This is a genomic window from Streptomyces sp. NBC_00252, assembly GCF_036187565.1.
Lineage (GTDB): Bacteria > Actinomycetota > Actinomycetes > Streptomycetales > Streptomycetaceae > Streptomyces.
This window is the reverse complement of the sequence record NZ_CP108087.1, coordinates 6,692,669-6,750,339: the sequence shown is the minus strand read 5'-3', so window position 1 is coordinate 6,750,339 and position 57,671 is coordinate 6,692,669. Positions and strand designations below refer to the sequence as shown.

The 57,671-nt window shown below is 70.6% G+C and carries 47 protein-coding genes, 2 tRNA genes and 1 pseudogene (2 of these 50 running past the window's edge); 9 read left to right on the top strand and 41 right to left on the bottom strand.

The window, feature by feature from the left end; all coding sequences use genetic code 11:
• The 9 genes from OHT77_RS29870 to hrcA all read right to left on the bottom strand — a co-directional run.
• Positions 1 to 205, bottom strand: the start of a protein-coding gene (locus tag OHT77_RS29870) for a ribonuclease Z (RefSeq protein ID WP_328831506.1). Its footprint begins 701 nt before the window's first position; the window shows 205 of its 906 coding nt (coding positions 1-205); the start codon lies at positions 203 to 205; its stop codon lies beyond the left edge, outside the window.
• A gap of 6 nt (positions 206 to 211) precedes the next feature.
• A complete protein-coding gene (locus OHT77_RS29865) occupies positions 212 to 565 on the bottom strand; it encodes a histidine triad nucleotide-binding protein (protein ID WP_328831504.1) in 354 nt (117 codons plus the stop codon).
• Positions 566 to 691: 126 nt separating this feature from the next.
• The gene (locus OHT77_RS29860) at positions 692 to 3,913 is read right to left on the bottom strand and encodes a S41 family peptidase (protein WP_328831503.1); all 3,222 of its coding nucleotides are present in this window, start codon (positions 3,911 to 3,913) and stop codon (positions 692 to 694) included.
• Between the two features lie 45 nt (positions 3,914 to 3,958).
• Positions 3,959 to 4,519, bottom strand: a complete 561-nt coding sequence (locus OHT77_RS29855) for a hypothetical protein (protein ID WP_328831502.1) — start codon at positions 4,517 to 4,519, stop codon at positions 3,959 to 3,961.
• An 89-nt stretch (positions 4,520 to 4,608) separates the two neighbouring features.
• Positions 4,609 to 5,001: a VOC family protein gene (locus tag OHT77_RS29850; protein ID WP_328831501.1), complete on the bottom strand. Its 393-nt coding sequence runs from the start codon at positions 4,999 to 5,001 to the stop codon at positions 4,609 to 4,611.
• Positions 5,002 to 5,017: 16 nt separating this feature from the next.
• On the bottom strand, positions 5,018 to 5,776 hold the full coding sequence (locus OHT77_RS29845; RefSeq protein ID WP_328831500.1) for a 16S rRNA (uracil(1498)-N(3))-methyltransferase: 759 nt from the start codon (positions 5,774 to 5,776) through the stop codon (positions 5,018 to 5,020).
• Positions 5,773 to 6,849 (bottom strand): nitronate monooxygenase, encoded by a 1,077-nt coding sequence (locus OHT77_RS29840; protein WP_328831499.1) that lies wholly within the window; start codon positions 6,847 to 6,849, stop codon positions 5,773 to 5,775. Before OHT77_RS29840 ends, OHT77_RS29845 begins: the two co-directional genes overlap by 4 nt.
• A gap of 144 nt (positions 6,850 to 6,993) precedes the next feature.
• On the bottom strand, positions 6,994 to 8,130 hold the full coding sequence (dnaJ, locus tag OHT77_RS29835; RefSeq protein WP_328831498.1) for a molecular chaperone DnaJ: 1,137 nt from the start codon (positions 8,128 to 8,130) through the stop codon (positions 6,994 to 6,996).
• Positions 8,131 to 9,147 carry a heat-inducible transcriptional repressor HrcA gene (gene hrcA / locus OHT77_RS29830; RefSeq protein WP_266768556.1) on the bottom strand — a complete coding sequence of 339 codons (1,017 nt, stop codon included), beginning with the start codon at positions 9,145 to 9,147 and terminating at the stop codon, positions 8,131 to 8,133. It lies immediately after the preceding gene.
• A gap of 183 nt (positions 9,148 to 9,330) precedes the next feature.
• Here hrcA and OHT77_RS29825 point away from each other — a divergent pair, with 183 nt between their 5' ends.
• Both OHT77_RS29825 and OHT77_RS29820 read left to right on the top strand, forming a co-directional pair.
• A complete protein-coding gene (locus tag OHT77_RS29825) occupies positions 9,331 to 10,053 on the top strand; it encodes an MBL fold metallo-hydrolase (RefSeq protein WP_328831496.1) in 723 nt (240 codons plus the stop codon).
• A 34-nt stretch (positions 10,054 to 10,087) separates the two neighbouring features.
• Positions 10,088 to 10,897, top strand: a complete 810-nt coding sequence (locus OHT77_RS29820; protein ID WP_328831495.1) for a DUF3097 domain-containing protein — start codon at positions 10,088 to 10,090, stop codon at positions 10,895 to 10,897.
• 33 nt (positions 10,898 to 10,930) lie between these two features.
• Here OHT77_RS29820 and hemW read toward each other — a convergent pair whose 3' ends face one another.
• A complete protein-coding gene (gene hemW, locus OHT77_RS29815; RefSeq protein WP_328831494.1) occupies positions 10,931 to 12,163 on the bottom strand; it encodes a radical SAM family heme chaperone HemW in 1,233 nt (410 codons plus the stop codon).
• 66 nt (positions 12,164 to 12,229) lie between these two features.
• Positions 12,230 to 14,158, bottom strand: coding sequence for a SpoIIE family protein phosphatase (locus OHT77_RS29810; RefSeq protein ID WP_328831493.1), 1,929 nt, complete (start codon positions 14,156 to 14,158; stop codon positions 12,230 to 12,232).
• 102 nt (positions 14,159 to 14,260) lie between these two features.
• On the opposite strand from OHT77_RS29810, the gene OHT77_RS29805 reads away from it, so the two are divergent.
• Entirely contained in the window at positions 14,261 to 18,436 is a 4,176-nt protein-coding gene (locus OHT77_RS29805; RefSeq protein WP_328831491.1) for a HAMP domain-containing protein, read from the top strand.
• A 12-nt stretch (positions 18,437 to 18,448) separates the two neighbouring features.
• Positions 18,449 to 19,024, top strand: a complete 576-nt coding sequence (locus OHT77_RS29800; RefSeq protein ID WP_328831490.1) for a response regulator — start codon at positions 18,449 to 18,451, stop codon at positions 19,022 to 19,024.
• Between the two features lie 140 nt (positions 19,025 to 19,164).
• On the opposite strand, the gene OHT77_RS29795 is transcribed toward OHT77_RS29800, so the two are convergent.
• The 3 genes and pseudogenes from OHT77_RS29795 to OHT77_RS45065 form a co-directional block, all read right to left on the bottom strand.
• Complete coding sequence (locus OHT77_RS29795) at positions 19,165 to 21,039, bottom strand: AMP-dependent synthetase/ligase (protein ID WP_328831488.1); 1,875 nt, start codon at positions 21,037 to 21,039, stop codon at positions 19,165 to 19,167.
• A 379-nt stretch (positions 21,040 to 21,418) separates the two neighbouring features.
• Positions 21,419 to 23,293 (bottom strand): translation elongation factor 4, encoded by a 1,875-nt coding sequence (gene lepA / locus OHT77_RS29790; RefSeq protein ID WP_328831487.1) that lies wholly within the window; start codon positions 23,291 to 23,293, stop codon positions 21,419 to 21,421.
• A 383-nt stretch (positions 23,294 to 23,676) separates the two neighbouring features.
• A pseudogene (locus OHT77_RS45065) lies at positions 23,677 to 23,882 on the bottom strand (O-antigen ligase family protein); the annotation flags it as partial.
• A gap of 346 nt (positions 23,883 to 24,228) precedes the next feature.
• Here OHT77_RS45065 and rpsT point away from each other — a divergent pair.
• Entirely contained in the window at positions 24,229 to 24,495 is a 267-nt protein-coding gene (rpsT, locus tag OHT77_RS29785) for a 30S ribosomal protein S20 (RefSeq protein WP_043676462.1), read from the top strand.
• Between the two features lie 258 nt (positions 24,496 to 24,753).
• Here rpsT and holA read toward each other — a convergent pair whose 3' ends face one another.
• From holA to leuS, 8 genes are all read right to left on the bottom strand, one after another.
• Entirely contained in the window at positions 24,754 to 25,743 is a 990-nt protein-coding gene (gene holA, locus OHT77_RS29780; RefSeq protein WP_328831486.1) for a DNA polymerase III subunit delta, read from the bottom strand.
• Positions 25,744 to 25,875: 132 nt separating this feature from the next.
• Entirely contained in the window at positions 25,876 to 26,121 is a 246-nt protein-coding gene (locus OHT77_RS29775) for a hypothetical protein (protein WP_328831485.1), read from the bottom strand.
• 12 nt (positions 26,122 to 26,133) lie between these two features.
• Entirely contained in the window at positions 26,134 to 26,919 is a 786-nt protein-coding gene (locus OHT77_RS29770) for an arylamine N-acetyltransferase family protein (protein WP_328831483.1), read from the bottom strand.
• 115 nt (positions 26,920 to 27,034) lie between these two features.
• Positions 27,035 to 29,731 carry a ComEC/Rec2 family competence protein gene (locus OHT77_RS29765; protein ID WP_328831482.1) on the bottom strand — a complete coding sequence of 899 codons (2,697 nt, stop codon included), beginning with the start codon at positions 29,729 to 29,731 and terminating at the stop codon, positions 27,035 to 27,037.
• Entirely contained in the window at positions 29,728 to 30,573 is an 846-nt protein-coding gene (locus OHT77_RS29760; protein ID WP_443048155.1) for a helix-hairpin-helix domain-containing protein, read from the bottom strand. Before OHT77_RS29760 ends, OHT77_RS29765 begins: the two co-directional genes overlap by 4 nt.
• 818 nt (positions 30,574 to 31,391) lie before the next feature.
• Positions 31,392 to 32,237 (bottom strand): DegV family protein, encoded by an 846-nt coding sequence (locus OHT77_RS29755; protein WP_328831481.1) that lies wholly within the window; start codon positions 32,235 to 32,237, stop codon positions 31,392 to 31,394.
• A gap of 108 nt (positions 32,238 to 32,345) precedes the next feature.
• Positions 32,346 to 33,077 (bottom strand): hypothetical protein, encoded by a 732-nt coding sequence (locus OHT77_RS29750; RefSeq protein ID WP_328831480.1) that lies wholly within the window; start codon positions 33,075 to 33,077, stop codon positions 32,346 to 32,348.
• A 130-nt stretch (positions 33,078 to 33,207) separates the two neighbouring features.
• Positions 33,208 to 36,087, bottom strand: a complete 2,880-nt coding sequence (gene leuS, locus OHT77_RS29745; RefSeq protein ID WP_328831479.1) for a leucine--tRNA ligase — start codon at positions 36,085 to 36,087, stop codon at positions 33,208 to 33,210.
• Positions 36,088 to 36,530: 443 nt separating this feature from the next.
• On the opposite strand from leuS, the gene OHT77_RS29740 reads away from it, so the two are divergent.
• Together OHT77_RS29740 and OHT77_RS29735 are read left to right on the top strand one after the other, a co-directional pair.
• Positions 36,531 to 37,865: a cytochrome b/b6 domain-containing protein gene (locus OHT77_RS29740; RefSeq protein ID WP_328831478.1), complete on the top strand. Its 1,335-nt coding sequence runs from the start codon at positions 36,531 to 36,533 to the stop codon at positions 37,863 to 37,865.
• Entirely contained in the window at positions 37,862 to 39,475 is a 1,614-nt protein-coding gene (locus OHT77_RS29735; protein ID WP_328831476.1) for an NADH-quinone oxidoreductase subunit NuoF family protein, read from the top strand. The genes OHT77_RS29740 and OHT77_RS29735 overlap by 4 nt, the downstream gene beginning before the upstream one ends.
• A gap of 126 nt (positions 39,476 to 39,601) precedes the next feature.
• Here OHT77_RS29735 and OHT77_RS29730 read toward each other — a convergent pair.
• The 4 genes from OHT77_RS29730 to OHT77_RS29715 all read right to left on the bottom strand — a co-directional run bounded on the left by OHT77_RS29730 (position 39,602) and on the right by OHT77_RS29715 (position 41,657).
• Positions 39,602 to 39,674, bottom strand: a tRNA-Ala gene (locus tag OHT77_RS29730).
• A gap of 127 nt (positions 39,675 to 39,801) precedes the next feature.
• Entirely contained in the window at positions 39,802 to 40,035 is a 234-nt protein-coding gene (locus OHT77_RS29725; protein ID WP_003976229.1) for a hypothetical protein, read from the bottom strand.
• Positions 40,036 to 40,038: 3 nt separating this feature from the next.
• Entirely contained in the window at positions 40,039 to 40,212 is a 174-nt protein-coding gene (locus tag OHT77_RS29720; RefSeq protein ID WP_019063265.1) for a hypothetical protein, read from the bottom strand.
• Between the two features lie 68 nt (positions 40,213 to 40,280).
• Positions 40,281 to 41,657 carry an MFS transporter gene (locus OHT77_RS29715; RefSeq protein ID WP_328831475.1) on the bottom strand — a complete coding sequence of 459 codons (1,377 nt, stop codon included), beginning with the start codon at positions 41,655 to 41,657 and terminating at the stop codon, positions 40,281 to 40,283.
• Between the two features lie 208 nt (positions 41,658 to 41,865).
• Between OHT77_RS29715 and OHT77_RS29710 the strand changes: the two genes are divergently transcribed.
• Complete coding sequence (locus OHT77_RS29710; RefSeq protein ID WP_328831474.1) at positions 41,866 to 42,711, top strand: helix-turn-helix transcriptional regulator; 846 nt, start codon at positions 41,866 to 41,868, stop codon at positions 42,709 to 42,711.
• Positions 42,712 to 42,781: 70 nt separating this feature from the next.
• Here OHT77_RS29710 and OHT77_RS29705 read toward each other — a convergent pair.
• The 7 genes from OHT77_RS29705 to OHT77_RS29675 all read right to left on the bottom strand — a co-directional run bounded on the left by OHT77_RS29705 (position 42,782) and on the right by OHT77_RS29675 (position 47,130).
• Positions 42,782 to 42,854, bottom strand: a tRNA-Ala gene (locus tag OHT77_RS29705).
• 94 nt (positions 42,855 to 42,948) lie between these two features.
• Positions 42,949 to 43,614: a histidine phosphatase family protein gene (locus tag OHT77_RS29700; RefSeq protein ID WP_328831473.1), complete on the bottom strand. Its 666-nt coding sequence runs from the start codon at positions 43,612 to 43,614 to the stop codon at positions 42,949 to 42,951.
• Positions 43,611 to 44,054 carry a ribosome silencing factor gene (rsfS, locus tag OHT77_RS29695; protein WP_328831471.1) on the bottom strand — a complete coding sequence of 148 codons (444 nt, stop codon included), beginning with the start codon at positions 44,052 to 44,054 and terminating at the stop codon, positions 43,611 to 43,613. Before rsfS ends, OHT77_RS29700 begins: the two co-directional genes overlap by 4 nt.
• A 154-nt stretch (positions 44,055 to 44,208) precedes the next feature.
• Positions 44,209 to 45,909, bottom strand: coding sequence for an LCP family protein (locus tag OHT77_RS29690; protein ID WP_328831470.1), 1,701 nt, complete (start codon positions 45,907 to 45,909; stop codon positions 44,209 to 44,211).
• Between the two features lie 16 nt (positions 45,910 to 45,925).
• Positions 45,926 to 46,615, bottom strand: a complete 690-nt coding sequence (gene nadD, locus OHT77_RS29685) for a nicotinate-nucleotide adenylyltransferase (protein ID WP_026151393.1) — start codon at positions 46,613 to 46,615, stop codon at positions 45,926 to 45,928.
• A 58-nt stretch (positions 46,616 to 46,673) separates the two neighbouring features.
• The gene (locus OHT77_RS29680) at positions 46,674 to 46,835 is read right to left on the bottom strand and encodes a hypothetical protein (protein WP_328831469.1); all 162 of its coding nucleotides are present in this window, start codon (positions 46,833 to 46,835) and stop codon (positions 46,674 to 46,676) included.
• A gap of 133 nt (positions 46,836 to 46,968) precedes the next feature.
• Positions 46,969 to 47,130: a hypothetical protein gene (locus OHT77_RS29675; RefSeq protein WP_266768617.1), complete on the bottom strand. Its 162-nt coding sequence runs from the start codon at positions 47,128 to 47,130 to the stop codon at positions 46,969 to 46,971.
• Positions 47,131 to 47,231: 101 nt separating this feature from the next.
• Between OHT77_RS29675 and OHT77_RS29670 the strand changes: the two genes are divergently transcribed.
• Complete coding sequence (locus OHT77_RS29670; protein ID WP_328831468.1) at positions 47,232 to 48,350, top strand: M48 family metallopeptidase; 1,119 nt, start codon at positions 47,232 to 47,234, stop codon at positions 48,348 to 48,350.
• A gap of 63 nt (positions 48,351 to 48,413) precedes the next feature.
• On the opposite strand, the gene OHT77_RS29665 is transcribed toward OHT77_RS29670, so the two are convergent.
• From OHT77_RS29665 to OHT77_RS29630, 8 genes are all read right to left on the bottom strand, one after another.
• Positions 48,414 to 49,514, bottom strand: coding sequence for an SCO2583 family membrane protein (locus tag OHT77_RS29665; protein ID WP_328831467.1), 1,101 nt, complete (start codon positions 49,512 to 49,514; stop codon positions 48,414 to 48,416).
• Positions 49,515 to 49,603: 89 nt separating this feature from the next.
• Positions 49,604 to 50,185 (bottom strand): SCO2584 family spore wall biosynthesis protein, encoded by a 582-nt coding sequence (locus OHT77_RS29660; RefSeq protein ID WP_328831465.1) that lies wholly within the window; start codon positions 50,183 to 50,185, stop codon positions 49,604 to 49,606.
• A 119-nt stretch (positions 50,186 to 50,304) separates the two neighbouring features.
• Complete coding sequence (locus OHT77_RS29655) at positions 50,305 to 51,591, bottom strand: glutamate-5-semialdehyde dehydrogenase (RefSeq protein ID WP_328831464.1); 1,287 nt, start codon at positions 51,589 to 51,591, stop codon at positions 50,305 to 50,307.
• 82 nt (positions 51,592 to 51,673) lie between these two features.
• Positions 51,674 to 52,132 carry a hypothetical protein gene (locus OHT77_RS29650; protein WP_328834379.1) on the bottom strand — a complete coding sequence of 153 codons (459 nt, stop codon included), beginning with the start codon at positions 52,130 to 52,132 and terminating at the stop codon, positions 51,674 to 51,676.
• Between the two features lie 145 nt (positions 52,133 to 52,277).
• Complete coding sequence (proB, locus tag OHT77_RS29645) at positions 52,278 to 53,384, bottom strand: glutamate 5-kinase (protein WP_328834378.1); 1,107 nt, start codon at positions 53,382 to 53,384, stop codon at positions 52,278 to 52,280.
• Between the two features lie 349 nt (positions 53,385 to 53,733).
• Positions 53,734 to 54,918, bottom strand: coding sequence for a glycosyltransferase family 2 protein (locus tag OHT77_RS29640; RefSeq protein WP_328831463.1), 1,185 nt, complete (start codon positions 54,916 to 54,918; stop codon positions 53,734 to 53,736).
• 185 nt (positions 54,919 to 55,103) lie between these two features.
• Positions 55,104 to 57,182 (bottom strand): hypothetical protein, encoded by a 2,079-nt coding sequence (locus OHT77_RS29635; protein WP_328831462.1) that lies wholly within the window; start codon positions 57,180 to 57,182, stop codon positions 55,104 to 55,106.
• 59 nt (positions 57,183 to 57,241) lie between these two features.
• Positions 57,242 to 57,671: the 3' portion of a bifunctional cytidylyltransferase/SDR family oxidoreductase gene (locus OHT77_RS29630; protein WP_328831461.1), read on the bottom strand. It continues 1,064 nt past the right edge of the window; only the last 430 of its 1,494 coding nucleotides appear in the window; its start codon lies beyond the right edge, outside the window; it ends in the stop codon at positions 57,242 to 57,244.

Sequence of the window (57,671 nt, the reverse complement as noted above, 5' to 3'; positions counted from 1 at the left end):
AGTGGTCGCCGTGGAAGTGGGTGACGCAGATCCGGTTCAGGTCGTGCGCGGCCACCCCGGCGCGCAGCATCTGGCGCTGGGTGCCCTCTCCGGGGTCGAAGAGGATGCCCTCGCCGTCCCAGCGGAGGAGGTAGCCGTTGTGGTTGCGGTGGCGGGTGGGTACCTGGCTCGCCGTGCCCAGGATCACCAGTTCACGTACGGACACGGTGGGTTATCCGGGCGGCCACTGCATGCCGCGGCCGCCCATGACGTGGGCGTGGGCGTGGAAGACGGTCTGGCCCACGCCGCTGCCGGTGTTGAAGATGACGCGGTAGCTGTCGAGCTTCTCGTCCGCTGCCACCTCGCCCGCCTCGCGGAGCACGTCCGCGGCGACCGTGGGGTCGGCTGCGGCGAGGGAGGCGGCGTCCGGGTAGTGGACCCTCGGGATGACCAGGACGTGGGTGGGGGCCTGGGGGTTGATGTCCCGGAACGCGACGGTGGTGGGTGTCTCTCGGATGATCGTCGCGGGGATGTGGCCTGCGACGATCTTGCAGAACAGGCAGTCGTCCTGCGGGTCCCCTGACATGTGCGTTCCCCTCCGGGGGTTGAGCGGCGTTTTACGGGGGGGCATCGTATCGTCGTCGGGTGCTGCGCCGTTGTGGCTGGGCGCGCCCACGCGGCGGAGCCGCACATCGACACAGCCTCGCGCCCCTTAAGTTGGCAAGCCTGGAGGGGTTTTTGCGGGAACGGTCTCCAGTTTCTCCAGTGCCAGGCGGATCGCCTCGTCCAATTGCGTGTCCCTGCCCGCCGCGTAGTCCTGGGGCCGCTGGACCACCTCTACGTCCGGGTCCACGCCGTGGTTCTCGACGCCCCAGCCGTAACCCTCCAGCCAGAACGCGTACTTGGGCTGGGTGATCAGGGTGCCGTCGACCAACCGATACCTGCTGTCGATGCCGATGACCCCGCCCCACGTGCGGGTGCCGACCACCGGGCCGATGCCCAGGGCCTTGATCGCCGCGTTGACGATGTCGCCGTCGGAGCCGGAGAACTCGTTGGCCACGGCGACCACGGGGCCGCGGGGGGCGTCCTCGGGGTAGCTGTAGGGGCGCATGCCTCGGGGGAGGTCCCAGCCGACGATGCGGCGGGCGAGTTTCTCGATGACCAGTTGGGATGTGTGGCCGCCGCGGTTCTCGCGGACGTCGACCACCAGGCCCTCGCGGGCCACCTCGACGCGCAGGTCGCGGTGGATCTGGGCCCAGCCGGGGGCCTGCATGTCGGGGACGTGGAGGTAGCCGAGGCGGCCGCCCGACTTCTCGTGGACGTAGGCGCGGCGGTCGGCGACCCAGGCGTGGTAGTAGAGGGGTTCCTCGTCGGCGAGGGGGACGACGATCGCGTGGCGCGGGTCGCCGCCGGCGGCCGGGGAGATCGTCAGCTCGATGGGTTTGCCCGCGGTGCCGACGAGGAGGGGGGCGGGGCCCGTGACCGGGTCCACGGGTTGGCCCGCCACCGCGAGGATCGCGTCTCCCGTGCGGACCGCCACGCCGGGGGCGGCCAGGGGGGCTCGGGCGTGCGGGTCGGAGGTCTCCGAGGGGAGGATGCGGTCGATGCGCCAACTGCCGTCCTCGTGACGGGAGATGTCGGCGCCGAGGAGGCCCTGGCGTTCGCCGTGGCCGTGGCCGCCGCGGGGAGTGACGTAGGCGTGCGAGGTGCCGAGTTCGCCGTGCACCTCCCAGAGGAGGTCGACCAGGTCGTCGTGGGTGGCTACCCGGTCCAGGACGGGGCGGTAGCGGTCGAGGACCGCGTCCCAGTCGACGCCGCTCATGTCCTCGCGCCAGAAGTTGTCGCGCATGATGCGGCCGGTCTCGTCGTACATCTGGCGCCACTCGGCGGCCGGGTCGACGGTCTGGCGGATGCGGGACAGGTCGACGTTGATGTTCGTGTCGCTGTCGTCGTCGTCCGAGCCGGAGGCGCGGCGGTCGCTCGGGACGACCCGGAGTTTGTGGTCGGTCCACAGCAGGACGCGTTTGCCGTCGCCGCTGACCTCGAAGTGGTCGGCGTCCCCCGCGAGGTGCTCGATGCGCTGCTGGGCGAGGTCGTAGCGCTCCAACTCCGTTTTGGGGTCCGGGTCTTCGGGGGTCGCGCGGGTGGCGCCGAGGACGCCGAGGACCGGGTGGCGCAGCCACAGGACGCCGTCCTTGGCGGTGCGCAGGTTGGAGTAGCGGCCGGCCTCGACCGGGAAGGCGACGATGCGGTCGGCGAGGCCTTCGAGGTCGACGCGGGTGGTGGGGCGGCCCTCGCTGTCGGGGGTCTCGTCCTTGTCGGGGGCCTCGAAGGGGCGGCCGTGGCGCTGCGGTCCGAAGGGGGACGGGGTCGTCGCGGCCAGGGTGATGAGGTGCGGGCGGTCGCCGACCACGAAGGCCAGGTCGAAGACGTGCTCGTCGTAGACCGGGTCGAAGGAGCGGGTGGAGAGGAAGACCAGGTGTTTGCCGTCGAGGGTGAAGGCGGGGGCGTAGTCCCGGAAGCGGAGGGGGGTGGCCTCCGTGACCGACAGGTCCGTGGTGTTGGCCAGCTTGAGCTGGCGGAGGGGGCGCGGGCCCGGGTGCGACCAGGCGAGCCAGGCCGAGTCCGGGGAGAAGGCGAGGCCCGAGGCGTCGCCGTCCTCGCTGCGGTCGACCTCGCGGACCTCGCCGGTCTCGCGCTCGATCAGGAGGACCCGGCCGTCGTGCGACGCCACGGCGACCCGGCTGCCGTCGGGGGCGACGGTGAGGGCGAGGACGCGGCCGAGCTGTCCCGCGGCGAGCCTGCGCGGGGTGGCACCCGGGGCGAGGCCGGTGGCGGGGGCGAACTCCAGGGCGTCGTCGCCCTCGGCGTCCGTCACCCACACCACCCACTCCTCGCCGTCCGTGCGGAAGGTGCGGGGCAGCCGGGCGCGGACGCCGGGGGTGGCGGTGAGCACGCGGGCGGGGCCCGAGCGGTGGGTGACCCAGTGGACGGCGCCGCGTACGGCGACCGCGCTGCCGCGCGCGGTGTGGTCGGGGGACGCGGACCCGAACCAGCGGGCGGCGGCGACCGGGTAGGGCTGCTGGTCGGTGCGCTGGCCGCCGAGGCGGATGTCGAGGCGGCGCGGTTCGGCGCCGTCCAGGTCGTCCAGGATCCAGAGTTCACCGGCGGAGGAGTAGACGACCCGGGTGCCGTCACCGGACGCGTGCCGGGCGTAGAAGCCGTCGAGAGGAGTGTGGCGGCGGAGGTCGGAGCCGTCGGCGAGGGAGGAGTAGAGCGCGCCGGTGCCCTCGTGGTCGGAGAGGAACGCGATCCGCTCCCCCGTCCACACCGGGTACTCGAGGTTGCCGTCCAACTCCTCGTGCAGGCGCGTGAATGCGCCGTCGCCCTCTCGGTCGATCCACAACTTGCCCGCGGTGCCGCCCCGGTAGCGCTTCCACCAGGCGGCCTCGCGGCCCATCGGCGCGGAGAGGAGGACCGTGGCGTGCTCGCCGCGGGCGACGTCGCCCACCCAGCCGTACGGGAGGGTCGTCGCCGGTCCGCCGTCGAGCGGGACCGAACGGGCCCAGCTGCGGCGGAGGTTGGCCTGCCCGTGGGCGGTGGTCACCAGGACCTCGCCGTCGGCGGTCCAGCCGCGGACCTGGGTGCGTGCACTGCCCCAGTACGTCAGGCGCCTGGCGGGTCCGCCGTCCACCGGGGCGATGTGCACCTCGGGAGCGCCGTCGCGGGTGGAGGTCCAGGCGACGGTGGTGCCGTCCGGTGAGATGCGGGGGTGGGTCACCGGCACGTTCTCCGCGCTGACCCGCCAGGCCCGGCCGCCGCCGTCGAGGGACGCCAGCCACACGTCGTCCTCGGCGGTGAAGGCGACCAACTCGCCGTGCAGGTGCGGGAAGCGGAGATAGGCCGGGGCTGCGGACGCTGAGGGCTGAGTCACCTGATCAGGTTATGCACCGGGGGTAGCCGCCGACAGCCCTTTGGATCACTTGCCTTCGACGGGCCAGCAGGTCGGGTCGCCCTTGCACCAGATCGTCTTGGTGACGGTGACGGTCGGTCCGGGGCCGTAGGTCAGCGTCGGATTCGGGTTGTTCACGGACGACGGCGTCACCGCGTTGCAGTCGCCGAGCCCGGTCACGTGGAACACCTGCCTGCCCCCGACCTTGCCGACCAGATCGCCGCGCACACAGGCGCCGTCGACGGCCCGGGTGACCTTGCCGGTGACCGTGATGTCGCGGTTGTCGTCGGTCTGTCCCTGGCAGTCGACGCTGACGACCGTGGTCTCGGTCGGCGAGGGCGTCTTCCCGGGCGTGTAGACCTTGTTGTCGCTGCCGTAGTTGCCGGTGCAGGTCAGATAGCGCACGCTCACGTGGTCGCGCTTCAGCTCCGCGGTCGCCGTCTTGTCGGTCGTGTACGCGACGGTCGCCGCGCTGAGATCACCGGGCTGGCACGCCACGGCCCCGCCCACGGTCACCACCGCGAGCCCCGCCACAGCGGCGACCCGCCGCGCGCGCGGCCGGCTCCAGTTCCGTCTCGACACCGCCATGGACGGCAGCCTGCCACCGTCGGGGCGCACACGGAAGAGCGCATACGGCCACGCGTGCGCCGGGGGCGCAGTCTCCCGGCGCACCACCCTCAGCCGCGCAGCAGCAGCCACTCCTGAAGCTCCACCACATTGCCCTCGGGGTCCTTGAGATGCGCGACCCGCATCCGGTCCGTCATCGGCGCGGGCCCGTGCAGCAACTCCGCGCCCCGGGCGGTGAGCTGCGCGCAGTACCCGTCCAGGTCGTCGACGCGCAGCACCACAAGCGAGCGGTGCCCGGTCGCCAAGTCCCCGAGTTCCCCGAGGACTTGGGCCATCATCGCCCGGTCCTGGAGCGCGATCCCGGCGGACCCGATCGCGGGGCTGAACTTCTCGTACGGTCCCTCGGCCGCCCCCGACTGGGGCTTCAGGCCGAGGACGTCGGCGTAGAAGCGGTAGCAGGCGGCGAAGTCGGTGACGAGCAGCCGTACTTGGGCGAGTTCCACGGCGATCCCCTCTGGTTCAGGACCAGCGTCCGGTACGGCCCAGGAGCAGGGCGGTCGCCGCGGTCCCGGCCGTCGATGTACGCAGCACGCTACGCCCGAGGCGGCAGGCCTTCGCGCCCGCCTCCTCGAACAGCGCCAACTCCTCGGGGGAGACGCCTCCTTCGGGGCCCACGACCAGCACGATCTCGCCCTCGGCGGGGAGTTCGGCGGTGGCCAGCGGCTCGCTGGCGTAGTCGCGGTCCTCGTGGAGGACGGCGGCGAAGTCGGCTTTGGCCAGAAGTGCCGCAACCTGTTTGCTCGTCGCCGCGTCCGCGACCTCCGGGAAGCGCAGCCGGCGGGACTGCTTGCCGGCCTCCCGCGCGGTGGCCCGCCACTTCGCGAGGGCCTTGAGACCCCGCTCGCCCTTCCACTGCGTGATGCACCGGGAGGCGGCCCAGGGGACGATCGCGTCGACGCCGGTCTCGGTCATCGTCTCCACGGCCAGCTCGCCGCGGTCGCCCTTGGGGAGGGCCTGGACGACGGTGATGCGGGGTTGCGGCGCAGGCTCCTCGCTGACGGACTCCAGGTCCATGACGACAAGCCGGTCCTTGCCCTCGGCCGCCTTGACGACACCCTCCATCCACCGGCCGCGTCCGTCGGTGAGGACGACGTCCTCACCGGCCCGCATCCGCCGCACGGAAACCGCGTGCCGTCCCTCGGGACCGTCGAGGACGTACTCGCCGCCGCAGAAATCCGGCAGGACCAGGGGGTCGAGGATGAACACCGGCGCGGTCATCGCAGGTCACCCCCCGACGACAACGCTGTCCGCGCGGAGGCCAGTTCGGCGACCAGGACCTCGACCAGCTGTCCGGCCGGCAGCTCGCGGGCCATGCGGTGGCCCTGGCCCGCCCACAGCGCCATGCCCTGCGGGTCGCCGGACGCGGCGGCCTTCTTGCGGAGCGGGGACGTCAGATGGTGGATCTCGGGGTACGCGGCGGGGGCGTAGGGGCCGTGCTCGCGCATGAAGCGGTTGACCAGGCCGCGGGCCGGGCGGCCGGAGAACGCGCGGGTCAACTCGGTGCGTGTGAACAGGGGGTTGGTGAGCGCCTGCTTGTGCAGGAGGTGCGCGCCGGACTCGGGGGTGGCGAGGAACGCCGTGCCGAGCTGGGCCGCGCTCGCGCCCGCCGCGAGGGCCGCGGCGATCTGGCTGCCGCGCATCAGCCCGCCCGCGGCGACGATCGGGAGGCTCACGGTCTCGCGGATCTGGGCGACGAGGGAGAGCAGGCCGAGGCCGGCGCCGTCGTTCTCCGGGAGGTCACGGTGGGTGCCCTGGTGGCCGCCGGCCTCGACGCCCTGTGCGATCACCGCGTCGGCACCGGCCCGCTCCACGGCGAGGGCCTCCTCGACGGTGGTGGCGGTGACGAGGGTGAAGGTGCCGCCCCGGCGGAGCGAGTCCAGTGTCTCGGGGGCCGGGATGCCGAAGTGGAAGGAGGCCACCGGCACCGGGTTGTCGAGCAGGACGGACAGTTTGGCGTCGTAGCCGTCCTCACGGCCGCTGTCCGGGTCGCCGAGTTCCGTCTCGTACCACGTGGCCTCACCGGCGAGCTGGTGGGCGTAGACGTCGACGGCGGCCCTGTCCGCGTACTCCGGCTGCGGCATGAAGAGGTTCACGCCGAAGGGGCGGGACGTCAGGCTCCGCAGCTGCTTGATCTCCTGGTACATGCCGTCGGCTGTCTTGTACCCGGCGGCGAGGAACCCCAGCCCGCCGGCCTCGGCCACGGCGGCCGCGAGACGCGGGACGGAGACACCGCCCGCCATCGGGGCCTGCACGATCGGATGAGGGAAGAGATCGGTCAGTGCGGAGGACATGACGGCATGTTGTCACGTCCTCCGAACAAGTCCGAATCCGGCCTTGGCACCGGCACATGCCAGTGCATTGAGTCCGCCGGGCGCCTGGGAGCGAGGGTGTCCGGACGGAGGAGAGGGCCCGGGGGCGGCTGCCCCCGGACCCTCTCAGCGACCGTTGAAGGCGTCCTTGAGGCGTGAGAACAGCCCCTGCTGACCCGGCTGGAACGTGCCCATGGGCCGCTCCTCGCCGCGCAGCTTCGCCAGTTCGCGCAGCAGACGCTCCTGCTCGACGTCCAGCTTGGTCGGGGTGGTGACCTCGACATGGACGATGAGGTCGCCCCGGCCGCCGCCGCGCAGGTGGGTGATGCCCCGGGTGTGCAGCGGGATCGACTGGCCGGACTGGGTGCCCGGGCGGATGTCGACCTCCTCCATGCCGTCGAGCGTCTCCAGCGGCACCTTCGTGCCGAGGGCCGCCGCCGTCATCGGGAGCGTGACCGTGCAGTGCAGGTCGTCGCCGCGGCGCTGGAACATCGCGTGCGGCAGCTCGTGGATCTCGACGTACAGGTCACCGGCGGGGCCGCCGCCGGGGCCGACCTCGCCCTCGCCCGCGAGCTGGATCCGTGTGCCGTTGTCCACGCCCGCCGGGATCTTGACCGTGAGCGTGCGCCGCGAGCGGACGCGGCCGTCGCCGGCGCACTCCGGGCACGGCGTCGGCACGACCGTGCCGAAGCCCTGGCACTGGGGGCAGGGGCGGGACGTCATGACCTGGCCCAGGAAGGACCGGGTCACCTGCGAGACCTCACCGCGACCGCGACACATGTCACAGGTCTGCGCGGAGGTGCCGGGGGCCGCGCCCTCGCCGTTGCAGGTGTTGCAGACGACGGCCGTGTCGACCTGGATGTCCTTCGTGGTGCCGAAGGCCGCCTCGTCGAGCTCGATCTCCAGCCGGATCATGGCGTCCTGGCCGCGGCGGGTGCGCGAGCGCGGTCCGCGCTGCGACGCCGTGCCGAAGAACGCGTCCATGATGTCCGAGAAGTTCCCGAAGCCGCCCGCGCCGAAGCCGCCGGCCGCGCCGCCGCCCGCCTGCGAGAGGGGGTCGCCGCCGAGGTCGTAGACCTGCTTCTTCTGCGGGTCCGACAGCACCTCGTAAGCGGCGTTGATCTCCTTGAACCGCTCCTGGGTCTTCGGGTCCGGATTCACGTCCGGGTGCAGCTCGCGCGCGAGCCGGCGGAAGGCCTTCTTGATCTCATCCTGCGACGCGTCGCGACGCACGCCGAGAACGGCGTAGTAGTCCGTGGCCACTTAGGACTCCGCCAGGATCTGTCCGACGTACCGTGCCACTGCGCGTACCGCTCCCATCGTTCCCGGGTAATCCATGCGGGTCGGTCCGACCACGCCTAGCTTGGCGACTGCCTCGCCGCCCGAACCGTAGCCGACCGAGACCACCGACGTGGAGTTGAGTCCCTCGTAGGCGTTCTCGTGACCGATCCGTACGGTCATGCCCGAATCCCCCGCCTCACCAAGCAACTTGAGGAGGACGACCTGCTCCTCCAGGGCTTCCAGGATGGGGCGGATGGTGAGGGGAAAGTCATGTCCGAAGCGGGTGAGATTGGCGGTACCGCCGATCATCAGCCGCTCCTCGGTCTCCTCGACGAGGGTCTCCAGGAGGGTGGAGAGCACCGTCGCCACCGTGCCGCGGTCCTCGGCCTCGAAGGCCTCCGGCAGATCCTGCACGAGCAGCGGCACGTCCGCGAAGCGGCGCCCCGCGATCCGGCTGTTGAGCCGCGCCCGCAGATCCGCGAGCGAGGCCTCGCCGAACGGCGCCGGGCAGTCGACCATGCGCTGCTCGACCCGCCCGGTGTCGGTGATCAGCACGAGCATCACGCGCGCGGGGGCCAGCGACAGCAGCTCCACGTGCCGGACGGTCGAGCGGGTCAGGGACGGGTACTGCACGACGGCGACCTGCCGGGTGAGCTGCGCGAGCAGCCGGACCGTGCGGCCCACGACGTCGTCGAGGTCCACGGCGCCGTCGAGGAAGTTCTGGATCGCCTTGCGCTCGGGGCCTGTCATCGGCTTGACGCCGGCGAGCTTGTCGACGAAGAGCCGGTAGCCCTTGTCGGTGGGGATGCGCCCGGCGCTGGTGTGCGGCTGGGCGATGAAACCCTCGTCCTCCAGGGCGGCCATGTCGTTGCGCACTGTCGCCGGGGAGACGCCGAGGCTGTGCCGCTCGGTGAGCGCCTTGGAGCCGACCGGCTCCTCGGTGCCCACATAGTCCTGGACGATGGCGCGCAGCACCTGAAGCCTGCGTTCGCTGAGCATCCGCGCACACCTCCCAGTTCTGGTCGCCTTTGTCGCCGCTTGTCGCGAGCCCGCCCTTTCCTGGCACTCTGTGCGCGTGAGTGCCAGCCTTCCCCGGCCAGTGTACGGCCGTGAGGCGCACCTCGGGCAAGGCCGGTCCTGCGATGTCACGTCGTGAGGTGCCCTCACCGTTAGCGTCGCCGTGTGACGGTGACTTGGGAAGAGCTGGGATGGGAGCGGATCGCGGCCGGGGTGGGCCGGTGCCGGCTGCCTGGCTGGGACTGCACGGTCGGGCTGGTGATCGGCGACGATGCGGCGCTGATGGTCGACGCGGGGTCGGGCCCGGCGGAGGGCGCGAGGTTGCGTACGGAGGCGCGGGCGCTCGCCGGTCGCGCTGTGACCCATCTCGCGCTCACCCACCCGCATTTCGACCACGTCTTCGGGGCGGCGGCCTTCGCGGACACGGAGGTGTTCGGTGCGGCGGGCGTGGAACGGGTGCTGGCGGAGGAGCGGGAGGCGCTGCGCGGGGACGCCGTCGAGAACGGGCTGCACGCGCGCGTGGCCGACGAGGCGGTGGCCGCCCTGACGCTCCCGCGTCACCTGGTGTCGGACGAGTGGACGCTGCCCCTGGGCGACGATCGCCAGGCCCTCCTGGTGAACGTGGGCCCGGGTCACACGGCCCACGACCTCGCGGTCCTCGCCCCCGGCTCCCCGGCGGTCGTGTTCTGCGGCGACCTGGTCGAGGAGTCCGGCGCACCGCAGGCGGGCCCGGATGCGGTTCCGGCGCTCTGGCCTGCGGCGCTCGACCGTCTCCTCTCCCTCGGCGGCGAGGACGCGTTGTACGTGCCCGGTCACGGAGCGGTGGTGGACGCGGTGTTCGTACGGGCCCAACGGGACGCGTTGGCAACGCGTTTCGGCGTGTCGTGACGGCCGTCGCCCCGGTTCTCCTATCGTCATCCGAATGCGCCAGTACTCCGCCGATCTGACCCCGCCGTGGAAGAAGCCCAAGCCGGCCCCCGAGGTCCCCGCGGACGCGGGCCTCGTGGTCGAGGAGCCGGGCACCGGTTTCTGCGGCGCGGTGATCCGCTGCGAGGCCGGCACGGTCACCCTGGAGGACCGCTTCGGCAAGCACCGGGTGTTCCCGATGGAACCGCGCGGCTTCCTCCTGGAGGGCCGCGTGGTCACCCTGGTCAGGCCCGTGTCGAGTCCCCTGCGGCCCACCCGTACGGCTTCCGGTTCGGTCGCCGTCCCCGGTGCACGCGCGCGTGTGGCCCGTGCCGGGCGGATCTACGTGGAGGGCCGGCACGACGCCGAGCTGGTCGAGCGGGTGTGGGGCGACGACCTGCGCATCGAGGGCGTGGTGGTCGAGTACCTGGAGGGCGTCGACGACCTCCCGTCGATCGTGGACGAGTTCGCCCCCGGCCCGGACGCGCGCCTCGGCATCCTGGTGGACCACCTGGTGCCGGGCACCAAGGAGTGGCGCATCGCCCAGTCGGTGACGAGCGAGCACGCGCTGGTCGTCGGCCACCCGTACATCGACATCTGGGAGGCCGTGAAACCGTCCTCCGTGGGCATCACCGCGTGGCCCCGCGTCCCCCGCGGCCAGGACTGGAAGACGGGGGTCTGCCGGGCTCTGGGTTGGCCGGAAAACACCGGTGCGGTGTGGCAGGCGATTCTGGCCAAGGTGGGGTCGTACAAGGATCTGGAGCCGGAACTGCTCGGCCGGGTCGAGGAGTTGATCGACTTCGTCACGGCACCCGAGGGCGACTGACGTGCGCCGACGGGTGCTGTCCGGGCGGTCCGGTCAGTCCACCAGATCCCGCACCACCGCGTCCGCCAGGAGCCTCCCCCGCAGGGTGAGGACGGCGCGGCCCTCGTCGTAGGGCTGCTGGTGCAGGAGTCCGTCCGTGAGGGCGCGACGGGAGGCCTTGAGGCCCTCCTCGTGGAGGAGGGTCAGGGGGGCGCCCTCGCGGAGGCGTAGTTCCAGGAGGATGCGTTCCACGCGGCGGTCCTCCTCGGTGAGGATCTCGCGGCCCGCGCCCGGGGAGCGGCCGGAGGTGAGGGCTGCCGCGTAGGCGCCGGGGTGCTTGACGTTCCACCAGCGGACGCCGCCCACGTGCGAGTGGGCTCCGGGGCCCGCGCCCCACCAGTCGGCGCCGCGCCAGTACAGCTCGTTGTGGAGACAACGGCCGGAATTCGATGTCGCCCAGTTCGAGACCTCGTACCAGTCGAAGCCCGCCGCCGACATCACCTCGTCGGCGATCAGATAGCGGTCGGCGTGCACGTCGTCGTCCGTCATCGGGACCTCGCCCCGGCGGATGCGGCGGGCCAGCTGGGTGCCCTCCTCGACGATCAGGGCGTACGCGCTGATGTGGTCGGGGCCCGCGCCGAGGGCGGAGTCGAGCGAGGCGCGCCAGTCGTCGTCGGTCTCGCCCGGGGTGCCGTAGATCAAATCGAGGTTGACGTGGTCGAAGCCGGCCGCGCGGGCCTCCGCGACGCAGGCCTCGGGGCGGCCGGGGGTGTGGGTGCGGTCCAGCACCTTCAGTACGTGCTGTTTCGCGCTCTGCATGCCGAAGGAGACGCGGTTGAAGCCGCCGTCGCGGAGGGCCGCGAGGTAGGCGGGGTCCACCGACTCCGGGTTCGCCTCCGTGGTGATCTCCGCGTCCGGTGCGAGACCGAACTCGTCCCTGATCGCGGCCAGCATCCGTACGAGGTCGCCCGCCGCGAGCAGCGTGGGCGTGCCGCCGCCGACGAAGACCGTGCGGACCTGGCGGGGGTCGTCGCCGAGGACCTTGCGGGCGAGGCGGACCTCGTCGATCAGGGTGTCCGCGTAGTTGTCGCGGGAGGCCAGCACTCCGCCCGTGCCGCGCAGCTCGGTCGCCGTGTAGGTGTTGAAGTCGCAGTAGCCGCAGCGGGTCGCGCAGTACGGGACGTGCAGGTAGAACCCGAGGGGGCGGTCCACGGCCCCGGCGAGCGCCTGGGCGGGCAGGGAGCCGTCTTCGGGGACGGGGTCGCCGTCGGGGAGTGCGGAAGGCATGTCCTCCATTGTCCAGCACCCGTGCGACTGTCCGCCCCGCCCGGCCGCTCGGCCTGATCCGCCTGTCTATTCCGCCTGGAGCACCAGCAGCGCCATGTCGTCCTCCGGGGGACGGCCGCCGAACTCGTGCACCAGGCGTTTGATCCGCTCCGCGATCAGCTCGGCGCTCAGGCCCGCGCACCCGGCGAGCGCGGTCGCGAGGCCGTCGCCGTCGTCGAACTGGACCGACCCGGAGCGCCGCTCGGTCACCCCGTCGGTGACGCACAACAGGCTGTCGCCGGGCCGGAGTTCGAAGGTCTCGCTGGTGTAGGTGACGTCCTCGATGACCCCGAGGAGGGTCTGCGGGCGGGCGACCGTGCCGACGCCGCCGTCCGGGCCGAGGAGCAGGGGCAGCGGGTGTCCCGCGGAGGCGAGGGTGCAGCGGACACCGCCGTCGAAGGGGACCAGCTCGCCGTAGAGGAGGGAGAGGAAGCGGGGGCCGTCGCCGACCGGGCCCGGCATGCCACCCGCTGCCACCATCGCGTGCGCGGCGGCGTCGGCGGCCTCGGTGGCGTCGTCCAGGAGGAGCTGGTTGAGGCGGTCGAGGACGTCGGCGACGCGGTAGCCCTCGCGGGCGAGGAGCCGTAGCCAGGGGCGGGCGAGGCCGATGACCACGGCGGCCTCGGGGCCCTTGCCCTGGACGTCGCCGAGGGCGAAGCACCAGCGGCCGTCACCGGCCGGGAAGAGGTCGTAGAAGTCGCCGCTGGGGCCGCCCTTGTCGCACGGTTCGTAGACGAGGGCGCTGCGCACGCCGGGGATCTCGGCGACCGCGCCGGGCAGCAGGCCGCGCTGGAGGACGCGGCTGATGGTGGCCTGGCGGGCGTACTGGCGGGCCGCGCCGATCGCGAGGGCGACGCGGCGGCTGAGGTCCTCGACCAGGCCGGTGACCTCGTCGGGGAAGCGCGGCAGCCCGGACCGGCCGATGACCAGCGTGCCGAGCGGCCGGCCGCCCGCGATCAGGCGGTACGCGAGGGCCGCGCCGTGGGTGCCGTGCGGGCCGAGCGCGTCGGCGGGCCACGGGTAGGACACGGGCCGCAGGGAGTCCGGCGGGCGGGGCGGGTCCTTCTCCAGGGCGCCGCGCAGCTCCTCGATGCGGTTCTCGCTGCCGTGCCAGACGCGAGCGAGGCGGGGTCCTGCGCCCGCTCCGGCGTCCTCGTTCCAGCCGCCGCGGCCGAGCGCCTCGTCCTCCAGCCATACGGCGCACCAGTCGGCCAGTCTCGGCACGATCAGCTGTCCGGCGAGAGCGGCGACGAGGTCCTCGTCGAGCTGTCCCGCGAGCAGGTCGGAGGCCTCGGCGAGGAAGGAGAGGGCGCCGCGGCCGAGCCAGTCCCGGTCGTGCTCGGCGCGGTGGGGGTCGCCGCGGGTGGGCCGGTCCGAGGGGGCGGGCGGTTCGGGGGCGAGGATCTCGGCGACGCGCAGGCCGCGTTCACCCGCGCAGGTCGCCAACTCCTCCGCGGCCGGGGTGCCTTCGGCGGGCAGGCGGGCCCAGACGGTCTTGGTGCCGGTGCGGTACGTGACGCCCCAGGCCTCGGCGAGGGTGGAGACGAGACGCAGGCCGCGCCCGAACTCCGGTGTCTCGTAGGCCGGTTCGGCGGTGTTGTCGCGCGGGGCGCGGGAGGGGTGGTGGTCGGCGACCTCGACGACGATCGCGTCCGTGTCCTCAAGACGGCACACCAGCTCGACGTCCGTGCCGGCGTGGACGACGGCGTTGGTGACGAGTTCGCTGACGACGACCATCGCGTCGTCGGCGAGCCGGTCGGTGAGCTTCTCGGTGCCGGGCAGGGCGAGCTCGGCCCATTCACGGAGCGCGGCACGCACCAGGCCGCGGGCCGAACCGGGCGCGAGGGGGCTGCCGGACAACGTGGCACGCACGGTCGTACGCCGGTCCGCGCCGTGGTGCGCGGGCGCATCGGGAACACGCGATGTGGTCTCCCGTTGCGTCGGAATGGCCCCCATGGACAGCTCCCCGAGCAGTTCGGACGAATACGCCTCGGTCGATGCGGACAGAGTGACAGACTGACCGCGCGCATAAGCGCCGAGTTACCGAAGTGGGCCGCCATGGGTGAGAACAGTGCTACGCGTGTGCTCGAAGACGGACAGAAAGAGGACTGGATTCGAGCATCGGATCTCCGTCCCCTGCTCGCCGTGATGACGGCCGCACGTGACGGCGACTTCACGAAGGCACCGGAGACGGGCCAGGGCATCGTGGCGGAACTGACCGCCGCCTTCAACCAGATCATGGACCGCAGCACCCACTTCAACTCCGAGACGCAGCGCGTCCGGCGGGAGCTGATCCGCCACGGCCGTCTGGACGAACGGCTCTCGGCCAGCCCCGGCCAGGGCGGCTGGACCTCCCGCGTCAACGACGTCAACCAGCTCCTCGACGCCCTCGTCGCCCCGGCCGCCAACGCGACCCGGGTGCTGGACGCGGTGGCGGGCGGCGATCTGACCCAGCGGGTCGATCTGCACGACGGCAGCAGGATGTTGCGCGGTGACCTACGGCATCTGGGCCGGGCCGTGAACAAGATGGTGGACCAGCTCTCCCTGTTCACCGGGGAGGTGACCCGGGTGGCCCGCGAGGTCGGCACCGAGGGCAGACTCGGCGGCCGGGCCAAGGTGACGCGGCTGTCCGGGAGTTGGCGTGATGTGACCGAGGCGGTCAACACGATGGCGTCCCGGCTGACGGCGCAGGTGCGGGACATCGCCCTCGTGACGACGGCGGTGGCCCGGGGCGACCTGACCCGGACGGTCACGGTCGAGGCGACCGGTGAGCTGCTCGAACTGAAGCTGACCGTGAACACGATGGTCGACCAGCTGTCGGCGTTCGCGGACGAGGTGACGCGCGTCGCCCGCGAGGTGGGCACCGAGGGCCAGTTGGGCGGGCGCGCGCAGGTGCGGGGTGTGTCCGGGGTCTGGAAGGACCTCACGGACAACGTCAACTTCATGGCCTCGAACCTGACGTCACAGGTGCGGAACATCGCGCAGGTGACGACGGCCGTGGCGAACGGCGACCTGAGCCAGAAGATCACCGTCGACGCGCAGGGCGAGATCCTCGAACTGAAGTCCACCATCAACACGATGGTCGACCAGCTCTCCGCCTTCGCGGACGAAGTGACGCGCGTGGCCCGCGAGGTCGGCACCGAGGGCAACTTGGGCGGGCGCGCGCAGGTACGCGGAGTCAGCGGGGTCTGGAAGGACCTCACCGACAACGTCAACTTCATGGCGGACAACCTGACGTCGCAGGTCCGCAACATCGCGCTGGTGTCGACGGCCGTCGCACAGGGCGACCTCGGCAAGAAGATCACGGTGGAGGCCAAGGGCGAGATCCTGGAGCTGAAGTCCACCATCAACACGATGGTCGACCAGCTCTCCGCCTTCGCGGACGAGGTCACGCGCGTGGCCCGCGAGGTCGGCACCGAGGGCAACCTCGGCGGGCAGGCGCAGGTGCGGGGCGTCTCCGGGGTCTGGAAGGACCTGACGGACAACGTCAACTTCATGGCCCTGAACCTGACGTCACAGGTGCGGAACATCGCCCAGGTGACCACCGCCGTGGCCAACGGCGACCTGTCGAAGAAGATCACCGTCGACGCGCGCGGCGAGATCCTCGAACTGAAGGACACCGTCAACACGATGGTGGAACAGCTGCGCGCCTTCGCCGACGAGGTGACCCGGGTGGCCCGCGAGGTCGGCACCGACGGCCGACTCGGCGGCAGGGCACAGGTGTTGGGAGTCTCCGGGGTCTGGCGCGACCTGACCGACAACGTCAACTACATGGCCGACAACCTGACGTCACAGGTGCGGAACATCGCCCAGGTCGCGACGGCCGTGGCGCAGGGCGACCTGTCGAAGAAGATCGACGTGGACGCGCGCGGCGAGATCCTCGAACTCAAGACCACCATCAACACGATGGTCGACACCCTCTCGTCCTTCTCGTCCGAGGTCACCCGGGTGGCCCGCGAGGTCGGCTCCGAGGGCCAACTCGGCGGCCAGGCACGGGTGGAGGGCGTCTACGGCACCTGGAAGCGCCTGACGACCAACGTGAACGAACTCGCGCTGAACCTCACCACGCAGGTCCGCGCGATCGCCGAGGTGGCCTCGGCGGTGGCCCAGGGCGACATGTCCCGCTCGATCACGGTGGAGACCCAGGGCGAGGTCACCGAGCTCAAGGACAACATCAACCTGATGGTGGCCAACCTCCGCGAGACGACCCGCGCGAAGGACTGGCTGGAGTCCAACCTCGCCCGGCTCGCCGCGCTGATGCAGGGACACCGGGACCTGATGGAGGTCGCCGACCTGATCCTGCGCGAGCTGACGCCGCTGGTGAACGCGCAGTACGGGGCGTTCTTCCTCGCCGATCCCGACGAGGACAGCCTGCGAACGGCCATCCCCGCCAAGGGACTTGCCTTCATCGCCGGGTACGGGGCGGCGCAGGGCGCGACCGTGGACACCGGCGGGATGCCGGTGCACGGCCTGGTGCGGCAGGCGGCGCGGGAGAAGAAGCGGATCCTGGTGGACGAGGCGCCGCCCGGCTACATCAAGATCAACAGCGGGCTCGGTGAGGCCTCCCCGGCGAGCGTGGTCATCATCCCGATCATCTTCGAGGACCGGCTCCTCGGCGTGATCGAACTGGCCTCCTTCTCCCGCTTCTCCGATGTCCACCTCGCGTTCTTCGACCAGTTCGTGAACACCATCGGCGTCGCGATCAACACCATCATCGCCAACTCCCGCACCGAGTCCCTGCTCGGCGAGTCCCAGCGGCTCGCGATGCAGCTGCAGGAACGCTCCGACGAACTCCAGAAGCAGCAGGCCGAGTTGCAGCGCTCGAACGCCGAACTGGAGGAGAAGGCGGCCCTGTTGGCGACCTCCTCGCAGTACAAGTCGGAGTTCCTGGCGAACATGTCGCACGAACTCCGCACGCCCCTCAACTCGTTGCTGATCCTGGCCCGGCTGCTCTCCGACAACCCGGACGGCCGGCTCTCCGAGCAGGAAGTGCAGTTCGCGACCACAATCCACCGCTCCGGCTCGGACCTGCTCCAGCTCATCAACGACATCCTCGACCTGTCGAAGATCGAGGCCGGCCGCATGGACGTACGCCCCAAGCGCCTCCCGCTCATCAAGCTCCTGGACTACGTCCACGCCACGTTCCGCCCGCTCACCCTGGACCGGGGGCTCGCGTTCGAGGTGTCGGTGGGCGCGGACGTGCCGCGTGAGCTGTGGTCGGACGAGCAGCGGCTCCAGCAGATCCTGCGCAACCTGCTGTCCAACGCCATCAAGTTCACCGCGACGGGCCGCGTCGAACTCCGCGTCAACCGCGTCAAGGACCCCGAACACCGCTACTGCGACGACAGCGACGAGGTCATCGTGTTCGCCGTCTCCGACACCGGGATCGGCATCGCCGCCGAGAAACTCCCGGTGATCTTCGAGGCGTTCCAGCAGGCCGACGGCACGACCAACCGCAAGTACGGCGGCACCGGCCTCGGCCTGTCCATCAGCCGCGAGATCGCCGGCCTGCTGGGCGGCCGTATCGTCGCCGAGAGCGAACCGGGGCAGGGCTCCACCTTCACTCTCTACGTCCCCGTCGTCAGCCCCGGGCACGCGGCGGGCGGCGCGCCGCTCACCGAGGACCATGAACTGCCGCTGCCCTCCGAGCAGTTGACGTCGGGGCAGTTGTCGTCCGAGCACTTGTCGTCGGAGCCGTTCACCGTGCACGAGGTGGACGACAGTTGGCCCACACCCACCAAGCTGGAGGCGTGGAAGGCCGGGCGGGCGGGTCAAGTGCTGCCGGGGCGGCGGGTGTTGATCGTCGACGACGACATCCGCAACGTCTTCGCGCTCACCCATGTGCTGGGGCGGGTCGGGATGCCGGTGCTGTACGCGGAGAACGGCCGCGAGGGCATCGAGACGCTGGAGCGCAACCCGGACGTCGAACTCGTGCTGATGGACATCATGATGCCGGAGATGGACGGGTACGAGACCATCGCCGCCATCCGCCGCGCCCCGCGCTGGACCGGGCTGCCCATCGTCGCGCTCACCGCGAAGGCGATGCCGGGCGACCGCGAGAAGTCCATCGCGCGGGGCGCCAACGACTACGTACCGAAGCCGGTCGACGTAGACCAGTTGCTGACCGTCGTGTGCGCGCTCCTGGACCCCGGGACCGGGTCCGAATCCGGGGACATCGCGGGGACGGATCCGGGTACTTCAGGGGAGACGGCGGCACCGCCGACGACTGAGTGAGGCACAGCCATCATGAGCGCTGAGGCAACGACCGACGAGCGCGCGAGCATCCTCCTGGTCGATGACATGGAGGACAACCTGGTCGCGCTGGAGGCCGTCCTGGGGTCCCTCAACGAGCCGCTGATACGGGCGCGTTCGGGTGAGGAGGCGATGAAGGCGCTGCTGCGGCAGCGGTTCGCCGTGGTCCTGCTGGACATCCGGATGCCGGGGATGGACGGGTTCGAGACCGCGGCCAACATCAAGCGGCTCGATCAGACCAAGGACGTGCCGATCATCTTTCTGACCGGGACGGACTCCGATGCGGGGTATGCGTTTCGGGGGTATGCCACGGGTGCGGCCGACTACCTGACCAAGCCGTTCGATCCCTGGGTTCTGCGGGCCAAGGTGAGCGTGTTTCTTGAACTGCACCGGAAGAACCAGTTGTTGGAGCGGATGTTGGCTCGGGAGCAGGGGCAGTTCGATGAACTGGCGTTGCGGCTCAAGGAGATCGAGGCGCGGATGGCCGCGAGTTCTGTTGCTGAGGTGGGGGAACTTCGGGTGCAGGTGCGGGAGATGGGCCAACTCGTGCGGGATATGCGGCGGCGGTAGGGCCGCGGGTGGTGTGGTGCGTTGTCGGGTGTGGTGTGGTGTGGTGCGTTGTCGGGTGCGGGCCCGGTGGGGGCTGGGCGCGCAGTTCCCCGCGCCCCTGATGGCCCGCGGCCCCTTCGGGGCGCGGGCCATCAGCATGGTCAGGCTTCGCGTGAGCCTGCGTACATTTCGTCGATCAGGTGCTTGTACTCGCGTTCCACCACCGGGCGCTTGAGCTTGAGGCTCGGGGTGATTTCGCCGTGTTCCACGTCGAGGTCGCGCGGGAGGAGGCGGAACTTCTTGATGGTCTGCCAGCGCTGGAGGCCCTCGTTGAGTTCCTTGACGTAGGCGTCGACCATGGCGACCGTCGTGGGGGCGGCGACGACCTCGGCGTAGGTCTTGCCCTCCAGGTCGTTCTCCTTGGCCCATTCCAGGATGGAGGGTTCGTCGAGGGAGATGAGGGCGGTGCAGAAGTTCCGGTCGGCGCCGTGGACCAGGATGTTGGAGACGTAGGGGCAGACGGCCTTGAACTGGCCCTCGACCTCGGCGGGGGCGATGTACTTGCCGCCGGAGGTCTTGATGAGGTCCTTCTTGCGGTCCGTGATGCGGAGGTAGCCGTCCGGGGAGAGTTCACCGATGTCACCGGTGTGGAACCAGCCGTCGGACTCCAGGACCTCGGCGGTCTTCTCGGGAAGACCGTGGTAGCCCTCCATGATGCCGGGGCCGCGCAGCAGGATCTCGCCGTCGTCCGCGATGCGCACCTCCGTGCCGGGCAGCGGCTTGCCGACCGTGCCGGTGCGGTAGGCCTCGCCGGGGTTCACGAAGGAGGCCGCGGAGGACTCGGTCAGGCCGTAGCCCTCGAGGATGTGGATGCCGGCGCCGGCGAAGAAGTAGCCGATGTCGGGGGCGAGTGCGGCCGATCCGGAGACGCAGGCGCGCAGCTTGCCGCCGAAGGCCTCGCGGATCTTCGCGTAGACCAGCGCGTCGGCGACCTTGTGCTTGGCGGCGAGGCCGAAGGGCGCGGTGGCGGTGCCGGTGCGGCGGAAGTTGTCCTGGGTGACCTTGGCGTACTCGCGGGCGACCTCGGCGGCCCACTGGAAGACCTTGTACTTGGAGGCGCCGCCCGCGCGGGCCTTGGCGGCGACCCCGTTGTAGACCTTCTCGAAGATGCGCGGGACGGCGGCCATGTACGTCGGCTGCACGACCGGCAGGTTCTCGATGATCTTGTCGACGCGGCCGTCGACGGCGGTGACGTGCCCGATCTCGATGTGCCCGGAGGTGAGCACCTTCCCGAAGACGTGGGCGAGGGGCAGCCACAGGTACTGCACGTCGTCGGGGCCGAGGAGGCCGGTCGCGGCGATGGCCTTGGCGAGGTACGACCAGTTGTCGTGCGGGAGGCGGACGCCCTTGGGGCGGCCGGTCGTGCCCGAGGTGTAGATGATCGTCGCGAGCTGGTCCTTGGTGATGGCCGCGACCCGCTCCTTGATCAGGTCCGGGTTCTTCTCCAGGTACGCGGCACCGCGCTGCTCCAGCTCGGCGAGGGTGAGCACCCAGTCGCCGGTCTCCACGCCGGCCGGGTCGATGACCACGACGTGCGTCAGCTCGGGCAGTTCGGCGCGCTTCTCCCGCGCCTTGGCGAGCTGGGTGGCGTCCTCCGCGATGAGGACCTTGCTGCCGGAGTCGGCGAGGATGAACGTCGACTCGTCGGCGTTGGTCTGCGGGTACACCGTGGTCGTGGCGGCGCCTGCGCACAGGATGCCCAGGTCGGCGAGGATCCACTCGACGCGGGTGGCGGAGGCGAGTGCGACGCGCTCCTCGGGCTGGACGCCCAGTTCGATCAGACCGGCGGCGATCGCGAAGACCTGCTCGGCGGACTGGGCCCAGGTCAGCGACTTCCACTCGTCGGGGCCCTCGCCGGAGGCCGCCGGTACCGGGTAGCGGTAGGCCTCCGCGTCCGGCGTGGCCGCCACCCGCTCCAGGAAGAGGCCCGCCACGGACGGCGGACGGTTCTCGATCAGGGTCTGTGTGTCGCTCACGACATCCTCCGGGCCCGCGACGGTGCGGCTGCTGGCTTGTTGCTGCGGCGGTTGGCTCAGTGCGGCTGGTGAATCAGTGGCTGGTGCATCACTGCGCTGGTGCATCACTGCGCCGGTGCATCAGTGCGGCTGGTGACTCAGTGTGGCTCGTGCCGCAGGGCGGCTGGTAGCCCCTGTGACTGTTGTTTAACTCACGAGTAACTATGGGGCAGTGATCAGAGTAAGCCGCGACCGGCCGGTGCGTAAGGGGCGGTGGACGGTCACTTCCTCCGAGTAAGGACCACGTCGTACGGCCCCAGGACTCGGGGCCCGCCGCGCCAAAGCGCAACGGGCCCCGTGAATCGCCGGTCGCCGTCCGGAATTTCGGTGTATAGGGCCGCTACTTCTTGCCCTTGCCTCCGCCACCGTTGTCGTCACTGGACAGCACCGCGATGAAGGCCTCCTGGGGAACCTCCACGGAACCCACCATCTTCATCCGCTTCTTGCCCTCCTTCTGCTTCTCCAGCAGCTTCCGCTTACGGGAGATGTCACCGCCGTAGCACTTGGCGAGGACGTCCTTGCGGATGGCGCGGATGGTCTCGCGGGCGATGACCCGGGAGCCGATCGCGGCCTGGATGGGCACCTCGAAGGCCTGCCGCGGGATCAGCTCGCGCAGCTTGGCGACCAGCCGCACGCCGTACGCGTACGCCGCGTCCTTGTGCGTGATCGCCGAGAAGGCGTCCACCTTGTCGCCGTGCAGCAGGATGTCGACCTTGACCAGGCTGGAGGTGACCTCTCCGGTGGGCTCGTAGTCCAGCGAGGCGTAGCCGCGGGTCTTGGACTTCAGCTGGTCGAAGAAGTCGAAGACGATCTCCGCGAGGGGCAGCGTGTAGCGGATCTCCACCCGGTCCTCGGAGAGGTAGTCCATGCCGAGCAGGGTGCCGCGCCGGGTCTGGCACAGCTCCATGATCGAGCCGATGAACTCCGACGGCGCGAGGATCGTCGCGCGCACGACGGGCTCGTAGACCTTGTCGATCTTCCCCTCGGGGAACTCGCTCGGGTTGGTGACGATGTGCTCGCTGCCGTCCTCCATGTCGACCCGGTACACCACGTTCGGTGCGGTCGCGATGAGGTCGAGCCCGAACTCGCGCTCCAGCCGCTCCCGGATCACGTCCAGGTGCAGCAGGCCGAGGAAGCCGACGCGGAAGCCGAAGCCGAGGGCGGCGGAGGTCTCCGGCTCGTAGACCAGGGCGGCGTCGTTGAGCTGGAGCTTGTCGAGGGCCTCGCGCAGCTCCGGGTAGTCGGAACCGTCCAGCGGGTACAGGCCCGAGAAGACCATCGGCTTCGGGTCCTTGTAGCCGCCGAGCGCCTCGGTCGCACCGTGGTGCAGGGTGGTGATCGTGTCACCGACCTTGGACTGGCGGACGTCCTTCACACCGGTGATCAGATAACCGACCTCGCCGACCCCGAGGCCGTCCGCGCCGAGCATCTCCGGCGAGTTGGTGCCGATCTCCAGCAGCTCGTGCGTGGCGTTCGTCGACATCATCCGGATCCGCTCGCGCTTGGTGAGCTGGCCGTCGATGACACGGATGTACGTCACGACGCCCCGGTAGGAGTCGTAGACGGAGTCGAAGATCATGGCGCGGGCGGGCGCGTCGGCGTTCCCGACCGGCGCCGGGATCTCCTGGACGACCTTGTTCAGCAGCGCGTCGACACCGATACCGGTCTTCGCGGACACCCGCAGCACGTCGTCGGGCTCGCACCCGACGAGGTTGGCGAGCTCCTCGGCGAACTTCTCGGGCTGCGCGGCCGGCAGGTCGATCTTGTTCAGTACGGGGATGATCGTGAGGTCGTTCTCCATCGCCAGGTAGAGGTTGGCGAGGGTCTGGGCCTCGATGCCCTGGGCGGCGTCCACGAGCAGCACGGTGCCCTCGCAGGCGGCGAGGGACCGCGAGACCTCGTACGTGAAGTCGACGTGTCCCGGGGTGTCGATCATGTTGAGGATGTGGGTACTGCCCTTGTCGGCCCCTTCGGTGGGGGCCCAGGGCAGACGCACCGCCTGGGATTTGATCGTGATGCCGCGCTCGCGCTCGATGTCCATGCGGTCGAGGTACTGAGCACGCATCTGCCGCTGGTCGACCACTCCGGTCAGCTGGAGCATCCGGTCGGCGAGCGTGGACTTGCCGTGGTCGATGTGCGCGATGATGCAGAAATTGCGGATCAACGCCGGGTCGGTACGGCTCGGCTCGGGCACATGGCTGGGGATCGCGGGCACGCAGGGTCCTGATTCTTGAGGCGTCCGCAGTGTCTGCGGTCTCGGGTCGGATCTATACGTAGGCTCCATCGTCCCACGGGTGGGAGGTGCGGTCCGGTTTGGGCCGGTGCGGGGGGTGGTTTTGGGGGTGGGGTCGGGGCGGGGCGGGGTTTTTTGGGGCGGGTGAGCTTGGGGGCGGTTTCGGGGGTGGGGCGGGGTTCGGGGTGGGGCGGGGTTCGGGGGTGGGCTCGGGGCGTGAGCGCTGGGTGGGGTTCGGGGGTGGGCTCGGGGCCTGAGCGGTGGGTGGGGTCGGTGGGTTTGTGCGTGCCGCGTTGTGGGGGCTGGTCGCGCAGTTCCCCGCGCCCCTTCAGCGGGGTTGTGCTGGTCGGTGTTGCCCGTCACCGTCATTGGATCAGGGCCGCTTCGGTAAGCGCGGGCACCGGATTCTCTGCCGTGGGCCGGGTCTCCTCCGTCGCTCCCACCAGGGACCACCAGGCCGCCAGGCCGAAGACGACTGCTGTGAGGACTGTGGAGGGGCCGCCGATGTCCGCGTAGGCGAAGTCGACCAGTTGCCAGACCAGGAGCCGGTGGAGACCAGGGCGCAGTCCAGGGGCGCGCGGAGTGTGGGCTTGGTGCTCGGGCCGCTTGGAAGGTGGTTCGGGGAGGTCCGGGGCTGTTCGGAGATCGGCTTGGTCGCCCGGTGGGGGCCGGCAGGTAAGCCAGCAGGTAAGGGGTGCGGTCGGTGCCGGTGCAGTGGGAGCGGGTCCGGGCCGGTGTGGTCGGGACGGTGCGGGAGGGGCGCCGGAGGCCTCCCGGGGACCGGTTTGGGTGGGCCGGTGGGCGGCTGGTAGCCTGGGCGACTGTGTCTCATGCCCTCTCGGCACGAGGCTCAACCCAAGAAAATCATCGGCCCGGGACCCGTGCGGCCCCGTGCCAGAACCTGCAAAGGCTCATTCGTGGCGAACATCAAGTCCCAGATCAAGCGGATCAAGACCAACGAGAAGGCTCGGCTGCGCAACAAGGCCGTCAAGTCCTCTCTGAAGACCGCGATCCGCAAGGCCCGCGAAGCCGCTGCCGCGGGTGACGTCGAGAAGGCCACCGAGTACCAGCGCGCTGCCGCGCGTCAGCTCGACAAGGCCGTCGCGAAGGGCGTCATCCACAAGAACCAGGCCGCCAACAAGAAGTCGGCGCTTGCTTCCAAGGTCACCGCGCTCAAGGGCTGATCCTCCGCACTTGCCTCGGCCCGCGCTCGCGCGGACCGGACCAGTAGCAATCCACCGTGAGGACCATATCGAGCCCTCTACCTCGATTCACGGACAGACATCGTGGTCGCCACGCCACGTACAGTGCCCCCGGACCCACTTCGGGGGCATTGCTGTGTCCGCCTCCTGTGCTGCCGGACACCCCTACAACTGTCCTCGTGCCGAGGTTCCGCTACGACCGCCCTCGCGACCGGGGCTACGACTGTCCCGCGACCGGGGTTACGACTGTCCCCGTGACCGCGCCGCCCGGGCGATCGTGACGACCGCCTTCTCCAGCGCGTACTCCGGGTCGTCTCCCCCGCCCTTCACTCCCGCGTCGGCCTCGGCCACCGCGCGCAGGGCGACGGAGACCGCGTCCGGTGTCCAGCCCCGCATCTGCTGCCGCACCCGGTCGATCTTCCACGGCGGCATCCCCAGCTCACGGGCCAGATCCGCCGGCCGTCCCCCGCGCGCGGACGACAGCTTCCCGATCGCCCGCACGCCCTGCGCCAACGCGCTGGTGATCAGCACCGGCGCGACCCCGGTGGACAGGGACCAGCGCAGCGCCTCCAGCGCCTCCGCCGCACGGCCCTCCACGGCCCGGTCCGCGACCGTGAAGCTCGACGCCTCGGCCCGGCCCGTGTAGTACCGGCCGACAACCGCCTCGTCGATGGTCCCCTCGATGTCGGCGACCAACTGGGAGACCGCGGACGCCAGTTCCCGCAGATCGCTGCCGATGGAGTCGACGAGCGCCTGGCAGGCCTCCGGCGTGGCCGATCTCCCGGTCGCCCGGAACTCGCCCCGCACGAACGCCAGCCGGTCCGCCGGCTTCGTCATCTTCGGGCAGGCCACCTCCCGCGCCCCCGCCTTGCGCGCGGCGTCGAGCAACGCCTTGCCCTTGACCCCGCCCGCGTGCAGCAGCACGAGGGTGATCTCCTCGGCGGGCGCTCCGAGATACCCCTTCACGTCCTTGACCGTGTCCGCGGACAGGTCCTGCGCATTGCGTACGACCACGACCTTCCGCTCCGCGAAGAGCGAGGGACTCGTCAACTCCGCGAGCGTGCCGGGCTGCAACTGGTCCGAGGTGAGGTCACGTACATCCGTGTCGGCGTCGGCGGCCCGAGCGGCGGCCACCACCTCCTGCACGGCACGGTCGAGCAGCAGGTCCTCCTGGCCCACGGCAAGCGTCACCGGGGCGAGAGGGTCGTCATTCGCAGTCTTCCTGGCCATCCCGTAAAGCATCGCACGCGGCACTGACATCGCGGTGCGGGTGGCGTGGGCGAGGGGAGGTTGTACGGGGGTTAGGGGGCAGGTTTGCGTGCGGGGGAACGCGTACGACCACGACCGTAGAACCCGCCTCTTCTACGGCTCCTCGCGCCAGCCGTCCCACTCCCCCGCGAAGGCGTCCAGCTCGCCGGGGTCGAGGCGGGCGTGCTCGTCTCGTAGGACCAGGAGCCACTGGGCGTCCTCGGCGTCGTCCTCGCCCGCCAGGGCGTCCCGTACCAACTGGGGTTCCTCGTCGAGCCGGAACCGCTCCCCGAGCGCCTCGGCCGCCTCCTGGGCCGCGTCACGGTCGGGCAGCACCAGCACATGTCTCACATCGCTCACACGGGATATTTTCTACCCTCGCTTCCGCACCTCCGGAACCGACCCCAGTTCGATCCCGAACCGCTTCCGGTACACCTCCAACACCTCCTCGTCCGTGGACAGTTCGCGTACCTCCCGCGCGCCCTCCTCGTCGGTCACCGTGAGGGTCCGGCCGGAGAGCGTGATCCTTCCGCCGTCCTCCAGGAGCCGGGAACAGACCAGCGACTGGGTGAAGTGAGAGGCCGGTGACGTGCTGTGCCACCACGCGCCGGCCACGAAGTCGGCGAGTTCCCGGGGCCGAAGTTCCAGGCGGTACTGCGGCGTGCCGTCGTGGACGACGTCCAGGTCGGGGCCCACCTCGACCAGCGTGAACGTACCGCCCGGGTCCGGCTGCGCACCCCGTTCCGCGAACGCCAGCGGATGGTGGCTGTGCTTCCCGAAACCGACGTCGGCCAGCCACACACTCCCGTCCGCCGTCCCCACCCGCAGCGCGAGATGGTCGTACGGAATGCCGAGCCGCCCTTCGTCCCCGTGCACCCGCGCGGCGAGCGGGGTGACCTCAAAACCCAGGGCGGTGAGCAACGCCCCGAAGGCACCGTTGAGTTCGTAGCAGAACCCGCCCCTGCGCGCGCCCACCACCTTGTCCACCAGCCGGTTCTCGTCCAGCACGATCTCCTCGCCCAGATGGACCGACAAGTTCTCGAACGGCACGGTCCGCAGATGGTGCACCTGCAACTCGCGCAGGGCGTCGGCGGTGGGCACGGGCGGGCGGGCGAGGCCCAAGCGGTGCAGGTAGGCGTCGGTCTGTGCGGGGTTCATGCTCCCAGTCTCACTCCGGGGCGGGGGCTTCGCCCAGGGCGTTGGCCAGGCGGACGACCAGTCGGCCCGCTCTGACGCTGGTGCGGTCGCCGATGAGCCTGCCCCGCCCGATCCCTCACCCCCGTATCACCCGCAACCCCTCCCCGCTTCCGCCGACCGCCAATGCCCCGTCCTCGTCCGTCCGCAGGACCACCGCACCCATGGCCCGCAGCGCCGCGACCGTGCTCGGGGCGGGGTGGCCGTAGACGTTGTGCTCGCCGCAGGAGATCAGCGCGAGGCGCGGCGCCACTCTGCGTATCAGGTCCGGGTCCTGATAGGCCGAGCCGTGATGGGCGACTTTGAGTACGTCCACGTTGCCTAGGAGCGCGGCTGCCGGGGACCTCAACAGCTCCTGTTGGGCCGGGGGTTCGAGGTCTCCGAGGAGCAGCAGCCGTAGGCCGGCCGTCCTTACCAGCAGGGCGATGCTGGCGTCGTTCGGGCCGTCCGGATCCGGCGCCAGGCGCAGTGAGGGCGCTGGGGGCCACAGCACCTGCCAGGCCAGCGGGCCGGTGCGGCGCTCCTCGCCGGCTACGGCCCGGGTGATCGGGATGTGCCGTTCCGCCGCCGCCCTCCGTACGAACTCGACCTGGTCCGCGGGTTCTTCGAAGGACGTCGTCTCGATCGCGCCCACCGAACGGCCCCGCAACACCCCGGGCAGCCCTGCCACATGGTCGGCATGGAAGTGGGTCAGCACGACGAGCGGGATCCTGGTGATGCCGAGCGCGCGCAGACACTGGTCGACCGGCTTCGGATCGGGTCCGGCGTCCACGACCACGCCGGTGCCCTTGCCCGCCGCGAGCACCGTCGCGTCACCCTGCCCGACATCACACATCGCGAACCGCCACCCCGGCGGCGGCCACCCCGTGATCACCCGGGTCAACGGCGCCGGCGCCACCACGATCAGGAGCAGTACGAAGCCGCAAATCCCGCACAGCCAGGGGTACTTCACCAGCCGCCGTCCGACCAGCACGAGGGCCGCGACCGCCACGGCGAGCAGCAGCGCCCCGGTCCAGCTCCCCGACCAGTCCACTCCCCCGCCTGGCAGCGCCGCGCCGGTCCGGGCGACGTCCGCGATCCATCCCGTGGGCCAACTCGCGCCCCACGCATTCACCTTGGCCACCGGTATCGCCACCGGTGCCGCCGCCAGCGCCGCGAAGCCCAAGACTGTGGCCGGCGCGACCGCGATCTCCGCGAGCAGATTGCACGGCACCGCCACCAGACTCACCCGCGCCGACAGCACGGCCACGACCGGCGCGCACAACGCCTGCGCGGCAGCGGCGGTGGCCAACGCCTCGGCCAACCGTGGCGGAACTCTGTGCCGCCGCAACGTCTCACTCCAGCGCGGCGCGAGCGTGAGCAGGGCGCCGGTCGCCAGCACGGAGAGCAGGAATCCGTAACTCCGGGCCAGCCACGGGTCGTAGAGCACCAGCAGCAGTACGGCCGTCGCCAGCGCCGGGATCAGTGATCTGCGGCGCCCGGTCGCGAGGGCTAGCAGCGCTACCGCTCCGCAGGCCGCCGCCCGCAGCACGCTCGGGTCGGGGCGGCACACGACGACGAAGCCGAGCGTGAGCACCCCGCCCAGCAATGCGGTCGCTCGGAGGGAGATGCCTAGGCGCGGTGCCAGACCTCGGCGTTCGATGTGCTGGGCGAGGCCCGGTGGGCCGATGAGGAGGGCGAGCAGGATGGTGAGGTTGCTTCCGGACACGGCGAGGGTGTGCGCGAGGTCCGTCTCCTTGAACGCCTCGTCCAACTCGGGTGTGATCCGCGCGGTGTCCCCGACGACCAGCCCCGGCAACAACGCCCGCGCGTCGCCCGGCAATCCGTCGGTGGCCTCACGCAAGCCGGCCCGCAACCGTCCCGCGAACCGTTGCGCCCCGGACGGCTCCCCCACCACCTCCGGCACCGGCTGGTTCCGCACCCGGAGCACGGCCGCGACCCGGTCCCCGCTCGTCAGGGAGGGTGCCAGTCGCGCGGTCACCTTGACCCGCGTCGAGGGAAGCAGTCCGAGCCAGGGTGAATGCTCCGGCCTGCCACGCGAATCCCCTTTCGCGTCCCCTCCCTTGGTGGTCGATCCCGGGTCGACGATCAACAGCACCGGCGCCCGTGTCTCCACGACCGTCCCGTCCATCTCCTCGACCCGCCGCACCTCGGCGTCGACCAGCACGGAGACCGGAGCCGCGTGATCCCCACTGATCCGGGGCCGGGTCAGCCGTGGATCGGAACCGACCTCCACCTCGGCGGTCACGGTCGCGTACTCCCGCGCCAACTCGGGCACCGGCCCCCGCCGCAGATCCGCCCCGTGCAGCCCGGCGGAGGCCGCGGCCGCGGCGATGGAGAGGAGCAGGGCGGCGATCGAAACGCGGGGCCATGTGGCGTGCCTCCACGTGGGCTGTCGCCGTGTGGGCTGCCTTCGTGTGATCTGGCGCGGTGTGGTCTGTGACCGTGTGGACTGCGGCCGTGTGGGCTGCCTCCGTGTGGACTGCCGCCTTGTCGTCAGCAGCAGCACGAGCCCCACCGCCAGCGCTGCGAGCGCTACTCCCGTGACCCACATCGGTGACGCGTCGAGGGCCAGTGCCGCCGTCGCCCAGGCCGCGAGTGCGGGCGGTACGAGTCGGAGGTCTGTCGGTCCTTCCTGTTGGGGGTGGGCGGTACCCGGCTGGTTGCCGGGGGTGGCGTACGCAGGTCGGCGAGGCGGTACGGGGATGTCGTCCTGTGCCGGGCGGCGAGGAGGCGTGGGCTCGGGTCCTGTTGGGGCGTCCTGGACCCGGGTCATGGCTGGACCAGATCCCGTAGGTCGGCGAAGCGGCGGTCGCCGATGCCGTTGACCTGGCGCAGTTCGTCCACCGAGCGGAAACCGCCGTGCTGCGTGCGGTAGTCGATGATGTGCTGAGCCAGCACCGGGCCTACGCCGGGCAGGGTGTTGAGCTGTTCCGCGGTGCCCGTGTTGAGGGAGACAGGGGCTGTCGGAGCCGCTCCCGCAGCGGAGCCCGCGACTCCTGCGGTGTTCGCGCCGCCCGCACCCGGCACCGCTACGGGAGCCGGACCGCCGACGACGATCTGCTCCCCGTCCACGAGGAACCGCGCGCGGTTGAGCCCCTCGGTGTTCGTCCCCGGACGCACTCCACCCGCCGCCCGGAGCGCGTCGGTCACCCGCGAGCCGGCCGAAAGCCGATGCACCCCGGGCTCCCGAACCTTGCCGCTGACGTCCACGACGATCTCGGCACCGGCGGCACCGGCGGCACCAGCCGCACTCGCAGCGCCCCGCGCTCCGACCGACGAGGCACGCGACCCGGCCCCTTTGCCCGCAGCCCCGTCCTCGCTCTCGCCCGCGCTTCCACCCCCGTCTCCAAAGGGAGCCGCCGCGCGGACCACCTCCGGTGCGCGAACGGGTTGAGTCCGGCCCACCCAGAAGTGCTGCACAGCGAAGACCGCGGCCACCAGGAGCAGAACACCGAGCGCGATCACATTCCGCCGCTCCAGCCCACACCGCGTCTGCACCCACACCGGCATCCGCTCCCGCAGAGCCGCCCCGGCCCGCTCCCGCCAAGCCCCCGACGCCCGATCCCGCCGGATACCGGTCTCACCGGCACGGCCGAAATCTCCGGGGTCCGCCAAGGCCCCGGCGTCTGCGGCCACTTCAGCCGTACCGACGTACAAGAAGCCATCGGACTCAGGGGCAGCACCCGTCGGCGCCCCCACCAGGACCGCCCGCCTCCGCTCCCCCTCCAACTGCCTTGCCGCCGACTCGATCTCCGGCCCCGGCCCCGGCTCCGGCTCCGGCTCCGGCTCCAACTGCGACTCCGGAACAGCCCACGGCCCAGCATCCACAGGCGCCGGGAAGCTGAGCCCCGCCGCCCTCACCACAGGTGGAACCACACGCCCCCGTGCCGCAGTCATCGGCGGACCCGGCCGCCCCCTCGCCCCAGTCATCGGCGGACCCGGCCGCACCGTCGCCCCCGTCACAGGCGAAACAGAGGACCCCGCCTCATCCCCTACCGGCGAACCAGAGCCCGCGCCCCCACCTGCGCCGCCACCGACACGCCCACCGCCATCACCACCACCCGGCGGCCCACTCCCCAACTCACCCCGCTCCCCGGCCCGTTCGCCAAAGAGCAGGTCCGCCCGCCGCCGAAGTTCCTCCGCCGAAGCCTGACGATGTGCCCTCCCCCGTGTCGCCGGTCGGCGATACCGAGTCCGGCCGTCGGAGAACGGAGCGCGGCCCGGGCCGCTGGTCGCAGTCGCTGTGTGTGAGCGTGATCGAAGTGCCATGCGCCGAGCATCGGACATCCCGCGACTTCGCGATGATCTTGGTCAATTCCCGGGGACGACAGCCCAGTTGTGGATAACTCCGTCACCCATACGGGCGCCCCCCGCCCAAGGCACCGGCCGAAACACAGGCAGAACCCGCCCCCGGCAACCCCCCGACGCCCCCATCACCGAGCCGAAACCACAGCCCCCAACAACCCGGGCCCGGTATGCGCCCCGATCACCGCCCCGACCTCACTCACATGCAGATCCGCCAGCCCCGGCACCCGCGCCCGCAACCGGTCCGCGAGCGCCGACGCCCGCTCGGGCGCGGAGAGGTGATGGACCGCGATGTCGACCTGTGCGCTGCCCGCCCGGTCCGCCGCGAGTTCCTCGAGGCGGGCGATCGCCTTCGACGCCGTCCGTACCTTCTCCAGGAGTTCGATGCGGCCGCCCTCCAGCTGGAGCAGCGGCTTCACCGCGAGCGCGGAGCCGAGCAGCGCCTGGGCCGCGCCGATTCGGCCGCCCCGGCGCAGATAGTCGAGGGTGTCGACGTAGAAGTAGGCGGACGTACCGGCGGCCCGCTTCTCCGCGGCCGTCACCGCCTCGTCCACCGTGCCGCCGGCCTCCGCCGTCTCGGCCGCGGCGAGGGCGCAGAAGCCGAGTGCCATCGCGACCATCCCGGTGTCCACGACCCGCACCGGCACCGGTGCCTCACGCGCGGCGACGACGGCCGCGTCGTAGGTGCCGGAGAGTTCGGCGGAGAGGTGGAGGGAGACGATGCCGGTGGCGCCGGACTCGGCGACCTCGCGGTAGGTCTCCGCGAAGTGCTGGGGGCTGGGGCGCGAGGTGGTGACCGAACGTCGCTTCTGCAGGGCCTGGGCCAGCGAGCGGGTGGAGATCTCGGTGCCCTCTTCGAGCGCCCGGTCACCGAGGACCACGGTCAGCGGCACTGCTGTGATCCCGTGGCGCTCCATCGTCAGCGGCGGCAGGTAGGCCGTTGAATCGGTGACGATCGCGACATGGCGGGACATGAGCTGGAGGTTACCTGCCGTAGCGGCCGGGCGGCAGCCCGACCCCTTTCACCTGGGCCGGAACCGGCCGGATCCTTGCACGTCGCACACGCGCAGCGTGCCGCACGATCAAGTCGTGCTCTCCGGGCGGGGTTTCTTCTGCCACGGGTAACTGGGGCGCCGTCCCGGCGGGGTGATGGCGGACGGGGCCGGCTCCTCGGGAGCGGGGCGGGAGCGCGGGGGCTCCGGCCAGGTCTGCCGGGTCGCCGTGGCGTCGGCGGGCGGGGCGTCGGGCCACGGAGGCGGCGTGTGGTCCGACTTCGTCCAGTGCCGGAGGGCGCCGGCCTCCATGTCTATCTGGGCGCTGAGCGAGTCCAGGTCGTCCTCCGCGAAGCGGCCGGCCCGGTCGCGGGCGGCCCAGCGCAGTGAGTCCGCCGACTTCGTGATGCGCTCGGTGCGCTCGCGCAGCGCGGGCAGCCGCTCGGCGAGGGTCTTGCGGTCGGGCTCGGACTCCAAGCGCCTGAGTTCGCCGTCGAGTTCGCGGCCGTGGGCGCTGAGTCGCTCGAAGAGGCCGAGGGACTCCTTGAGGGACTCGTCCTCGGTCACGCCCGCGCGCAGTGCGTCCTGGGTCGCGCGCATCGATGTCCGCAGGGCGAGGCGCAGTTGGGCCACCTGTCCCTGCGGGCCGGGCTGGGCGAAGGACTTGGCGCGCAGGGTGTGGTCCTCGACCGAGCGCCGGGCCTGCGCGACCGTGCGGTCGACGCCGCGCTTGGCCGCGCCGATCGCCTTCACCGCGGCATAGCCGCCGAGCACCACGAACAGCAGGAAGAGAAGGGCGAAGACTGTGATCACGACTTCCAACGCTCCTCCACCGGCTCCGGGCGGCACACACCGCGCCGCTTCTTCCAAGGTAAACGCAACGGGCAGGTCCCGAGTTCCACAGGAACCCGGAACCTGCCCGTAGGGGACTACCCCGAGCCAACCGCCCCGACTACGCCGGAACGATGTTCACCAGCTTCGGCGCCCGCACGATGACCTTGCGGATGCCCGCGCCCTCCAGGGCGGCGACGACCTTCTCGTCGGCCAGCGCGACCTTCTCCAGTTCGGCGTCGGAGATCGTCGGGGAGACCTCCAGGCGGGCCTTGACCTTGCCCTTGATCTGCACGACGCAGGTCACGCTCTCGTCCACGACGTACGCCGGGTCGGCGACCGGGTAGTCCTGGTGGACCACCGTGTCGGTGCGGCCCAGCTTGCGCCACAGTTCCTCGGCGATGTGCGGGGCCAGCGGCGCAATCAGCAGCACCAGCGACTCGGCGACCGGGCGCGGCAGGGCGCCGCCCGCCTTGGTCAGCTGGTTGTTCAGCTCGGTGATCTTGGCGATGGCCGTGTTGAAGCGCAGGCCCGCCAGGTCCTGGCGCACCCCGTCGATCGCCTTGTGCAGGGCACGCAGCGTGTCCTCGTCGGGCTCGGTGTCGACGACCGTGACCTCACCGGTCGTCTCGTCGACGATGTTGCGCCACAGCCGCTGCAGCAGCCGGTACTGGCCCACCACCGCGCGCGTGTCCCACGGCCGGGAGACGTCCAGGGGACCCATGGCCATCTCGTACAGGCGCAGGGTGTCGGCGCCGTACTCGTCGCAGATCTCGTCCGGAGTGACCGCGTTCTTCAGGGACTTGCCCATCTTGCCCAGCAGCCGGGAGACCTTCTCGCCCTGGTAGTAGTAGGCGCCGTCGCGCTCCTCCACCTCGGCGGCCGGGACCGGGAAGCCGCGGCTGTCCCGGTAGACGTAGGCCTGGATCATGCCCTGGTTGAACAGCTTGTGGAACGGCTCGGGGGACGAGATGTGCCCCAGGTCGAACAGCACCTTGGACCAGAAGCGGGCGTACAGCAGGTGCAGTACGGCGTGCTCGGCGCCGCCGACGTACAGGTCGACGCCGCCGTGCGGCATGCCCTCGCGGGGGCCCATCCAGTACTGCTCGATGGCGGGGTCGACCAGCTTCTGGTCGTTGTGCGGGTCCAGGTAGCGCAGTTCGTACCAGCAGGAACCGGCCCAGTTCGGCATGGTGTTGGTCTCGCGGCGGTACTTCTGGGGGCCGCGGCCGTCGCCCAGGTCCAGGGTGACGGCGACCCAGTCCTCGTTGCGGGACAGGGGCGTCTCCGGGGACGTGTCGGCGTCGTCCGGGTCGAAGGTGCGCGGCGAGTAGTCCTCGACCTCCGGCAGCTCCAGGGGCAGCATCGACTCGGGCAACGGGTGCGCGATGCCGTCCTCGTCGTAGACGATCGGGAAGGGCTCGCCCCAGTAGCGCTGGCGGCTGAACAGCCAGTCGCGCAGGCGGAAGTTGACGGTGCCCTCGCCGATGCCCTTGCGGGCCAGCCACTCCGTGATGCGGGCCTTGGCCTCGGCCACGGGCAGGCCGTCCAGGGAGATCTCGTCGTTCGAGGAGTTGATGATCTTCGCGTCGTACGACCCGAAGGCGTCCTCCCAGGTGGACGTGTCCGTGCCGCGGCCGTCGGTCGGCTCCACGATGCAGGTGATCGGCAGCTCGAAGGCGCGCGCGAAGTCGAAGTCGCGCTGGTCGCCCGCCGGGACGGCCATGATCGCGCCGGTGCCGTAGCCCATCAGTACGTAGTCGGCGATGAAGACCGGGATGCGCTCGCCGTTGACCGGGTTGGTCGCGAAGGCGCCGGTGAAGACACCGGTCTTCTCCTTGGCGTCGGCCTGGCGCTCCACGTCGGACTTGGTGCCGGCCTGCGCGCGGTACGCGGCGACGGCCTCGGCCGGGGTGGCGTGACCCCCGGTCCACGCGTCGCGCGTGCCCTCGGGCCAGGCGTCCGGGGTGAACTTGTCGACCAGGGGGTGCTCGGGTGCCAGCACCATGTAGGTCGCGCCGAACAGGGTGTCGGGGCGGGTGGTGAAGACGGTGATGGTCTCGCCGTCGACGGGGAAGTCGACGCGGGCGCCCTCGGAGCGGCCGATCCAGTTGCGCTGCTGCAGCTTGATGGCCTCGGGCCAGTCCAGCTCCTCCAGGTCCGCCAGCAGCCGGTCGGCGTAGGCGGTGATGCGCATGTTCCACTGGCGCAGCTTGGCCTTGAAGACCGGGAAGTTGCCGCGCTCGGAGCGGCCGTCGGCGGTGACTTCCTCGTTGGCCAGGACGGTGCCCAGCCCGGGGCACCAGTTGACGGGCGCGTCGGAGGCGTACGCCAGGCGGAACTCGCCCAGGACGTCGGCACGTTCGGTGGCGGTCAGCTCGGCCCACGCGCGCGTGTGGCCCGGTACGGCACGCTCACCGGTCTCGAACTGGGCGACCAGCTCGGCGATCGGGCGGGCCTTGTCGGCCTCGTCGTCGTACCAGGAGTTGAAGATCTGCAGGAAGATCCACTGGGTCCACTTGTAGTACTCGGGGTCGATCGTGGCGAACGACCGGCGCTTGTCGTGGCCCAGGCCCAGCGCGCGCAGCTGGGACTTCATGTTGGTGATGGCGGCCAGGGTGGTGATCCTGGGGTGCTCTCCGGTCTGGACGGCGTGCTGTTCGGCGGGCAGGCCGAAGGCGTCGAAGCCCAGGGTGTGCAGCACGTTGTGGCCGGTCATCCGCTGGTACCGGGCGAACACGTCGGTGGCGATGTAGCCCAGGGGGTGGCCGACGTGCAGGCCCGCACCGGAGGGGTACGGGAACATGTCCATGATGAACTTCTTGGGGCGGGCGGCCAGTTCGGGGTCGCCGGCCAGGTCACCGCTCGGGTTCGGTGCCTCGTAGGTGCCCTCGGCATCCCAGAAGTCCTGCCAGCGTGCCTCGATGTCCGCGGCCATGGCTGCCGTGTAGCGGTGCGGGGCGACCACCTCGGCGGCGGCAGCGGGGTTCGTCTCGCTCATGATCCTCAAAGCTCCATCGATCGTCTCTGCCAGCGGCTGCGACATTCAGGCTGTGACATCCGCCATGGACATCCACCAAATGAAAAATCCCCTCGCACAGGAGGGGACGCCGCGCCGATTCCGACCTCACCGTTCGCCGGTGGTCGGGACTGATCAGCGCGGCTCGCTAAGCAGAAGGCGTACAGCACGCATGGCGTCAGAGTACCGCAGCCCTTGAGCACAACGCGACGCGCTTCCGTATCACCCTTGGCACCCTGACCACACCGACCCGGACTGAACCAAGTTCAAGGACTACCTTCGCGTACCACCCTCTACGGGACATCACAGCAAGCGCATTGTCGTTTGATAACAACGCAATAACTCAAACCTCGTACCCACCGGTATGGAGCCACTTAGAGTTCGGCAGCGGGACCGCTTTCCCGATACTGCTCGGAGTTGCCCCCATGAACCCTCGTCGTAGTACCAGTTCGCTCCCCAAGCCGGGCCGTTCGGCCTATGGCGTGGTGAGCCTTGTCGTCCTGATCTTCATACCCGTGTTCGTGCTGCTCGGAGGCAGCCGGGTACAGGACTTCCTCAACTTCGGTGCGGGCGTCCTGTCGCTCGTCTCCCTCACCTGCTCGGTGATCTGGGGGCTGGTCGCCCAGGACCGCGTCATCCTCAACATCCGCCAGCGGATCGTGGCCCAGGGCATCCACCGGGTGACCGCCGTGGGCTCGATCGCCTTCCTGGTGATCCACATCACGGTCAAGCTGGCGCTCGACCACACCGTCCTGATCGCCGCGCTGATCCCGTTCAGCCTCGGCGTGAAGGGCAGCGCCGGGCTCATCGGCCTCGGGTCCCTGGCCGGCCTGCTCATGATCTTCGTGGGCATCACCGGCGCCCTGCGCAACCAGTTCGCGTCCCCCGCGCCCGTCGCCGCCCGCTGGCGCGCGATGCACATGCTGGCCTACCCGGCCTGGTGCGCGGCGCTGGTCCACGGCCTGTTCGCGGGCCGCGCGGCGAAGCCGTTCTTCATGATCTCGTACGAGCTGTGCCTGGTCGGGGTCGCCGCCGCCCTCGCCCTGCGCTCGGCGCCCCGCCCCTTCAAGCGGAAGTTCGCCGACAAGGTCGCCCGGCTCCTGGGCAACGAGGAGCGTCCCGGCCTGGACGAACTCGACGCGAGCCGGGGCCGCGTGGGCGAGTCCACCCTGCCGGGCTTCGAGAGCCGCCGTCCCGCCGAGGGCCGACGGGCCGCACGGCAGCCCTCGTTCACCGAGACCGGGTCGGTCCCGCGCGTGGACCCCGCCGCCATGTACGAGACGAGGTCCATGACCCCGGAGACCGCCAAGAACGACTTCGCGGCCGCCTACCGCACCGCCACGCCTGAGTCCACCGGCCAGATGCCGTACGTCACCGACCAGATCGCGCACCTGAACGTGCCCATGGACATGCAGAACACCCAGGCCGTCCCGCGCGCGGACAACGGGGGCAGCACCTCGGGCAGCTGGCCGATCCCGTCGCCGCCGCCGGTCGGCGAGGCGCCCCCGTCGGCCTACGACCCGCTCCAGGACACCGGTTACAACATCCCTACGTACAACAACAATTCGGGCACGGGCGGCTATGGGGAGGGATACGCGTACCCGACCGGTGAGTCGAACGGCACCTCCGGTACGTACAACCCCAATGACACGTACAACAGCGGTCCCGCCACCGATCAAACGCCCAACGCTTCGTACGACTTCGACGCGCAGGGCGGCTCGGGCGAACCTTGGAACACGCCTTCCGGAGGCTATAGGTGAACGAGGCCCTGCCCGACGTCCCCGAAGTCCGCGTCGTCGGGCTTCCGCAGCTCACGTCAGGCTTCGACCTTGTCGAGCGACTCGACCTGCCCATGCACCTCAAGGTGCACGGGCCGCTCGAACCGATGGGCGGGGAGCAGCTCGCGAAGCTCTCCGAGGCCATCAACCTGAAGGGCCGCGGCGGCGCGGGCTTCCCCTTCCACAAGAAGCTGCGGTCGGTCGCCGAGGCCGCGATCAAACGCGGCGTACGACCGGTCGTCGTCGTCAACGGCAGTGAGGACGAACCGGCCTGCCGCAAGGACACGGTGCTCATCAACCGTGCCCCGCACCTCATCCTGGACGGCGCCCTCCTGGTCGCCGAGGCCCTGGGTGCCCGCACGCTCGTGGTGGGGGTCACCAGGGAGTCGACGCAGCGCTCCATGGAGGCGGCACTCTCCGAGCGCGGCCTGAGCAACACCCGCCGTTCGGCACTGAAGGCGTTCGTCCAGCGCAACCCGGTCCGCATGGTCACCGGTGCCGCCGCGTCACTGATCCGCTCGATCGACGGCGGCCCGGCGATCCCGCCCGGCCGCAAGGTCAGCGCCTCCCAGAACGGCGTCGGCGGCGCCCCCACCCTGCTGTCGAACGCCGAGACGTTCGCCCAACTCGCCATCGCCGCCCGCATCGGCCCCGAGCGCTACGGCAACACCGGCCTCTACGACGAGCCCGGCACCGTCATGCTCACGGTCTCCGGGGCGGTCGCGCGCCCCATGGTGCTCGAGGTCCCCACCGGCGTACCGCTGCGCTACGTCCTGCAGCTGGCCGGTGCCCCGCCGGTCCCCCAGGGTGTGCTGACGGGTGGTTACCACGGCAAGTGGATCGACGCGGCGACGGTCAACGAGGCGATCGTCTCCCGCAACTCCCTGGACGCGGTGGGCGGTGCGCTCGGCGCGGGCGCCATCATGCCGATCACCCAGGAGACCTGCCCGCTGGGCGAGTCACTGCGCGTGGCCCAGTGGCTGGCCGACGAGAGCGCGGGACAGTGCGGTCCCTGCTACCTCGGTCTGCCCGCCGCCGCGCGCGGCATGGAGGACATCCTCAACGGCGGCGGCCCGGCCGCCCTGGAGGCGCTCAAGCAGGTCGCCAAGGCCGTGAAGCGGCGCGGCGCGTGCTCGCACCCGGACGGCTCCGCGATGTTTCTGGAGTCGACCATCAAGGCGTTCACGGACGACCTCGCCGCCCACGTCCTCGGGAACGGCTGCGGAAGGCCCGTGGAGGGCGTTCTGCCGCTCTTCGAGGGCGGCCAGCTCCCCGCGGGCATCACGAGCGGCGCGGAGGCCGAGGAGAGCGGTCCCAGCCGTCAGAAGATCTACGTCGACTGGACGCTGTGCCGGGGCCACGGTCTGTGCGCGGACATCCTCCCGGAGGTCTTCGAACTCGGCGCCGACGGCTTCCCCACCGTGGCGCAGGCCCAGGTGCCGCGGTACGCGGAGGCGAAGGCCCTCCGCGCGGTGCGCCGTTGCCCGGCGCTCGCCCTGCGTCTGGAGGAGGAGGCTCCCCGGGACAAGACCCCGTCCCGGAACCTGCCGGTCCTCTCCCAGGGCCGCGGCCGGCGGGCCCTGGGCCGCTGAGCGCACGAACGGCAAGGCCGCCTCTTCTTCAAAGAAGGGGCGGCCCACCGGTCCTGACCGGCGCCAACTCCCCCTGAACACGCCGAAGGCGGATCATCCTGAGGGATGATCCGCCTTCGATTTCTGTGGAGCTAAGGAGAATTGAACTCCTGACCTCCTGCATGCCATGCAGGCGCTCTACCAACTGAGCTATAGCCCCTTGCGATGTCCTCCGGGTCTCCCCGGCGGCGACGCCAACATTACACGGTGGACCCGGTGCACCACCAAATCGTTTCCGTTCTGTACGGATTCGACAGCTATGGTCCAGCGGGCGGGCCCGCCCGGGGTCAAGCGGTGACGAAGGAATAGAACCGTTTCAAAGTGCAGTGCTCTTCGAGGAGTCGACCGTAGATCGGCTCGCCCTCGAGTTCGCGGTACGTCTCGATCGGATCGCCTTTTATGATCAGCGCCCGCGCGCACTCCTCGCACCAGTACTGGTAGTCGGGATTCACCGGTTCCATGTCACGGACGATCGGCGTCCCACTGCCGCACCAGTCGCACTTTCGCCTGTGTGCACCCATCGATCAGCTCCAGCTGTGGCCGCAGGCCGTGCACACGTAGGAAACTCCGCCGTTGTCACCGAGGACTTGCGCCACGTGGGCGGAACCGCAGGAAGGGCAGCTCAGGCGGGTGATCGTATCCCGTATCAACGCCGCATCGAAGAGGTGGTCGACCTCCTCGATGATGCTCGCAGGCATCGCTACTCCCTCCCGTCGGGCCGCGCCCCCTCCGGCCGTTTGATTCTGCCACGGCCGGACCAATACGGTCAGCGACGCCTTAGTACCAGTCCGGACACGGCACCCACCGCGGCCGTCCCGGCCAGCGCGAACATGCACGCCAAAAGCGCCTCCGCAGAGGTATACGCCCCCGGGGCCCCAAGTGACTCAAGCCGGTTCAAGAACAGTGTGCCGAAAACCGCGACCCCGAGCAGCTGACCCAGCTGCGCGACCGTGGAGAGCAGTCCGCTGGCGTCCGCCGCGTCCTCGGGCCGCACCGTCGCGAGAGCCCGCGTCAGCGTCGGACTGAAGGCGAGCGCGAGCCCGGCCCCCACGCCGACGTACGCCACGTACAGTACGGCCCCGCCGCGGTCGCCGCCTTCGAACGCCAGGCCGACTCCCGCGACGGCCGGAATCGTGATGAGGAATCCGAGCGGGGTCAGCGCCCGCTGCCAGGCCGCCGGCCACCTGCGCCACGTCAGTCCGACCGCCCCGAAGACGACCGCCGTCGGCGCGAAGGTGAGACCGGCGCGCAGCGCGCTGAACCCGAGGCCGCCCTGGACGTGCAGGGTGAGCGCGAACAGGAAACCGGCGTTGACCGCCATCACGGCCAGGATCCGGAAGACGGCGAGACCCATCCCCGGGTGACGCAGCACACGCGGCGCGATCAGCGGGGCTCCCCCGCGCCGGGCGAGCCGGGACTCGTAGCCGCAGAACGCCGCGAAGAGCACCGCCGCCGCGATCAGCGACAGCCAGGACCACAGCGGCCAGCCCTCCTCCTGCCCCAGCACCAGCGGCACCGTCAGCAGCGAGACCGCCGCCGCGAGCAGCACGAGACCCGGCACGTCGAAGGCCCGCGCCCGCTCCGGCTCCGCCCCGCCGTCCCTCGGCAGCACGCGCCTGCCGAGGACCAGGAGGACGACGCCCACGGGCACGTTGACGAGGAACACGGGCCGCCAGCTCGTGCCGAACAGGTCGGCGCTGACGAGAACCCCGCCGAGGATCTGCCCGGCGGCGGCGCCGACGGCGATGACCGCCGAGTAGATGCCGAGCGCCCGCATCCGGGCCTCGCCGATGAAGTGGCGCTGGATCAGGCTCAGCACCTGCGGGATCATCAGCGCCGAGCCGGAGCCCTGGATCAGCCGGAACACGATCAGCTCGGTCGAGCCCTGGGCCAGTCCGCAGGCGAGCGAGGCCGCGGTGAAGAGGGCGAGCCCGGCGAGATGGACCCGGGCGTGGCCGAGCCGGTCGCCGAGCCGGGCGCCGGTGATCAGCAGCACCGAGTACGTGATGGTGTAACCGGCGATCACCAGCTGCAAGTCGGCGCCGGACGCGTGGAGTTCGGTGCCGATGGTGGGGGCGGCGACGTTCACGATGAACACGTCGAGCAGCGCCATGAACAGGGCCGCGAGGAGCACCGCGAGCATCGGCCCACGGCGATTGTCAGTGCCAGGGTCTTTACTGGTGGCAGGAGTTGGAACGGGTGCGGAATCCGGTTCCGTACGGGGTGGTGTCGTCATGCGGTCGAGCGTGAGGGCGCTCCGGTACGGGTGCCGAGAGCCCGCTGATGCTGGTACTGCCAGCACCTGGCACGGACCGGGCCGGGCATCGAGCATGGGGGATGTGACGATGGGGATGGGGACGACACAGCGCCGCCGGCCTGAGCTGGCCGCGTTCCTGCGCAGCAGGCGCGCGCGGGTGACACCGCACGACGTGGGCATGCCGCCGGGCTTCCGACGGCGTACGCCGGGGCTGCGCCGCGAGGAGGTCGCGCAGCTCTCCGGCGTGGGCGTCACCTGGTACACGTGGCTCGAACAGGGGCGCCCGATCAACGCCTCCGCGCAGGTCCTGGACGCCGTGGCGCGCACACTCCGGCTCGACGCGCCGGAGCGGGAGCATCTGTACCACCTGGCCGAGGTGCCGTATGCGCATCCTCCGGAGGCGGTCGTGCAGACGGTGGGGCCGGAGATCCAGGGCATCCTCGACGCCCTGGAGCCGCGCCCGGCCGTGGTCTACAACTCGCGGTACGACATCCTCGCCACCAACTCCCCCTACCGGACGGTGTTCTGGGTGGAGCCGCTGTCCCCGGGCCCGATGGCGAACGCGCTGTGGAAGCTGTTCACGGTGCCGGAGGAGGAGTGCCCGCTGCTGTACCGGGACACGGAGCTGCCGGTGATGGTGGCGACGCTGCGCTCGGCCTACGGACTGCATACCGGTGAGCCCGTCTGGGAGGAGTTCATACGCGGCCTGTCGGCGGCGAGCCCGCTCTTCGCACGGCTGTGGAAGAGCGGGGACGTGGCGGAGCCGGGGCGGCGGGTGAAGACGTTCCGGCACGCGGAGGTGGGCGAGATGCGGATGACGTCCGTGTCGCTGTCGGTCCACGGCATGCCGGAGTGCCGGATCGTGGTCTACACGCCGGCCGACGAGGAGACCCGGCTCCGTGCGGCGGCGCTGACAGGCACGAAAAAATCCCGCCCCTGAAAGGGACGGGATCTCATCGATTCGACCGTGAACGACTCTCGATTTTTGACAACTCAAGAGTGTCGATCTGTGGAGCTAAGGAGAATTGAACTCCTGACCTCCTGCATGCCATGCAGGCGCTCTACCAACTGAGCTATAGCCCCTTGTGTTCTTCCCGCTCGGCGGGGCGAACAAGAAGAACTTTAGCCTGCGACCTGCCGGAAAGTGAAATCCGGGGTCGGGGCCCTGGAGGGCCGCTCAGTCGTCGTCGCCGAGCACCGGTTCCGGGAGTGTGCCGGCGTTGTGTTCCAGCAGGCGCCAGCCGCGGGCGCCCTCGCCGAGGACCGACCAGCAGCAGTTGGAGAGGCCGCCGAGACTCTCCCAGTGCTGGGACTCCAGACCGAGGAGACGACCGATGGTGGTGCGGATCGTGCCGCCGTGGCTGACCACCACGAGGGTGCCGTCCTCGGGCAGTTTCTCGGCGTGCCGGAGCACGACGGGAGCGGCCCGGTCGGCGACCTCGCTCTCCAGTTCGCCGCCGCCGCGGCGCACCGGCTCGCCGCGCTTCCACGCGGCGTACTCCTCGCCGTGGCGGGCGATGATCTCCTCGTGCGTCAGTCCCTGCCAGACGCCCGCGTAGGTCTCCCGCAGGCCCTCGTCGTGGGTGACGTCGAGGTCGGTGAGGGCGGCCAGCTCGGCGGCCGTGTTCGCCGCGCGCTTCAGGTCGGAGGCGACGATCGCGTCCGGCTTGAGGGAGGCCAGCAGCCGGGCGGCCCGGCGGGCCTGGCCGACGCCGGTCTCGGTCAGCTCGACGTCCGTGGTGCCCTGGAAGCGGCGCTCCACGTTCCACGCGGTCTGGCCGTGCCGCCACAGGATGACGCGGCGGCCGCGGCCCGCCTTGCGGCCGTCGGCCCCGGCGGTCACCGCACCTCCCCGAACTCGGAGGCGTCCTCCTCGGCCTGCAGCTTGGCGTGCTCGGCAGCCTTGCCGCGGGTGGCCTTGGCCTCGGCGGGGAGGTCCAGCTCGGGGCAGTCCTTCCACAGCCGCTCGAGGGCGTAGAAGACGCGCTCCTCGCTGTGCTGGACGTGGACGACGATGTCGACGTAGTCGAGCAGGATCCAGCGGGCGTCGCGGTCGCCCTCGCGGCGGACCGGCTTGGCGCCGAGGTCCTTGTTGAGCCGCTCCTCGATCTCGTCGACGATCGACTTGACCTGACGGTCGTTGGGAGCGGAGGCCAGCAGGAAGGCGTCCGTGATCGACAGCACGTCGCTGACGTCGTAGGCGATGATGTCGTGCGCGAGCTTGTCGGCGGCCGCCTGGGCGGCGGCGGAGATGAGCTCGATGGAGCGGTCAGTGGCGGTCACTACGCGGCTTTCGGTCGGCGGTCAACAGACCTCAAGGGTCTCACGGACCGCGGACGGGACCCCACGTGAATAACGGATCACGCCCCGGAAGCCGGTCGGACACCGGCTCCGCCCTCCGGGGCGTGCTCTCCGTCACACGGCCACCGCGCCCTCGTCAGGACGACGACGGCTTGTAGTCCTCTCCCAGGATCACCGAGACATCCGCGTTCGCGGAGACCGTGCCCTTGGTCACGGTGCTGGTGGGCAGGCCCAGGGTCTTGGCGACCTCGGTGGCGTTCTCCTTGTCGGCCGCGTCGGAGTACGTGATCTTGGTCGTGGCCGAGGTGCCGGACGCGGTGCCGGCCTCCAGGAAGGTGAAGCCGCCGTTGAGGAGGACCACGCGGGCCTTCTCGGTGTCGTCCTTGACGCCGGTGGCGTTCTGGACGGCGACCCGGACCGCCGAGCTCTCGTCGGGGCTCTTCGCGGTGCCGCCCAGGATGTCCTTGACGACGCTGGCCGAGGCCTGCGCGGTCAGGGTGCCGTCGTTCTGGACGGGCAGCAGGGCCGTCTTGTAGTCGCCGCTCTTGGCGAGGTCGGCGAGCTTCGCGAGGAAGGTGCCGAGGTCCTTGTCGGTGAGCGGCGGGTCCAGGATCTGGGCCAGGGTCTGCACGGTGGTCGTCGCCGCCGTCGGGTCGGAGGTCAGCTGCCGCAGCACGGCCTGCATGACCTGGCCGAACCGCTCCAGCTGGGCGTTCTGGGCCTCGCCGGAGGCGCGGTAGGTGGCGTAGGCGACGGCCATCTTGCCGCTGAGGGTCTGGTCCTTGCCCTTGTGGACGAGGGGCGCGGCGCTCTTCTTGGTGGCGTCCGGGTCGGGCACGTCGGCGTTGGTGTCGAGGTCGATGTTGCCGACGAGGTCGACCAGGTTCTGCAGGTAGGGGGTGTCCAGCCGCCAGGTGCCCTCGATGTCGGTGCCGAGGACCGTGTTGAGCTGGTCGACGGTCCCGGAGGTGCCGTCGTCGCCGACCGACTTGGCCAGGGTCGTCGTGTTGCCGTCGTCGTCCGTGAGCGCCAGGGAGTTGGGCAGCAGCACGGTGGTGCCCTGCTTCAGGGTCGTGTTGTCGACGAGCAGCACCGAGGAGGTGCCGCCCTTCGAGGTGTTGTGCAGGTGGACGACGATCACGTCGCGGTTCTGCGCGCCGACAGCCGTCGTGGTGCCCGCCTTCGAGCCGGACGAGGAGACCCCGGGGAGCTTCCCGGCCGACCAGAGATAGCCGATGCCGCTGGCCGCGACGAGCGCGAGGACCACGACGAGGGCGACCATGCGGCCGCGGGCGCGGCGCTTGGCCTCCTCGCGGCGCTCGGTGCGGTTCTCCGTGAAGTTCAGCCAGTCGATGACGTCCTCGGAGTCGTCGGTCGGCTCCTCCACGAAGGCGAACTGCTCGGTGCGGTAGTCCCGTTCACCCGTCTCCGGGGTCTTCGGGGCCTCCGTGTCCTCGGCCGGGCCGCTCTGCTGCGGGATGTAGGCGGTCTGCTCGGCGACCCGGGGCTGCTGCGCGCTGCTCGCGGTCTGCCCGTAGGGGTCGTAGGCCGTCGTCGTCCCGGTGGCGTACGGGTCGTAGCCGGACTGGGGGGCCTGCCGGCCCGTGTCGTAGGCGCCGGTGTCGTAGGACGGGGGCTGCTGCTGGGTGCCGGTCCCGTAGGGGTCGTAGGCGTAGCCCTGTTGCTGCTGCTGGCCGTACGGGTCGTACGGCTGCTGCTGCGGGGGCTGTTGGGTCTGCTGGGCCGGGACCTGCCGGTAGACAGGCTGGTTGTACTCGTCGTAGCCGACGAGTTCGTACTGGTCGCCGCCGTACCCGGCGTCGTATCGGTCGTTCACCGGTGCCCCTCTCGGCTCACTCGCCGCGGTACAGCTCGCGCTTGTCGATATAGCGCACGACACCGTCGGGCACCAGGTACCAGACGGGATCCCCCTTCGCGACTCTCGCCCGGCAGTCCGTGGAGGAGATCGCGAGGGCGGGCACCTCGATCAAGGAGACGCCGCCCTCCGGGAGGCCGGGGTCGGTCAGCGTGTGGCCGGGGCGGGTGACCCCGATGAAGTGCGCGAGGGAGAACAGTTCCTCCGCGTCCCGCCAGGTCAGGATCGCGCCGAGGGCGTCGGCGCCGGTGATGAAGAAGAGGTCCGCGTCGGGGTTGAGCGCGCGCAGGTCCCGCAGGGTGTCCGTGGTGTAGGTGGGGCCGCCGCGGTCGATGTCGATACGGCTCACCGAGAACTGGGGGTTCTCGGCGGTCGCGATGACCGTCATCAGGTAGCGGTCCTCGGCCAGTGCGACCTTGCGGTCGGTCTTCTGCCACGGCTGGCCGGTCGGGACGAAGATCACCTCGTCCAGGTGGAACTGCGCGGCGACCTCGCTGGCCGCCACGAGGTGCCCGTGGTGGATAGGGTCGAACGTTCCGCCCATGACGCCGAGACGGCGCTTGCCGGGGTTCGACGGGCCGTTGTTGCGCGGGCCGTTCGCCATGCGGATCTCCGTGCCACGCGTCGTGTCGTTCGCCGGACCGGTAGGCATGTCCTGCTCTCCCATGCGAGCAGACCCTACCGGCCCGGTGTGAAGGCCCCGTGACCCGTCCGGCCGACGGACCTTAACGGTCGCGGTTGAAACGGGTGGTGATCCACAGCAGCAGCATCAGGACGATGAACGCGCCGCCACCGGTGATGATCGGCTGGAGGCTCTCGTGATTGCCTCCGCCCTCCCCCTCGGCGGCAAGGGTGACCAACTGGGCAGCAGTGCCGTGGAAGCTCATCTCAGCAGAACCTATCCGGTGTGGGCGGGATAAAGATGTCGGCCCATGGTAATCGGGCGCCCCCGCGGCGATCACGCCGACTCCGCCATTGGGAACGCGCCCGGTGGCCCCGGGCGGGAACTCGACGGGTGGTTCAGTCGTCCTTCTGTTTGTACCCGCGCAGCAGGAACCACGCGGTCAGGATGCAGCCGAGGAACATGACGATCAGTACGACCCTGAGCAGATCCCCCGATCCTTGCCGGGGGGCGGCGTTCGCGGCCTCTGCGAGCCAGGCGGCTGCGGAATGGGGCTCCATGCGTTGACTCCTTCGCTGTACTGCCCGTCCACGGTATCTCCGCCTAGGCTGGGCTCTGCTTCGGGGGCACTCAGGGCACACACACGTACTTGGGGGACCACATGTCCGAAGACGGCCACGAGCAGAACGGGCACGAGCACGTACCGAGCAGGCAGCGCAGGCGCTTCGAAGGGATCTCCTCGCGTGCGTACGAGCACCCGGCCGACCGCTCCGCCCTGGTGGCGCTGCGCAAGCTGACCGGGTTCGACACGGTGTTCAAGGCGCTCAGCGGGCTGCTTCCCGAGCGCAGTCTGCGGCTGCTGTTCCTGTCCGACTCGGTGCGCGTGTCGGACCAGCAGTTCGCGCACCTCAACGACATGCTGCGGGACGCCTGTTACATCCTGGACCTGGAGAAGGTCCCGCCGATGTACGTCACCCAGGACCCGCAGCCCAACGCGATGTGCATCGGCCTGGACGAGCCGATCATCGTCGTCACCACCGGCCTGGTCGAACTGCTCGACGAGGAAGAGATGCGGGCGGTCGTCGGCCACGAGGTGGGCCACGCGCTGTCCGGCCACTCCGTGTACCGCACGATCCTGCTGTTCCTCACCAGCCTCGCCCTGAAGGTCGCCTGGATCCCGCTGGGCAACCTCGCGATCCTGGCGATCGTGACGGCGCTGCGCGAGTGGTTCCGCAAGTCGGAGCTGTCCGCCGACCGCGCGGGCCTGCTGGTCGGCCAGGACCTGCGGGCCTCCATGCGCGGCCTGATGAAGATCGCCGGCGGCAACCACCTGCACGAGATGAACGTGGACGCCTTCCTCAAGCAGGCCGAGGAGTTCGAGTCCGGCGGCGACCTCCGCGACTCGGTCCTGAAGATCCTCAACGTGCTGCCCCGCTCCCACCCCTTCACCACCGTGCGGGCGGCCGAGCTGAAGAAGTGGGCCGAGTCCCGCGACTACCAGCGGATCATGGACGGCCACTACCCGCGGCGCAGCGAGGACAAGGACACCTCGGTCACGGACTCGTTCCGCGAGTCGGCGGCGAGCTACGCCAGCAACGTCAAGAGCTCCAAGGACCCGCTGATGAAGCTGGTCAGCGACTTCGCCGGCGGCGCGGGCGACCTCGGCGGCCGGGTACGGCGCGGCTTCGGCGGCTTCGCGAGTTCCGCCCCGCGGGACGAGCCGCCGTCGGGCACCAACGGCACCGAGCAGCCGCCCTCGGACACCCCGCCGCGCGACTGACGGCTGACTTCCCTCACGTACGACGGCCGCGCAGCCCCCGGTGTGTGCGAAAACTCAGGAAACTCACACCTTCGGCTGCGCCCCCGCCGCCAGCGTTCCGCACAGGGCCGTCGCTCCGCTCGTCGCGTACGGGTCCGTGCCGGCTGGGCCGCCCGCCTTGGCGGTCTGGCCGGCGAGCAGGGGGCGGAGGTAGGTCACGGAGTCGTCTGCGCAGGACTGGGGCCCGGCCTGGACGTAGGAGACGATGAGCTGGGCCTGGTGCATGCGCAGGTCGTCGCGGTCGAAGCGGAAGTGCAGTTCGCGGCGGACGGTGAACAGGGACACCTGGGCCTTGGCACCGGAGCCGGCGGAGGCCGACGGCGAGGCCGCCGAGTCGGTGGGCCGCAGCGCGTAGACGAAGGTTCCGTCGGCGGTGACCTCGAGCGTCGACGAGTCGACCTCGGTGGCCTGGAGGGTGCCCTGGACGCGGATCTTGCGGTCGGCGAGCTGGACGCGTGCGGGGTCGAAGCGAACCAGCCATCCGGTGGGCTCGTGCCGGCCGTCGGCGGTCGGGTGCTCGAAGCTCTGGTCGAACTGGTCGAGTTGGTCCGGGTCGACGAGGACGCGCGCGGGGCGGATCTGTCCGCCGGTGAGGACGGCCGGGTAGAGCGAGGACTCCACGATGAAGTCCTTGGCGGTGCTCAGGGCGGCGATGACCTGGCTGTCCGAGAAGTGCGTGGTGCGTCGCGCGGCCGGCAGCGGCACGCCCTCGCCGCCGATGCCGAACTGCGCGGCGGGGCTGTGCGCGTACAGGTCCTCGGCGTCGGCGGCCCCCGGGACCTTGCCCTGCGGGGACAGCGGTATGACGGTCATCCGCAGCGGCTCGGCGGGCTGCTGGGCCGTGGGGGTGGTGTAGGGGTGCCGTACGCCCATGTAGATCGCGGTGCCGAAGGCGACGGCGATCAGCACGACGAGGATCAGGGCCTGGCGGGAGAGACCGCGGCGCAGGGTCGGGCGGCGGCGGACGGCGGGCGCGTGGTCGGCCATGCGCTCCCGCGCGGAGAACTCCTGGAGGCGGGCAGCGCGGACGAACGACTCGTCGAAGACGACGGATCGGTACTCGTCCTCACCACCACCGGAAGCGCCCTCGGACGTCCCCTCAGGTGGGTCTCCTGGACCGCCCATACTTTCAGAGTAGGTCTCTGGAGCCTCAGGTAAACGCCCTGCTACACGACAAGTTCTGACAGGTTCTCACCGAGCCCGTCACAGCTCGCTCAGGGCGTGCGCGGGGCGGCGGACAGCGGTGGCTGGGAGTTGACGGCGGCGGCGGAGGGCGCCGTCCCCGTGCCCTGTTCCACACCGGTGGAGGCGGGGGCCGGGACGCGGTCACGGCCGCCCGAGGAGCCGCCCCGGTAGACGGCCGAGAAGGCCAGGGCGACCATGCCGATGCCCATCACGACGGCGAGCAGCCAGGCGACGGGGCGGTGCCAGCGGACCTGTTTGCCGTAGGTCCCGGGGGCGCCGTAGCGGCCGTCGTCGAGATCGGCGTCGTCGAGGTCGTCGAGTTCCGGATCATGGCCGAATTCGCGTCCGTAGGCGTCTTCGAAGGGGTCGTCGTCGCCTCGTGCGCGTCTGCCGTGCTGCGCGCGGCGGGCTTCGGCCTCGGAGGCCTCGGCTCGTGCCTGCGCGGCGGCCAGGAGGCGTTCGACGGCGGTCGGCTCGTGTACTACGGCCGCCCGTACGAAGGCCTCGTCGAAGACCACGGATGCGAACTCTTCGTCCGACTTTCCGCGGTCGTGGTCGTCGTCGGGCTCCCAGCCGTCAGGGAACGGCGTGCCCCCCACGTCCTCCGGCACCTCTCCAGAGTAGACCTGGGGGGTCAATTTGGGCAGACGGTACGGAAATTCATCCGCTGGTTGAGACGTCCTCGCCAGGACGTGCCCGTATGCCCCACGCATATGCCAAACGACGTCGGTCAGCGGCGGATGTGGCCGTCGCCCGTGACGATGTACTTGGTGCTCGTCAGCTCCGGCAGGCCCATCGGGCCCCGCGCGTGCAGCTTCTGGGTGGAGATCCCGATCTCGGCGCCGAAGCCGAACTGGCTGCCGTCCGTGAAGCGCGTGGAGGCGTTCACGGCGACCGTGGTGGAGTCGACCAGCTGGGTGAAACGGCGGGCCGCCTGCTGCGAGGTGGTGACGATCGCCTCGGTGTGGCCGGAGCTCCACAGCCGGATGTGCTGGACGGCCTTGTCGAGCGAGTCGACGACGGCGGCGGCGATGTCGTAGGAGAGGTACTCGGTGTCCCAGTCCTCCAGGGTGGCCTCGACGACGGTGGCCTGGGAGTCCTTGGCGTAGGCGAGGACGCGCTCGTCGGCGTGGACGGTGACGCCGGCCTCCGCGAGGGCGTCCAGGGCGCGCGGCAGGAACTCGGGGGCGATGTCCTGGTGTACGAGGAGGGTCTCGGCGGCGTTGCAGACGCTGGGGCGCTGGGCCTTGGAGTTGATCAGGATGTCGATCGCCATGTCGAGGTCGGCGTCGGCGTCGACGTAGACGTGGCAGTTGCCGACGCCGGTCTCGATGACGGGGACGGTCGACTCGCTGACGACGGTCTGGATCAGGGAGGCACCGCCGCGCGGGATGAGCACGTCCACGAGACCCCGGGCGCGCATCAGTTCGCGGACGCTCTCGCGGCTCTCGCCGGGTACCAACTGCACGGCGTCGGCGGGGAGTCCGGCGCCGCCGACGGCGTCGCGGATGACGCGCACGAGGGCGGTGTTCGACTCGTAGGCGGAGGCGGAGCCGCGCAGGAGGACCGCGTTGCCGGACTTGAGGCAGAGGGCGGCGGCGTCCACGGTGACGTTCGGGCGGGCCTCGTAGATGATGCCGACGACGCCGAGGGGGACGCGGACCTGGCGCAGGTCGATGCCGTTCGGGAGGGTCGAGCCGCGGACGACCTCGCCGACCGGGTCGGGCAGCGCGACGACGTCCCGCACGTCCGAGGCGATGGCCCGCACCCGCTCCGGCGTCAGCGTCAGCCGGTCGATGATCGCCTCGCTGGTGCCGGCCGCGCGGGCCTTGGCGATGTCCTTGGCGTTGGCCTCGACGATCTCGCTCGTCCGGACCTCCAGCGCGTCCGCGATGGCGAGCAGCGCGTCGTCCTTCTCGGCGCGCGGCAGCGGCGCGAGGTCGGCGGCGGCGGACTTGGCCCGGTACGCGGCCTGCGTGACCGGGGACATGGCGTCGTACGGCGAGAGCGTGGTCATGAGGGAAGGGTAGTGCGCCGGGCGGAGGCGTCCACCGGCTATCCCACACCGCGAGACACGCCCAGAAGGGGCCGAAGCGGACTCAGAAGGGATGGACGCCGACGGGGGTCGCGGGCAGCGGGCCGTACCCCTCGGAGATGCGCTGGTGGTAGGTCTCGCGGTCGATGACCTCCAGGCCGACGATCTCCCACGGGGGCAGTTTCGCGGTCTGGCGGTGCTCGCCCCACAGGCGCAGGGCGACGGCGGCGGCGTCGTGCAGGTCGCGGGCCTCTTCCCAGTAGCGGATCTCCGCGTGGTCGTTGGCGTAGCGGCTGGTCAGCAGAAAGGGGTGGTCGTGGGCGAGCTGCTCCAGTCCGCGCCGGACCTCCTTCAGCGGGGCCTCGCCGCCGGAGACGCTGAGGGTGACATGCCACAGCCGGGGGATGTCCTTGGGTTCCTCGCCCTCGTACCGGGCGCCGGCCGCGACGCTCGTCAGCGTGCGCTCCTCGCCGGGCGCGCGGGAGGTGGTACCACCGCGGGACGCCGCCGCCCCAGGGCGCACTCGTCTCACGACGGCCTCCTTACGCATGGTCGAGCTGCAGTGCTCGCGCGGAATTTGTCCCCGAGACAAAGTTGAGCAGGCCGGAGGCGTCCGCGTGGCGCTTTTACGGAAGGTCCACCGCGGGGAGACGGACGTTTCGGTTGTTTTACGGGTGCAGGATCACCAGGTCGTCCCTGTGTACGACTTCCCTCTCGTACGACGGTCCCAGCTCCCGCGCCAGTTCCCTGGTGGAGCGGCCGATCAGCTGGGGGATCTCCTTGGCGTCGAAGTTGACGAGCCCCCGGGCGACCGCCTGCCCCGCGCCGTCCCGGAGCTCGACCGGGTCGCCCGCGCTGAACTCGCCCTCCACGGCGGCGATCCCGGCCGGCAGCAGCGACATCCGGCGTTGCACGACCGCGCGCACGGCACCGTCGTCGAGCGTCAACGAGCCCTGCGGGGTGGACGCGTGCTGCAGCCACAACAGCCGGTCCGCGGAACGTTTTCCGGTGGCGTGGAAGTACGTCCCCGTGTCGCCGCCGGTCAGCGCGTCGGCCGCGTGGACCGCGCTGGTCAGCACCACGGGGATGCCCGCGGCGGCGGCGATACGGGCCGCCTCGACCTTGGTGACCATGCCGCCGGTGCCGACGCCGGCCTTGCCCGCGCTGCCGATCTCGACGTGCGCGAGATCCTGCGGGCCCCTGACCTCCGCTATCCGCGAGGTGCCCGGCTTGCTCGGGTCGCCGTCGTAGACGCCGTCGATGTCCGAGAGGAGGACCAGGAGGTCGGCGTGGACGAGGTGGGCGACGAGGGCGGCGAGCCGGTCGTTGTCGCCGAAGCGGATCTCGTCCGTGGCGACCGTGTCGTTCTCGTTGACGATCGGGAGGGCGCCCATCGCGAGGAGCTTGTCGAGGGTGCGGGAGGCGTTGCGGTGGTGGGAGCGGCGGCTCATGTCGTCGGAGGTGAGCAGTACTTGGCCGACGCGGATGCCGTAGCGGGCGAAGGAGGCGGTGTAGCGGGCGACGAGGAGGCCCTGGCCCACGCTGGCGGCGGCCTGCTGGCGGGCGAGGTCCTTGGGTCGGCGGCGGAGTCCCAGGGGGGCGAGGCCTGCGGCGATGGCGCCGGAGGAGACGAGGACGACCTCTTTCTCTCCGCCGCTGCGGCTCTTGGCCAGGACGTCCACGAGTGCGTCGACCCGGTCGGCGTCCAGGCCTCCGGCCGCGGTGGTCAGCGAGGAGGAGCCCACCTTGACGACGATCCTGCGGGCCTCGGTCACGGCCTGCCTTACCCCTGCCACGTGCGCGTTCCCCTCGGGTAGCTCGGGGTGGCAATCTACGCGAACCGGGTTCCCCTACGCACGTCCGTCCAGGTCGCGGACAGCCGCGTTGAGTTCACAGCGGGGGCCGGTGGGGGCTGGTCGCGCAGTTCCCCGCGCCCCTAAAAACGACAAGAGGGTTGAGTTCACAGTGCGGCCCGGTGGGGGTCGGTCGCGCAGTTCCCCGCGCCCCTTAAAAGCGCCCGGGGCTTTCAGGGGCGCGGGCGCGAGATGGAAGCCCGGGCCGGCCCGGGTCTTTTAGGGGCGCGGGGAACTGCGCGACCAGCCACCGCGGACCGGAACTGTGAACTCAACCGGCCCTCAACATCCGACGTGCTTTTCTCATCACCCGGCGGAGGAGGACCGTTCCCTCGCGGTGCCCCGGAACTCCGCGTGCCTCCCGGGGTTCCGCCAGGTAGAGGGAGTCGGGGAGGCCGGCCGACGGTGAGCGGAAGTGGGGGTAGGCAAGGTAGACGCGTCGGCCGCCCTTCTCCAGGACGGCGTCCGGGCGCTGCTTCGACTTGATGAACTCGACCACGTCCAGGAGGAGTTCGGGGCGTTCATGAGCGACCAGGTGCAGCCGCAGCCGCTCGTCGACCTTGAGGCGTACCGCCACCTCGTCGGTCCAGTGGGCCGCCATCAACGGCTTCGCCAGCTCGAACTTGTGCCGTCTGACCTGCTCACTGTCCTTGGCGTACTTCGGCCCGAACTGCGGCAGCAGCGTGACGAGGAACGGCCGCACCATCAGCTTGTCGCGCTCGACGCCCGCCGGGACCATCTCCGCGATGAGGTTCATCAGGGCCCGCGCGGAGTCGAAGCGCAGGGTGTAACTCCCGCTCTTCGTCACGTGTTTGCCGTCGTCGCGGCCCACCAGGTAGTAGCAGGTGTGGTCGGCGATCACGGACACACCGTCGGCCCGGAGATACGCCTCCATCGTGAACAGCGCGTCCTCGCCGGTGAACAGCGACTCGTCGAACCGCATGCTGTGCCGCTCCAGCAACGCCCGCCGGAACAGCTTCTGCGCGCTCAGCGTGAACTTGATGTTGGAGTGGAAGACGTCGGTGCGCTCCAGGGTCTGAACCCACGCGGCCTTGGGCGGCACCCGGTTGATGCCCTCGACCTTGCCGAGCACGACGTCCGTGCCGTTGCGGTCGGCCATCGCGACCATCCGCTCCAGCGCCTCGGGGGCGAGCCGGTCGTCGGCGTCCAGGAAGAAGACGTAGCGCCCGCTCGCCTTGCCGAGGCCGACGTTGCGCGGGGCGCTGGGGCCGCCGGAGTTCTCCTGGCGGATGACGGTGACGTGGGCCGCGGCGCGGGCCGCGAACTCCTCCAGGTACTCCCCCGTGCCGTCCGTCGAGCCGTCGTCGACGGCGACGACCTCGATCCGGGCCGGGTCAAGGGTCTGCGCCTCGACCGAGCGCAGGCACTCGACCAGGTAGGGCATCGCTTCGTACGCCCCGATGACCACGGTCACATCAGGCTGTGGCACGGTCACGCGTCCCCCTTCGTCCACGGGGTGTTCTCCCCGCATTCACTGGATCGCCGACTAGAAGACGGGCGAGCGACCCGACAGGTTGCCTTCCCGTCAGCAGGGGATACGCAAAAGAGCCCGGTTTTCGAGGATCACTCCTCGAGAACCGGGCCCTTCTTGACCAAATCCTGGCCGAAAGCCGCCTCCGGTCAGCCGACCGTGGGGTCGGCCGACAGGTGCGCCTCGGTCGGGCTCGCCGCTTCTCCGCTCGCCGCCGCCCGCTCCTGGCCGACGTTGCGCGTCTCGGACTTGACCGCGAGGTTCCGGACGGCGGTGTTGAACTGCTCGATCGACGTGGGCTCGTCCGGGCCGAGCAGGTACTCCTTGAGTTCCTTGCGGTCGGCGGCCATCGGGTCGGCGTCCGGGGTGCGGACCGCGGCGAGCAACTCGCCCAGTTCCGCCGCCTTGTTGGAGAGGATCACGGCCGCGCGCACCGCGGTGTTCTGCCGCTTGAACTCCTCGACGCCCAGCTTCGCGGAGTCCGTGACCGCGTACGGCTTGCCGCTCGCGATGAAGTCGGAGACCACGCTGGAGATGTCGGAGACCATCGCGTCGGAGACGTTGAAGCAGTCGTACAGGCGCGGTTCGGGGCCCGCGATGACGCGGTGCTCGAAGGTGCCGAAGGAGTTCCAGTACGCGGTGTTCCACTCGGCGCGCAGCCGGGCGATCTCCTCGTACTTGGCCAGGTCGACCACGCCATCACGGGTCTGCTCGGCCTCGTCGGCCTTGTCGGCTCCGCCACCGGAGAGTTCGGCGATGCGGGCCTCGATGCGCGCCAGGTCGGCCTTGGCCTTGGTCTGGACGGCCGCGTCGGCCTGGAAGCGCGGGTCGGTCGCGCGCTGGGCGGCGGCCTTCTCGACGAGGGCGGTGACCTTGCGGTGCGCCGAGCCGGCCGCGGAGCTGACGGTTCCGGTGAAGGGGTGCGGCTTGTACAGCACGCGCACCGGCGGGTCGGCCTTGAGCAGCTTCTTCACGATGTTCTCGCCGGCCAGCAGCAGGGAGGTGTTGCCGGGGTCGTTGTCCCAGCCCTCCCAGGTGGGGGCGTAGAGGACCGTGGGGATACGGCCGTCGGGGACGCCCTGCCAGGTCTGGATGGGGGCGAGCTGGGGGCGGCCGACCTCCACGATGTCGTCGTCGCGGACCCCGACGTCGGCGATGGCGTAGCGGTCGCGGCCCGCGCGGCCGGCGGTCCACACCTCGTCGTAGACCTTGCTGAACGGGTTGACGCTGGCCAGCTTGTCGCTGTCGCCGTGGCCGATGAAGACGTGCTTCATGGTGGGGACGCGGAGCAGGTGGATGTTCTTGCCGACGTTGGCCGCGTAGAGCGCGACGCGCACGGTCGACAGGTCCATGTTCATCAGGTGCACACCGCCGGGCACGCAGACGACGGGCGCCTTGGTGGGGGCGAGGTTCTGCAGTATCACGCGCTCACGGAGCAGGACGAGCGGCCGGGTGTCCAGCTCCTCCATGGTCTCCAGCCACATGTTGACCTGGTACGCCGAGTCCTTGGAGCCGGAGAAGTAGAGCACCGTCTGCGGCTTGTACTCGTGCAGCCAGTCGTCGACGGCGGCGAGGATGACCTCGGCCGTCGGCGGGATCTTCGTACCCCGTATGTACGGCAGCAGCGCGAGGACGTAGAGGCTGCCCAGGACCAGGGTGATGCCGATGCCGATGAAGCCCGCCACGGCCGAGTCGAGCTGCGCGGAGATCAGCAGGCCCACGACGGCGAAGAGGTCGAGGTGGAGCATCTTCTCGGCGGAGCGCTCCAGCAGGCCGAACTTCGGGGCGTCCGGGATGCGGATGCGCGCGCCGAGGTCGACGTTGCGGGTGGCGACCGGCATCCGGCGGCGGTTGCGGATCAGGGTGACGACCGCGCCGTGCGGGGCCTGGAGGCCGTAGAAGGCGATGAAGCAGGCGATGGCGCCGTAGAAGATGAGGTTGTCGGAGAGGTCCATGCGGGCCAGCAGCAGGATCAGCAGGAGCTGGCGGATCAGGAAGCGGATGGAGAGGCCCGCTCTGACCTTGCTGAGGCGGTTGATCAGGTAGCTGGCCTGACGGTGGAGGTAGTGGTCCGCGACGTAGGTGACGACGGCCGCGGCGGCGAAGGCGGGCACGCTCGGGACGAGGGCGGCCAGCATGAGGGCCGGGTATCCCAGCATCATGAGGACGGCGGCGGCCAGCTCAGCCGCGCTGCCCACCCTGGCCACGCGAATAGCGGTGGAAATCACTGATAAACCTGCTCTTGGGGGTTTCGAGTAATTTACCGGGAGCTCAGAGTCAGGCTTAATTAAACGCCGTCCTGGACGTCGAGAACCGAGGCGAGGGCGGCCTCGAAGCCGGAGGCCCTGGCCGCGCCGGCCGTCGGGTCCTGCTGGCGGACGTCGATGACATGGCCGGTCAGCTCGGACAGCAGCACGTCGAGCGAGGTGCGGGCCACGGCCTCGGAGGACAGCAGCGTGCCGGTGGGCTCCTGGCCGAAGGCCTTGGTGCGCATCGGGGTGGCGGTGCGCTCCGGGTTGATGCAGTTCACGCGGATGCCGTCGCCGGCCCACTCGTCGGACAGGGCCTGCGTGAGGTTGACCATCGCGGCCTTGGTCGAGGAGTACAGGCTGTACTCGGCGCGGCCGCGCGTGTAGCTGCTGGAGGTGTAGAGCAGCAGCTGGCCCTTGGTCTCGGCCAGGTACTTGTACGCGGAACGGGCGATCTGCACGGGCGCC

Bases quoted from the DNA above. Each gene is read 5' to 3' on its own strand.
- OHT77_RS29865 (WP_328831504.1), bottom strand. From the start codon at position 565: ATGTCAGGGGACCCGCAGGACGACTGCCTGTTCTGCAAGATCGTCGCA.
- OHT77_RS29855 (WP_328831502.1), bottom strand. From the start codon at position 4,519: ATGGCGGTGTCGAGACGGAACTGGAGCCGGCCGCGCGCGCGGCGGGTC.
- OHT77_RS29845 (WP_328831500.1), bottom strand. From the start codon at position 5,776: ATGACCGCGCCGGTGTTCATCCTCGACCCCCTGGTCCTGCCGGATTTC.
- OHT77_RS29840 (WP_328831499.1), bottom strand. From the start codon at position 6,849: ATGTCCTCCGCACTGACCGATCTCTTCCCTCATCCGATCGTGCAGGCC.
- hrcA (WP_266768556.1), bottom strand. From the start codon at position 9,147: ATGCTCAGCGAACGCAGGCTTCAGGTGCTGCGCGCCATCGTCCAGGAC.
- OHT77_RS29820 (WP_328831495.1), top strand. From the start codon at position 10,088: ATGCGCCAGTACTCCGCCGATCTGACCCCGCCGTGGAAGAAGCCCAAG.
- hemW (WP_328831494.1), bottom strand. From the start codon at position 12,163: ATGCCTTCCGCACTCCCCGACGGCGACCCCGTCCCCGAAGACGGCTCC.
- OHT77_RS29810 (WP_328831493.1), bottom strand. From the start codon at position 14,158: ATGGGGGCCATTCCGACGCAACGGGAGACCACATCGCGTGTTCCCGAT.
- OHT77_RS29805 (WP_328831491.1), top strand. From the start codon at position 14,261: ATGGGTGAGAACAGTGCTACGCGTGTGCTCGAAGACGGACAGAAAGAG.
- OHT77_RS29800 (WP_328831490.1), top strand. From the start codon at position 18,449: ATGAGCGCTGAGGCAACGACCGACGAGCGCGCGAGCATCCTCCTGGTC.
- holA (WP_328831486.1), bottom strand. From the start codon at position 25,743: ATGGCCAGGAAGACTGCGAATGACGACCCTCTCGCCCCGGTGACGCTT.
- OHT77_RS29770 (WP_328831483.1), bottom strand. From the start codon at position 26,919: ATGAACCCCGCACAGACCGACGCCTACCTGCACCGCTTGGGCCTCGCC.
- OHT77_RS29765 (WP_328831482.1), bottom strand. From the start codon at position 29,731: ATGACCCGGGTCCAGGACGCCCCAACAGGACCCGAGCCCACGCCTCCT.
- OHT77_RS29755 (WP_328831481.1), bottom strand. From the start codon at position 32,237: ATGTCCCGCCATGTCGCGATCGTCACCGATTCAACGGCCTACCTGCCG.
- leuS (WP_328831479.1), bottom strand. From the start codon at position 36,087: ATGAGCGAGACGAACCCCGCTGCCGCCGCCGAGGTGGTCGCCCCGCAC.
- OHT77_RS29740 (WP_328831478.1), top strand. From the start codon at position 36,531: ATGAACCCTCGTCGTAGTACCAGTTCGCTCCCCAAGCCGGGCCGTTCG.
- OHT77_RS29725 (WP_003976229.1), bottom strand. From the start codon at position 40,035: ATGGGTGCACACAGGCGAAAGTGCGACTGGTGCGGCAGTGGGACGCCG.
- OHT77_RS29720 (WP_019063265.1), bottom strand. From the start codon at position 40,212: ATGCCTGCGAGCATCATCGAGGAGGTCGACCACCTCTTCGATGCGGCG.
- OHT77_RS29715 (WP_328831475.1), bottom strand. From the start codon at position 41,657: ATGCTCGCGGTGCTCCTCGCGGCCCTGTTCATGGCGCTGCTCGACGTG.
- OHT77_RS29710 (WP_328831474.1), top strand. From the start codon at position 41,866: ATGGGGACGACACAGCGCCGCCGGCCTGAGCTGGCCGCGTTCCTGCGC.
- nadD (WP_026151393.1), bottom strand. From the start codon at position 46,615: ATGGGAGAGCAGGACATGCCTACCGGTCCGGCGAACGACACGACGCGT.
- OHT77_RS29680 (WP_328831469.1), bottom strand. From the start codon at position 46,835: ATGAGCTTCCACGGCACTGCTGCCCAGTTGGTCACCCTTGCCGCCGAG.
- OHT77_RS29675 (WP_266768617.1), bottom strand. From the start codon at position 47,130: ATGGAGCCCCATTCCGCAGCCGCCTGGCTCGCAGAGGCCGCGAACGCC.
- OHT77_RS29670 (WP_328831468.1), top strand. From the start codon at position 47,232: ATGTCCGAAGACGGCCACGAGCAGAACGGGCACGAGCACGTACCGAGC.
- OHT77_RS29665 (WP_328831467.1), bottom strand. From the start codon at position 49,514: ATGGGCGGTCCAGGAGACCCACCTGAGGGGACGTCCGAGGGCGCTTCC.
- OHT77_RS29655 (WP_328831464.1), bottom strand. From the start codon at position 51,591: ATGACCACGCTCTCGCCGTACGACGCCATGTCCCCGGTCACGCAGGCC.